Annotated in this window: 51 protein-coding genes, 1 pseudogene and 1 riboswitch; of the genes and pseudogenes, 26 read left to right on the top strand and 26 right to left on the bottom strand. The window is 65.3% G+C overall.

The features are described 5' to 3' along the window. Positions 1–10: 10 nt before the first annotated feature. A complete protein-coding gene (locus tag WAQ08_RS00260) occupies positions 11–235 on the bottom strand; it encodes a PEP-CTERM sorting domain-containing protein (RefSeq protein WP_422188638.1) in 225 nt (74 codons plus the stop codon). Between the two features lie 698 nt (positions 236–933). Further along, the gene (locus WAQ08_RS00255; protein ID WP_422188637.1) at positions 934–2517 is read right to left on the bottom strand and encodes a UbiD family decarboxylase; all 1584 of its coding nucleotides are present in this window, start codon (positions 2515–2517) and stop codon (positions 934–936) included. Positions 2518–2846: 329 nt separating this feature from the next. On the opposite strand from WAQ08_RS00255, the gene WAQ08_RS00250 reads away from it, so the two are divergent. From WAQ08_RS00250 to nrdR, 3 genes are all read left to right on the top strand, one after another. Further along, positions 2847–3803 carry a transglycosylase SLT domain-containing protein gene (locus WAQ08_RS00250; protein WP_422188636.1) on the top strand — a complete coding sequence of 319 codons (957 nt, stop codon included), beginning with the start codon at positions 2847–2849 and terminating at the stop codon, positions 3801–3803. 55 nt (positions 3804–3858) lie between these two features. Further along, a riboswitch (ZMP/ZTP riboswitch) is annotated at positions 3859–3982 on the top strand. 70 nt (positions 3983–4052) lie between these two features. Beyond that, entirely contained in the window at positions 4053–5303 is a 1251-nt protein-coding gene (glyA, locus tag WAQ08_RS00245) for a serine hydroxymethyltransferase (RefSeq protein WP_422188635.1), read from the top strand. Between the two features lie 76 nt (positions 5304–5379). Further along, the gene (gene nrdR, locus WAQ08_RS00240) at positions 5380–5835 is read left to right on the top strand and encodes a transcriptional regulator NrdR (protein ID WP_422188634.1); all 456 of its coding nucleotides are present in this window, start codon (positions 5380–5382) and stop codon (positions 5833–5835) included. Between the two features lie 36 nt (positions 5836–5871). Here the strand turns inward: nrdR and WAQ08_RS00235 are convergent, their stop codons facing one another. Genes WAQ08_RS00235 through WAQ08_RS00210 form a run of 6 tightly spaced genes read right to left on the bottom strand, consistent with a single transcriptional unit; the run spans position 5872 to position 12915 of the window. Continuing rightward, positions 5872–6318, bottom strand: a complete 447-nt coding sequence (locus WAQ08_RS00235; protein WP_422188633.1) for a type IV pilin protein — start codon at positions 6316–6318, stop codon at positions 5872–5874. A gap of 48 nt (positions 6319–6366) precedes the next feature. Then, positions 6367–10161, bottom strand: coding sequence for a pilus assembly protein (locus tag WAQ08_RS00230; RefSeq protein ID WP_422188632.1), 3795 nt, complete (start codon positions 10159–10161; stop codon positions 6367–6369). A gap of 12 nt (positions 10162–10173) precedes the next feature. Continuing rightward, positions 10174–10764, bottom strand: a complete 591-nt coding sequence (locus tag WAQ08_RS00225) for a pilus assembly PilX family protein (protein ID WP_422188631.1) — start codon at positions 10762–10764, stop codon at positions 10174–10176. Positions 10765–10766: 2 nt separating this feature from the next. Beyond that, positions 10767–11771, bottom strand: a complete 1005-nt coding sequence (locus WAQ08_RS00220) for a PilW family protein (RefSeq protein WP_422188630.1) — start codon at positions 11769–11771, stop codon at positions 10767–10769. Continuing rightward, positions 11768–12361, bottom strand: a complete 594-nt coding sequence (gene pilV / locus WAQ08_RS00215; protein WP_422188660.1) for a type IV pilus modification protein PilV — start codon at positions 12359–12361, stop codon at positions 11768–11770. The genes WAQ08_RS00220 and pilV overlap by 4 nt, the downstream gene beginning before the upstream one ends. Continuing rightward, complete coding sequence (locus tag WAQ08_RS00210; RefSeq protein WP_422188629.1) at positions 12361–12915, bottom strand: GspH/FimT family pseudopilin; 555 nt, start codon at positions 12913–12915, stop codon at positions 12361–12363. The genes pilV and WAQ08_RS00210 overlap by 1 nt, the downstream gene beginning before the upstream one ends. A gap of 98 nt (positions 12916–13013) precedes the next feature. On the opposite strand from WAQ08_RS00210, the gene ribD reads away from it, so the two are divergent. The 7 genes from ribD (at position 13014) to WAQ08_RS00175 (ending at position 19237) form a co-directional block, all read left to right on the top strand. Next, positions 13014–14180, top strand: coding sequence for a bifunctional diaminohydroxyphosphoribosylaminopyrimidine deaminase/5-amino-6-(5-phosphoribosylamino)uracil reductase RibD (ribD, locus tag WAQ08_RS00205; protein ID WP_422188628.1), 1167 nt, complete (start codon positions 13014–13016; stop codon positions 14178–14180). A 26-nt stretch (positions 14181–14206) separates the two neighbouring features. Continuing rightward, on the top strand, positions 14207–14842 hold the full coding sequence (locus tag WAQ08_RS00200) for a riboflavin synthase (RefSeq protein ID WP_422188627.1): 636 nt from the start codon (positions 14207–14209) through the stop codon (positions 14840–14842). Between the two features lie 56 nt (positions 14843–14898). Beyond that, on the top strand, positions 14899–16029 hold the full coding sequence (gene ribBA, locus WAQ08_RS00195) for a bifunctional 3,4-dihydroxy-2-butanone-4-phosphate synthase/GTP cyclohydrolase II (protein WP_422188626.1): 1131 nt from the start codon (positions 14899–14901) through the stop codon (positions 16027–16029). A 67-nt stretch (positions 16030–16096) separates the two neighbouring features. Beyond that, positions 16097–16561 (top strand): 6,7-dimethyl-8-ribityllumazine synthase, encoded by a 465-nt coding sequence (gene ribH / locus WAQ08_RS00190; RefSeq protein WP_422188625.1) that lies wholly within the window; start codon positions 16097–16099, stop codon positions 16559–16561. Continuing rightward, positions 16558–17070, top strand: a complete 513-nt coding sequence (gene nusB, locus WAQ08_RS00185) for a transcription antitermination factor NusB (protein WP_422188624.1) — start codon at positions 16558–16560, stop codon at positions 17068–17070. The genes ribH and nusB overlap by 4 nt, the downstream gene beginning before the upstream one ends. Before the next feature lie 40 nt (positions 17071–17110). Continuing rightward, complete coding sequence (locus tag WAQ08_RS00180; protein WP_422188623.1) at positions 17111–18775, top strand: protein kinase domain-containing protein; 1665 nt, start codon at positions 17111–17113, stop codon at positions 18773–18775. A 6-nt stretch (positions 18776–18781) separates the two neighbouring features. Then, a complete protein-coding gene (locus WAQ08_RS00175) occupies positions 18782–19237 on the top strand; it encodes a TssQ family T6SS-associated lipoprotein (protein WP_422188622.1) in 456 nt (151 codons plus the stop codon). Between the two features lie 55 nt (positions 19238–19292). On the opposite strand, the gene ppx is transcribed toward WAQ08_RS00175, so the two are convergent. Continuing rightward, positions 19293–20834, bottom strand: a complete 1542-nt coding sequence (gene ppx, locus WAQ08_RS00170; protein ID WP_422188621.1) for an exopolyphosphatase — start codon at positions 20832–20834, stop codon at positions 19293–19295. Positions 20835–20952: 118 nt separating this feature from the next. On the opposite strand from ppx, the gene WAQ08_RS00165 reads away from it, so the two are divergent. Then, positions 20953–21876, top strand: a complete 924-nt coding sequence (locus WAQ08_RS00165; protein WP_422188620.1) for a ZIP family metal transporter — start codon at positions 20953–20955, stop codon at positions 21874–21876. Between the two features lie 40 nt (positions 21877–21916). Here WAQ08_RS00165 and WAQ08_RS00160 read toward each other — a convergent pair whose 3' ends face one another. Beyond that, the gene (locus tag WAQ08_RS00160) at positions 21917–22846 is read right to left on the bottom strand and encodes a DMT family transporter (protein ID WP_422188619.1); all 930 of its coding nucleotides are present in this window, start codon (positions 22844–22846) and stop codon (positions 21917–21919) included. Between the two features lie 24 nt (positions 22847–22870). Beyond that, on the bottom strand, positions 22871–23998 hold the full coding sequence (locus tag WAQ08_RS00155) for an aromatic ring-hydroxylating oxygenase subunit alpha (RefSeq protein WP_422188618.1): 1128 nt from the start codon (positions 23996–23998) through the stop codon (positions 22871–22873). A gap of 326 nt (positions 23999–24324) precedes the next feature. Here WAQ08_RS00155 and xseB point away from each other — a divergent pair, with 326 nt between their 5' ends. The 3 genes from xseB to dxs are packed head-to-tail and all read left to right on the top strand — an operon-like array spanning position 24325 to position 27476. Beyond that, entirely contained in the window at positions 24325–24588 is a 264-nt protein-coding gene (gene xseB / locus WAQ08_RS00150) for an exodeoxyribonuclease VII small subunit (RefSeq protein ID WP_422188617.1), read from the top strand. Beyond that, positions 24585–25520: a polyprenyl synthetase family protein gene (locus tag WAQ08_RS00145; RefSeq protein WP_422188616.1), complete on the top strand. Its 936-nt coding sequence runs from the start codon at positions 24585–24587 to the stop codon at positions 25518–25520. Before xseB ends, WAQ08_RS00145 begins: the two co-directional genes overlap by 4 nt. Positions 25521–25538: 18 nt before the next feature. Continuing rightward, positions 25539–27476, top strand: coding sequence for a 1-deoxy-D-xylulose-5-phosphate synthase (gene dxs, locus WAQ08_RS00140; protein ID WP_422188615.1), 1938 nt, complete (start codon positions 25539–25541; stop codon positions 27474–27476). Between the two features lie 4 nt (positions 27477–27480). On the opposite strand, the gene WAQ08_RS00135 is transcribed toward dxs, so the two are convergent. The 4 genes from WAQ08_RS00135 to argH all read right to left on the bottom strand — a co-directional run bounded on the left by WAQ08_RS00135 (position 27481) and on the right by argH (position 31654). Then, a complete protein-coding gene (locus tag WAQ08_RS00135; protein WP_422188614.1) occupies positions 27481–28035 on the bottom strand; it encodes a hemerythrin domain-containing protein in 555 nt (184 codons plus the stop codon). Positions 28036–28135: 100 nt separating this feature from the next. Next, positions 28136–28858, bottom strand: a complete 723-nt coding sequence (locus WAQ08_RS00130) for a PoNe immunity protein domain-containing protein (RefSeq protein ID WP_422188613.1) — start codon at positions 28856–28858, stop codon at positions 28136–28138. Positions 28859–28861: 3 nt separating this feature from the next. Beyond that, the gene (locus WAQ08_RS00125) at positions 28862–30178 is read right to left on the bottom strand and encodes a DUF6861 domain-containing protein (RefSeq protein ID WP_422188612.1); all 1317 of its coding nucleotides are present in this window, start codon (positions 30176–30178) and stop codon (positions 28862–28864) included. Between the two features lie 75 nt (positions 30179–30253). Continuing rightward, positions 30254–31654 (bottom strand): argininosuccinate lyase, encoded by a 1401-nt coding sequence (argH, locus tag WAQ08_RS00120; RefSeq protein WP_422188611.1) that lies wholly within the window; start codon positions 31652–31654, stop codon positions 30254–30256. Between the two features lie 50 nt (positions 31655–31704). On the opposite strand from argH, the gene WAQ08_RS00115 reads away from it, so the two are divergent. Both WAQ08_RS00115 and WAQ08_RS00110 read left to right on the top strand, forming a co-directional pair. Then, positions 31705–32883 carry a sensor histidine kinase gene (locus WAQ08_RS00115; protein ID WP_422188610.1) on the top strand — a complete coding sequence of 393 codons (1179 nt, stop codon included), beginning with the start codon at positions 31705–31707 and terminating at the stop codon, positions 32881–32883. Continuing rightward, positions 32880–33668: a LytR/AlgR family response regulator transcription factor gene (locus tag WAQ08_RS00110; protein ID WP_422188609.1), complete on the top strand. Its 789-nt coding sequence runs from the start codon at positions 32880–32882 to the stop codon at positions 33666–33668. Before WAQ08_RS00115 ends, WAQ08_RS00110 begins: the two co-directional genes overlap by 4 nt. Before the next feature lie 63 nt (positions 33669–33731). Here the strand turns inward: WAQ08_RS00110 and WAQ08_RS00105 are convergent, their stop codons facing one another. From WAQ08_RS00105 to motA, 4 genes are all read right to left on the bottom strand, one after another. Beyond that, positions 33732–34382, bottom strand: coding sequence for a protein phosphatase CheZ (locus WAQ08_RS00105; RefSeq protein WP_422188608.1), 651 nt, complete (start codon positions 34380–34382; stop codon positions 33732–33734). A 16-nt stretch (positions 34383–34398) separates the two neighbouring features. Next, positions 34399–34800: a chemotaxis response regulator CheY gene (cheY, locus tag WAQ08_RS00100; protein WP_422188607.1), complete on the bottom strand. Its 402-nt coding sequence runs from the start codon at positions 34798–34800 to the stop codon at positions 34399–34401. Between the two features lie 131 nt (positions 34801–34931). Continuing rightward, on the bottom strand, positions 34932–35873 hold the full coding sequence (gene motB, locus WAQ08_RS00095; RefSeq protein WP_422188606.1) for a flagellar motor protein MotB: 942 nt from the start codon (positions 35871–35873) through the stop codon (positions 34932–34934). Between the two features lie 15 nt (positions 35874–35888). Next, positions 35889–36749, bottom strand: coding sequence for a flagellar motor stator protein MotA (gene motA, locus WAQ08_RS00090; protein ID WP_422188605.1), 861 nt, complete (start codon positions 36747–36749; stop codon positions 35889–35891). 448 nt (positions 36750–37197) lie between these two features. Between motA and WAQ08_RS00085 the strand changes: the two genes are divergently transcribed. Further along, the gene (locus WAQ08_RS00085) at positions 37198–38433 is read left to right on the top strand and encodes a PQQ-dependent sugar dehydrogenase (protein WP_422188604.1); all 1236 of its coding nucleotides are present in this window, start codon (positions 37198–37200) and stop codon (positions 38431–38433) included. Positions 38434–38462: 29 nt separating this feature from the next. Here WAQ08_RS00085 and WAQ08_RS00080 read toward each other — a convergent pair whose 3' ends face one another. The 6 genes from WAQ08_RS00080 to WAQ08_RS00055 form a co-directional block, all read right to left on the bottom strand. Further along, positions 38463–38636: a hypothetical protein gene (locus WAQ08_RS00080; protein WP_422188603.1), complete on the bottom strand. Its 174-nt coding sequence runs from the start codon at positions 38634–38636 to the stop codon at positions 38463–38465. A gap of 117 nt (positions 38637–38753) precedes the next feature. Beyond that, the gene (gene flhC, locus WAQ08_RS00075) at positions 38754–39290 is read right to left on the bottom strand and encodes a flagellar transcriptional regulator FlhC (RefSeq protein ID WP_422188602.1); all 537 of its coding nucleotides are present in this window, start codon (positions 39288–39290) and stop codon (positions 38754–38756) included. A 61-nt stretch (positions 39291–39351) separates the two neighbouring features. Beyond that, positions 39352–39672, bottom strand: a complete 321-nt coding sequence (flhD, locus tag WAQ08_RS00070) for a flagellar transcriptional regulator FlhD (protein ID WP_422188601.1) — start codon at positions 39670–39672, stop codon at positions 39352–39354. A gap of 281 nt (positions 39673–39953) precedes the next feature. Continuing rightward, positions 39954–41123: a fatty acid desaturase family protein gene (locus WAQ08_RS00065; protein ID WP_422188600.1), complete on the bottom strand. Its 1170-nt coding sequence runs from the start codon at positions 41121–41123 to the stop codon at positions 39954–39956. 4 nt (positions 41124–41127) lie between these two features. Further along, the gene (locus WAQ08_RS00060) at positions 41128–42288 is read right to left on the bottom strand and encodes a fatty acid desaturase family protein (RefSeq protein WP_422188599.1); all 1161 of its coding nucleotides are present in this window, start codon (positions 42286–42288) and stop codon (positions 41128–41130) included. A gap of 13 nt (positions 42289–42301) precedes the next feature. Beyond that, the gene (locus WAQ08_RS00055; protein WP_422188598.1) at positions 42302–43441 is read right to left on the bottom strand and encodes a ferredoxin reductase; all 1140 of its coding nucleotides are present in this window, start codon (positions 43439–43441) and stop codon (positions 42302–42304) included. Between the two features lie 221 nt (positions 43442–43662). Here WAQ08_RS00055 and WAQ08_RS00050 point away from each other — a divergent pair, with 221 nt between their 5' ends. The 9 genes from WAQ08_RS00050 (at position 43663) to WAQ08_RS00010 (ending at position 55240) form a co-directional block, all read left to right on the top strand. Then, positions 43663–44385 carry a transposase gene (locus WAQ08_RS00050; protein ID WP_422188597.1) on the top strand — a complete coding sequence of 241 codons (723 nt, stop codon included), beginning with the start codon at positions 43663–43665 and terminating at the stop codon, positions 44383–44385. A 268-nt stretch (positions 44386–44653) separates the two neighbouring features. Further along, positions 44654–49342, top strand: a complete 4689-nt coding sequence (locus WAQ08_RS00045) for a glutamate synthase-related protein (protein ID WP_422188596.1) — start codon at positions 44654–44656, stop codon at positions 49340–49342. Positions 49343–49367: 25 nt separating this feature from the next. Next, positions 49368–50843, top strand: coding sequence for a glutamate synthase subunit beta (locus tag WAQ08_RS00040; RefSeq protein WP_422188595.1), 1476 nt, complete (start codon positions 49368–49370; stop codon positions 50841–50843). 138 nt (positions 50844–50981) lie between these two features. After that, the gene (locus WAQ08_RS00035) at positions 50982–51827 is read left to right on the top strand and encodes an ABC transporter ATP-binding protein (protein ID WP_422188594.1); all 846 of its coding nucleotides are present in this window, start codon (positions 50982–50984) and stop codon (positions 51825–51827) included. After that, entirely contained in the window at positions 51828–52610 is a 783-nt protein-coding gene (mlaE, locus tag WAQ08_RS00030; protein WP_422188593.1) for a lipid asymmetry maintenance ABC transporter permease subunit MlaE, read from the top strand. A 28-nt stretch (positions 52611–52638) separates the two neighbouring features. Beyond that, positions 52639–53127, top strand: coding sequence for an outer membrane lipid asymmetry maintenance protein MlaD (mlaD, locus tag WAQ08_RS00025; RefSeq protein ID WP_422188592.1), 489 nt, complete (start codon positions 52639–52641; stop codon positions 53125–53127). A gap of 5 nt (positions 53128–53132) precedes the next feature. Continuing rightward, positions 53133–54176, top strand: coding sequence for an MlaA family lipoprotein (locus WAQ08_RS00020; protein WP_422188591.1), 1044 nt, complete (start codon positions 53133–53135; stop codon positions 54174–54176). A gap of 55 nt (positions 54177–54231) precedes the next feature. Next, positions 54232–54921: an MlaC/ttg2D family ABC transporter substrate-binding protein gene (locus WAQ08_RS00015; RefSeq protein ID WP_422188590.1), complete on the top strand. Its 690-nt coding sequence runs from the start codon at positions 54232–54234 to the stop codon at positions 54919–54921. A gap of 31 nt (positions 54922–54952) precedes the next feature. Next, a complete protein-coding gene (locus WAQ08_RS00010) occupies positions 54953–55240 on the top strand; it encodes an STAS domain-containing protein (protein WP_422188589.1) in 288 nt (95 codons plus the stop codon). Between the two features lie 48 nt (positions 55241–55288). On the opposite strand, the pseudogene WAQ08_RS00005 reads toward WAQ08_RS00010, so the two are convergent. After that, a pseudogene (locus tag WAQ08_RS00005) lies at positions 55289–55664 on the bottom strand (transposase); the annotation flags it as partial.

The following is a 55664-nucleotide window of genomic DNA, read 5'->3' as shown; positions in this document are numbered from 1 at the left end:
GGTAGACCATTCAGGCGATCTGCCGCCGTCGGTAGCCGGCGATCCAGATGCCGGCAAGGCCCAAGGCCAAGAGGGCGCCGGTGGATGGTTCAGGCACAGCGCTCACGGACATCTCGATCTGGATCTTCAGCAAGCCCGGGTCGGAGAAGTAAAGGCAGCCGGACAGGCCGCCGACACAGGCGCCGGTGATGCCCGCCTGGTAGCCTGACAGCGTGAGGGTTACGGGTGTCTGCATGTTGGGGGCGATCGGCACCATCGCCGTCTGCAGCGTGACCCCGCCAAGGACGAACGCAGGGGCCACCGAAATGTTCGCCGAGGGCGAGGTGACGTTCGGATAGTTGTCACCTTTCGAGGCTGGCTCCAGCCTGGCGCTGAGCCTCAGCAGCCCGACGTGCGTGAGCTCAGGCGCGATGTAGGCGAAATCGAAGGACTACGTCTGATCGCCAGGCGGGGTGATGGCGAACGTCAGACTCTGAAATGACTGTCCCTGGTAATCGATGAGGGGCGGCAGGGTTTCGATCAACGCGAAGCCGCTGGGGCCGTGAAATGCCACCACATTCAGGAAAGAGCCTTCGATGCGTGAGGCTGGTTCGTTGCCTTGGGCGTGGCCCGTCGATGCCATGAGCGCAATGGCCCCGGCACAAATGATGTGCTCATCTTTCCCTCCCTGGATCGCTGACCTGTATCGGTCAATGGCAATGGCCGTGATTGTGACCGATATCACCAGGGCTGTTGCGCCCCCGATCTGGTGGGATGGGAAACGGTGCGCCAGAAAACGAAAGGCCCCCGGCTTGGCCGGGGGCCGAGACGGCCTTGAGCCGTCGTGGGAAAGGACGAAGGGAGGAATCGCCCTTCCCCGGACGCAGCAGACTGCGCCACTTGGGGTTGTCTGCTTGGCAGACGGTTTTAGATTACGCCTGCCCCGAATGCGTGTCAACGAAGGGTTGTGAGCAAGCTTTCGACGCGCCGCGTGACCTCATCGGGCATGGTGATGGGGCGACCCCATTCGCGGCTGGTTTCACCGGGCCATTTGTTGGTGGCGTCCAGCCCCATCTTGCCGCCCAGGCCGCTGATGGGCGATGCGAAATCCAGGTAATCGATCGGCGTGTTGTCCACCAGGGTGGTGTCGCGCACCGGATCCATGCGGGTGGTGATGGCCCAGATCACTTCCTGCCAGTCGCGCGTGTTCACGTCCTCATCGACGATGACGATGAACTTGGTGTACATGAACTGCCGCAGGAAGCTCCACAGCCCGAACATCAGGCGCTTGGCGTGGCCTGGGTAGGCCTTCTTCATGCTGATGACGGCCATGCGGTAGCTGCAGCCCTCGGGCGGCAGGTAGAAGTCGACGATCTCGGGAAACTGCTTTTGCAGGATCGGCACGAAGACTTCGTTGAGCGCCACACCCAGAACGGCCGGCTCATCGGGCGGTTTGCCGGTGTAGGTGGAGTGGTAAACCGGGTCTTTACGGTGGGTGAGGCGGGTGACCTCGAACACCGGAAACCAATCTTGTTCGTTGTAATAACCTGTGTGGTCCCCATAAGGGCCTTCCAGGGCGTGCAGGTAGCCGTTTTTCTCCTTGAGCGGCACGCCATGCTCACTGGTGCCTTCGAAGCCGGCTGGGGCGGTGGGGATGCGGCCCTCGAGCACGAATTCAGCACTCGCCGGCACCTGCAGCAGGTGCTGGCGGCCATCAGCCGTGCGCTCGCCCACGCTGGTGTCGACCACCTCGGTGCGGTTGCCGCGCAGCAGGCCGGCGAACTGGTATTCGCCCAAGGAATCGGGCACCGGGGTGACGGCGCCCAGGATGGTGGCCGGATCAGCGCCGAAGGCCACGGCGATGGGGAAGGGTTGCCCGGGGTTGGCCAGCGCGAACTCCCGGAAATCGAGCGCGCCGCCGCGGTGGGCCAGCCAGCGCATGATCACCTGGCGCGGCCCGATGAGCTGCTGGCGGTAGATGCCCAGGTTCTGGCGTGCGCGGGGTGTGGGCACGCCTTGCGGCCCTCGGGTGACGACCAGGCCCCAGGTGAGCAGAGGGGCGGCATCGCCCGGCCAGCACAGCTGCACGGGCAGGGTGCCCAGGTCGATGTCGCTGCCTTCCTGGATCACCTCCTGGCAGGGTGCGCGGCCAACGGTGGCGGGTTTCATGTCCCACAAGGCCTTGGCCATCTGCAGCAGCTTGCCGGCGTCTTTCAGGCCCTTGGGGGGCTCCGGTTCCTTCAGGCTGGCCAGCACGCGGCCGATGTCGCGCAGCTCGCTGACGTCATCTGCCCCCATGCCCAGGGCCACCCGTTTGGGGGTGCCGAAAAGGTTGGCCAGCACGGGCACATCGAAGCGTCCATCATCTTTAGAGCGGCCAGTCGGAGCCTCGAACCACAGGGCCGGACCACCCTGGCGCAGCACGGCGTCACACAGGGCGGTCATCTCGAGCCGCACGGACACTGGCGTAGCAACCCGTTTCAGCTCGCCAGCCCGCTCCAGGCTTGACACAAAGTCACGTAAGTCACGGTATTTCATGGGTGAATGGTAATAAGAGGTAAATCTCTTATGCTTGACTGGTTATTTGAAGGCTGCCTAGAATCCGCGCCTGTTCTGTCCTCAGGGTATTTTCCTGGGGTTATCCCTAGCGCTCAACGTGAGCGCACACACGCTGCCAGCCTGGCCCCGCGTCCTGCCTGTTCAAGGCGTCGCGGTGACCGAGCTGATTATCACTGTTGCCGTGCGGCCCCCGTCTTTCAGCAAGACGCCGGGGCGCCGGGTACGGGTGGGCCCACAAGGCTTGCCTGGGCTCCGGGTGCGTCGATGGCCGAGAAAGGAGAGTCATGACAGCGTTTCGGAGTACCAAGATGTGGCGTGTCGTCGCAGCCGATGTGGTTGCTGGCGTGCGTTACGTGAGTCACAACACCCTGGCCCTGCTGGGCTTGCTGGCCGTCACCCTGGTGGTGTTCATGGCCGGCAAGGCCGAGTTGCGCTACACGATGGAAGCCCGCGCATTGGGCTGGCTGATGGAACGCGCCGCCGAGCGCACCACGGCCAGCGCAGCGCCGGAATCCAACGACATGCTGCTGGCCATGGCCGAGCCCGAGGCCATCGCCCGGGCCACGGCGCTGGACCCGGCCGAGTTGAACCGTCAGCAGGCCACGTTGGTGAACTGGATCTCGCGACGCTACAGCGTGGCGCAGGAACCGGTGAGCCGCCTGGTGCAGGAATCGTGGGCCGTGGGCAAGAAGGTGGGCATCGAGCCCACCCTGATCCTGGCGGTGATGGCCATCGAATCGGGCTTCAACCCCTTTGCGCAGAGCCATGTGGGCGCGCAGGGGCTGATGCAGGTGATGACCGGCATCCACCACGACAAGTACGAGCTGTTCGGCGGCCGCCGGGCGGCGTTCGACCCGGTGACCAACCTGCGCGTGGGCGTGCAGGTGCTGCAGGACTGCATCCGCCGCGCGGGCAGCCTGGAGGCTGGCCTGAAGTACTACGTGGGGGCCGCCAACCTGGCCACCGACGGTGGATATGGCGCCAAGGTGCTGGCCGAGCAGGCCTACCTGCGTGACGTGGTGGCGGGCCGCAAGGTGGCGTTCAACGCGCCCCTGCCACAGGCCAGCACGGTGGTGGTGCAGGCGCCTGCGCCAGCTGTGGCTGTGCCGCACAGTGCCGCCGTGGTCCCGGACGCTGCGGCATCCGCCACACCGGCTGGCCACGGGCTGATGCCGATTCCGGCCGCGGCACCCGCTGCGCCGGCCGCCAGCGATCCGCTGCCGGTGTTGCGCCGCCCCGAGCAGGTGGCCATGGCCCGCAGCTGAGTGGCCCCTGGCGAGCCTCGGGGTTTCCCTTGGGCTCGCCGCTTGGGTACAATCGAAGTCTCCGCGCAACTGGCGATACATGGCCTTTGTGGCCTGAGGTGGTGAACCACCGGGAAGCGCGGCGCGCGATGGGCTTAAGTCGACCCTTCGCGGATCAGCCGTTCGCCTGGGCAGCCCTCTGGCATGCATGCACACCCCGTGTGGGCGCGCCTGCGGTGGGTCTTCAACCTTGAAGAGGACTGCCAAGTCATGTTTGACCGCGCCCAATACGCCCTTTCCGATGTCGATGCCGAGCTGTTCGCCGCCATCCAGGCCGAGAACCAGCGCCAGGAAGACCACATCGAGCTGATCGCCTCCGAGAACTACACCTCGCCGGCCGTGATGGCCGCCCAGGGCAGCCAACTGACCAACAAGTACGCCGAAGGCTACCCCGGCAAGCGCTACTACGGTGGCTGCGAGTACGTCGACGTCGTCGAGCAACTGGCCATCGACCGCCTCAAGCAACTGTTCGGCGCCCAGTTCGCCAACGTGCAGGCCAACTCTGGCTCGCAGGCCAACCAGTCGGTGTTCTTCGCGCTGCTGCAGCCTGGCGACACCATCATGGGCATGAGCCTGGCCGAAGGCGGCCACCTGACGCACGGCATGGCCCTGAACATGTCGGGCAAGTGGTTCAACGTGGTGTCCTACGGCCTGAACGAGCAGGAAGACATCGACTACGACAAGATGGAAGCCCTGGCGCGTGAGCACAAGCCCAAGCTGATCATCGCCGGTGCCTCGGCCTTTGCGCTGCGCATCGATTTCGAGCGCTTCGCCAAGATCGCCAAGGAGATCGGTGCCTACTTCATGGTGGACATGGCCCACTACGCTGGCCTGATCGCCGCGGGCGTGTACCCGAACCCCGTGCCGCACGCCGATGTGGTCACCAGCACCACGCACAAGAGCCTGCGCGGCCCGCGCGGCGGCATCGTGGTGACCAATTCCGAAGAGATCGCCAAGAAGATCAACAGCGCCACCTTCCCTGGCATCCAAGGCGGCCCGCTGATGCACGTGATCGCCGGCAAGGCCGTGGCCTTCAAGGAAGCCCTGAGCCCTGAGTTCAAGGCCTACCAGCAACAGGTGGTCAAGAACGCCGCGGCCTTGGCCGACACGCTGACCAAGCGCGGCCTGCGCATCGTGAGCGGTCGCACCGAGAGCCACGTGATGCTGGTGGACCTGCGCCCCAAGAACCTGACGGGCAAAGAAGCCGAGGCCATCCTGGGCCAGGCGCACATCACCTGCAACAAGAACGGCATCCCCAACGACCCGCAAAAGCCGATGGTGACCAGCGGCATCCGCCTGGGCTCGCCGGCCATGACCACGCGTGGCTTCAAGGAAGAGCAGGCCGTGATCGTGGGCAACCTGATCGCCGACGTGTTGGACAACCCGCACGACGAAGCCAACATCGCCCGCGTGCGCGAGCAGGTGTCGGCCCTGACGCGCCAGTTCCCGGTCTACCGTTGATGCGGCATTGAGCCTGCTGAAACCCGGCCCGAGCCCTGTGCCTGCGCCGGGTTTTTTGCTGTAGGAGACGACAACGATGCGTTGCCCATTTTGTGCCCACGGCGAGACCCAGGTGGTCGAGACGCGTGATTCGGACGAAGGCGATTCGATCCGCCGGCGTCGCCGCTGCGGTGCCTGCGACAAGCGCTTCACCACCTATGAGCGGGCGGAGATCGAGCTGCCGGCGATCGTGAAGCGGGATGGGCGCCGCACGGAGTACGAGCGGGCCAAGCTGAAGGGCTCGATGGCGTTGGCTCTGCGCAAACGGCCGGTGAGCGCCGAGGCCTTGGAGACGGCCATCGAGCACATCGAGGCCAAGTTGCGCCAGTCAGGCGAGAAAGAAATTGTCTCGACCCAGCTGGGCGAACTGGTGATGAAAGAGCTACGCAAGCTCGACAAGGTGGCTTACGTGCGCTTTGCTTCTGTTTACCGCAGCTTTGACGATGTGAGCGAGTTCGTGGCGGCGATCAAGGAGAGTGGGAAGAGGGGGTGATCTGCCCCCTCCCCATGCCACTTGGGCGCGGTTGCCTTACTTCCAGCACTCTGCTGCAGTGAGCTTGGATGAGCCGCGCACGCCCGTGCTGGTGACTGTGAGTCGACCGCATCTGTCAGAGGCCATGGTGCCCTTGGGGGTGGCCTGCAGGGTGTAGCTGGTGGTGGTCAACATGGCGGCGTCGTTTGCGAAGTCGTAGTAGGTGTTTGCCGTGTTGGGCAGAACGGGCGCCCTGTTGTCCAGTGTTCTTGAGTAACTGCCGTTCTGTGTGTAGAAGCGCTGCATGTACTGCGCGTTCTCCATCAACAGCGCTCTGGCCTCTGCTCGTCGGGAGTTCTGAATGTACTGTGAGTACATCGGCATGGCGATGGCCGACAGGATGCCAATGATGGCCACGACGATCATCGCTTCAATCAATGTGAAGCCTCGAGCCTTGGCAGGCGAGGTGCGGATGGCACCATGTGGCGGATGAACTGCGGGCATGTGATGGCGTGCCTTATGGGGGGAGAGGGCTTTGACGGTCAGGCGTCTTCAATTGATGATGCGGAAGATCTGACGCCACAGGCGATCAGGCGGGAGCCTATCACCGTCTGTGCCCAGCGGGGGGGAATCACTGCCAGGGCCTTGGATGGCGCCTGTAGGGGTGCCGCCTTGGACAGCGCTCTGGCCTACGCCACTTCTGCGGAAGACGCCCCATGAATCGGCCGCATCGAACGTGCCGTCGCCATTGAAGTCAACGATGGCATTGGGCGGCTGAGCACCCGTGAAGGGGTTGATGAGGTAGGTGTAGCCAGAGCCTTGGTTGACAGAGCAGCTTTCTCCGTCAGCCTTGCCAGGCAGAACCGACTCAATCATCGCAAAGCCTTGGACGAACTGCGGTGTGTAGATGCCGCGTTCTCCGTCGGAGAACAGCATGTCAAGTTGCCAGCCGCGTGCATCCGTCACCTTGTTTTGCTCGACGATCTTGAAGGTGGCTGTCGAGGACTTGGTGGACTGGTTGGTCACCTGTATCGCTTGCGTTGACAGCTTGGTGGACACGATGGCCGCACTGGCATCAGACGACTGCCCAATAATCGCCTGGTCCCACAGGCCGTAGATGGTCTGCTGCGATCCACCGGATGCATCCGCTGTCTCAACCAGCTTGCCGGTCGGCACGATGACCATCAGCCCCTTCTTGGGATGGAGTGTGTATGACGGCGCCGCCGTGATGGGTTGAGCAACGCCGTTCTTGGTGGCGGTGAACAGCGGCAAGCCCCCCAGGTCGACCTTCCAGTTGTCGCTGCTGTTGGCGAACAGATCGAACTTCCAGACGTTGCCCTTGAGATCGCCGGCATAGGCTTGGACGATCACGTTGTTGGCATCGCGCACGACGCCGACGCCACCCAGCCCGTTGCCCGTCGCGGTGCCTGCTGTGATGGCCTTGATGAGCGCGCCGGTATTGGCGTTGACGATGAGCAGCACGGCCTTGCCGCTGGCGCTGTCATAGCCATTGCCGAAGATGACCGCCCATTCGCCCGAGGGCAGCATGCCGATCTCGGGGGTGGACATCACATAACCCAGATCGCTGCTGAAGCTGCTGCCGATTTCCCACTTGACGTTGCTGTTGGTGAAGCTGGTGGGGGCCGCAGCCGTGTCGGACTTGAAGTTCTGTGTGACGTTCAGCGCGAACACGCTCTTGGCGCCGCCACCCGCGGTGCCTACGGCAATGTTCTGCCAGGAACAGGAGCCGCCGCTGCAGGCCGAGATATCGCCTTCAGCGATCTGCCCGTCCACGAAGAACATGCTCTCATAGCCACGATTGGCCAAGCGTGCCAGACCGTACAGGTTGGTGCTGCCCGTGGTGTTGGGGTGGGATTCCCCCTTGAGAACGGCTTTGGGGATATAGGCGAAGACTTCCACGCCATCACTCTCACGGAAGCCATGCAGCATGCCGTCGTTGCCGCCGATCAGCACCAACCCGTCGCGCACGCGCTTGGTAGATGTCAGATATTTTTGATAGCTACTGCTGCCTGTAGAGGTGCCGTTGATCGTGCCAGGCAGGAACCTGTTCTGGAAATCAGCGCCCTTCACGTAAAGCGGCAGCGAATTGACGAAAGAGCCCAGCACATTGATCGATGTGGTGCCGTCACTCCAGGTGTTGCTCTTGCGTGGGCGGAAGGTGGTGGTTTCCTGGCTGGTATCGCCGCGCAGATAGTTGATCAGGTCGGCGTTGAGCGTGGGGGCGACACCTACCCCGTTGTTGCTGCTGATGTGGCCCAGGGCCAGGGCATCGTTGGGCAGGTTGGACAGTGTGAACTTGACGGCACTGTTGTCCTTGCCCATCCAGATGTTGCGAGAACCAAAGGCCGGGACTTTGCGCGATGCCGTCCAGGCTACGCCTGTGGCATTGCCTTGTGCATTCAGCTTCTGGGCCGTCAGGTCGCCAGACCACTTGTCAGGTTCGAATGTAGGAACGAGCTTGAGGGCCTCGCTTCCCAGTGCGGACCTCGACACGGCCACACCGGAAATGGTGCCGCCAGTGGCCGTGATGTTCGACAGGATACCGCTCAGGGAGTCAGCGAAGGCGATGGGGTCGGTGGCCTTGAGGTACTGCCCGCGTGAGTTGACCGCAGCGTGCCAGAGGTCGTCGATGGTGGTGTTCTGATCAGCCTTGGGCACAGGCCAGCTGAATGTGCCGAGCTTGGACGACGTGGGGATCGTGCCGTCCACGCCCATGCCGACAGTGAAGCTGACCATGTGCTGCCAGAAGGCAGGGTTCAGGCTGGGGTCGTAAGGGCTGCTGGAGGCTTCCGATTTGACCTGCAGATTGTTGTCCAGGTCCGTGCGCAGATCGTTCACCCAGTAGTACATCGCGAAATCGGCCAGCGAGTTCGTGGCGTCCGATGCCGCGAAAGGAGACTGGGCCCTGTAGGTGAACGACCTGGTTGGGTTGGTACCGGCGATGGCGGGGCCGGCCTTGCCATCCTGATCGCCCACGCTGGTCAGGGTTTCGGTGTTGCCGTTGGTATTCCAGTAGCCATCGGTGACAAGGATGTGGAAGTTGCGGCGGCAGGACAGGGCCGCCTGATCCTTGTTGGCAGGGTCGGTGCGGTAGGGGTCGGTGTTGACGCCACTCTTGTTGATGACGCCCGCATTGGTGAAGTACTTGCCCACATCCTGCATGGCCTGGCGCAACGGCGTGCCGCCGTCGGCATCCAAGCCTCTCAGCCAGGTGTTCAGCGATGTCTTGCGGGCTGCATCGAAGCTGCGCACAGGCTCGCGCATGGTCTTGTTGCTGTAGCCGTCTGGCGTCGCGGTGCCGTTGTTGATGCTGCCCCAGCCCAGGCGGAATTGCTTTTCAGGCTGCCGGTCGAAAGCCAGGGCCACGGCCCCCTTGGCGTTGAGGATCCGGCTGCGGTAGTAGGTGAACCAGGTGGCGTAGTTCTTGAGCTCCTTGGCCTTGGCCGTGGCGTCGGAGATCGAGTTGATATCGACGCGCTCGAAATCGTCGTAGCTGGAGCCGTCTTTGCCTGCTTTCAGGTTGAAGTAGACGGCGGGCTGGAAAGCGCGGCTTGCGCTGGGGCAGACGTAGCCGTTGCGTGTGCTGCTGAATTGGGTGAAACCGCTCGCGCACCAGTTGCTGGACACACTGTTCTGGTTTTGCGCGAGGTTGACCGTGGCCGAGTTGCTGGCCGTGGGGTCGATGGGCACCTTGGTGTAGTCCTTGATGGTGCCATCCGTGTTGACGAGGCTGGTGCCCAGGTTGCGAACCTCCGCCGGCCAGGGCACGTACTCGGTGTTGGGGTTGTAGTAGCTGCCGTTGATCGCGGCTGATCGGAACCGGGCGCCGTAGATGTTGGGCACGTTGTTGTAGCCGACCGCGTTCGTGTCGACCGTGCCGGAGTAGTTGCGCCCGTTGCCATCATGGTCGCCGGGGACGGTCTTTGGGTAGAGCTGGTAGCCGCTGTCAGCTTCCAGATAGACAGTCTCAGATGAATAGCACCGCGAGTAATCCGTGCCGCCCACGACCACCGAGCCGGTGGTGACTGTGGGCATGTTCTGGAAGGTGGTGGTGCGGCAGCGGCTGTAGGTGCTGCTGGTGGGAATGGTGGTGAGCTTGGTGTATTGGGTGCCCTGCTCGTAAAGGCTGATGGCACCGATGTTGTCGGGCATCATCAGCCAGTTCATGGAGCCCGAATCATCCAGGGTGAGCACCACATTGGGCTTGGGGCCCTCCGAGGCTGTGAGCAATGGCACCTGCGCGGGGGCGGCGTAGACCAGGACATGGGCCGATGTGAGGATCAGGCACAGAGTCTTGGCAGCGAACGACGTGTTTTGTGAGGACATGGTTGTATCCCTTTATTCGCAGTTGCCGTTGAGGGCGCCTACGCAGGAGGCGGTTCTCAGTGTGGATTGGAGGACCACCTCGGAGCCTGCTCCTCCGGAGCCTGCTGCCGTGGGCGCTTGGTAGTCAGGGCTGTAGCCCCGTGCGGTGATCTGGAATCCGTACTGCCGGCGTGGGTCCTTGCGGTTGGCCACGAAGACGCTGATCCGTTCGATCATGCATTGGGGCTTGGTAGGGTAGGTGATGCCGTTGGCGCCCTGCAGCACATTGTCCGGGATGGTGACAACCTGGCCTGCAATGTTCCAGTTGGCTGCCGTTTGCCACTGGATGGGGTCACCAGTGTCTGGTACCGGTAGCACGGGAGGCGCCGTGGGGGCGGGCTGGTTCATCAGCTCGTTCTCACAGTATCGAAGTGCTGTTTCTGCCGCATGGTTGGCGGCTTGGTTCGCTGAAAGGTTGTTGGTGATGACCTCGCCAAACAATGCATTGCGCATGATGAAGGTCGAACTGAAGCCAATGACCACCAGCAAGGCCAGTGCGATGACGAGGACGAAGCCTTGCTGACGAGTTGCCGGCTTGTGACGAGGCGCAGTGATGGAGGGCATGATCAGAAAATACCGCTGCGGTTGCGCAATGCAAAAGTGGCCTGTGCCGTGCGGCGCAGGAACTTGTCGGCGGGGGTGATGACTTGGCCTGCGCAGTTCACATAAGCAGTGGGCTCGCCTGCTTCCTGCTTTTCACTGCGGATGGTGACGCACAGTTTGACGTTGACCACACGCATCCAGCGGTCATTGTCGGGGTCGGTGGCGGCGGTGAACTGTTGGTCGATCTGGGCAGCGGTGAGGTAGCCCACGACCTGCGTGTTGTATTGGTTTATACCCGTGGCACTCTTGCCTGGTACGACGGTATTGCTGACCCCATACAAGACCTGAAGCGATTCGATGTTGGGGATCAGGATCTGGGGGCCGGCGAATGGGTCACTGGCGTTGTCGCCATTGCCTGCGCAGAGCAGATCGGAGACGGTGCCGTTTTTCCTGAGGAAGTACCGGTTCTCGACCGCTGTGACGAATGCGGCGGCGGCGGTGGGGGCTTGAGACTGTAGTGAACTGGGGACCTGTCGAACGCTTTGGCCCAGGCAGTCCGTTGGGTCACCGGCCGCATTGGGCACGGTGTTGAGGGTATCTGCCTCGTACAGGACGCTGATGGCTGGGCCGTCGCCACCCGCGGCGCAGGTGAGCACATCGGAATGCCGCTGGACGGTGTCCCCTCTCCAGGCTGCGGCTTGTGCGTTGGCAAAACCGTTGTCGCATCCCCGGACGGCTGGGCCCATGAAGCGTTTATAGGCTACGCCATCGGTGCGGTCGTTGAAGACCGCGCTGTAACCTGCCATGCGGACCTGGGGGCCAAGGATGGCCAGCACCATCTGGGCATCTTCGTCCATACGGCTTTGCGTGCTGCTGCGCATGCCGCTGAAATTGGAGCCCGTGGTCATCAGCATGACGCTGCCCAGGATGATGAACCCGATCACGAGGGCTACCATCAGCTCCATCAGGGAGCGGCCATGTTGGGGCCGGTAGGCGGCGTGGGTGGTGGTGCGGCGCGAAAGGCTCATAGCATCACCCGGGTCAGCAGGCATTGTGTGTTGGGGGTGCCGGCATTGACGGCTCCGGGAGGGCAATTGAGGCCGGTCACCGTGCCCGATTCATCGGACTTGGTGCTGGCTGTCTGCCAGATCACCCAAACATTGATGGTTTGGTAATTGTTTGGCGCAACGCCAATGCTCTGCTGAGTCACATAGAAGGCGCCATTGGGCAGCCGTAGTCGGGCTTGCTCCTGCATTTCGGCCAGATCGAGCCGTGCGACATCTTCTGTAGTGCAATTTGCGTTGCCCTTGCAGGTCGCAGGAATGTTCTGTGCCTGGGGATTACCGTTGTAGGCGACAGGATTGGCGTATATGTTGAGTGCATTCCCGTTCGCGTTGGCCCGCACGCGATCCGCAAAATCCTGGGCCAAACGCGATGCATCACCCCGCTGCTGGGCGATCTTGGCCATTTGCACGGACGATCCCTGCACGCCTACCAGGGCCATGATGCCGATGGACAGGATCAGTGCCGCAACCAGCACTTCGATCAATGTGGAGCCGCGTTGGGTTTGCCGGATTGATGGCGCATAACGGGCCGGGGCAATGGGGTGTGGGTGCATCATTCCTGCCTCACGCGGCCTGTGATGTTCAAGACAAGGCTGACGGGTTTGGTGGCCCCCTCCACCTTGGGTTTGACGGTGAAGGTTTGACTCAGGGCTCTGCCAATACCGTTGGGGCGGAACACCAGTGCGTTGGCGGCATTGGAGGTGTTGATCGTGCCGCTGTTGGTCCAGCCCGGCTGTACGCGCACTACCGTGTCATCGGCGTCGATGGCGTTGTTGCCGTTGTTGTCCACGAACACTATCCAGCCTGTGGACCAATCTCCGCCGTTGCCATTGCAGACCGGGGTGGCCGCTTCGGGGCTGTCACTGCGGCACATCGACACGGGGCGGTTACGCTTGATGGCTTCGCTGCGCGCCAGGTTGATGGAGCGGATGAATGCAGAGGATTGATCTTTGATCCGCTGACTGGCTATGAAGGTGCTGAAATTGGGTATCGCGAATGCAGCCAGGATGCCAATGATGGCAATGACCACCAGCAGCTCGATCATAGTGAACCCATGCCGCCTAGGGGCGGACAGGCTGCGGGGTATGATGACGCGATCTGAGCTCATGGCCCGCATTGTCGTGATCACTGCCGGTGACACAAGGCCTGGGCGACATGCGGTCAGATTGGACCGATGAACGGTCGTGGATCTCGTCTTTGGAGTGTGTGAACGTGCTTGAGGGCGGGGACAAGTCCGGGGAAACCTGGAGGCAGACGCTGGCGCTGGCCTCGCAGGCCGTGGGCCTGTCGGATCCAAATCCGCGCGTGGGCTGCATCATCCTTTCGGCTGACGGCCAGGTCCTGGGTCAGGGTCACACGCAGCAGGCCGGCGGCCCTCATGCCGAGGTCATGGCTTTGCGCGATGCGCAATCGAAGGGCCGTGATGTGCGAGGTGCCACCGCCTACGTGACGCTGGAGCCTTGTGCCCACCATGGCCGCACCCCCCCATGCGCGGATGCACTGGCGGCGGCAGGCTTGGGCAAGGTGCTTATTGCATTGTCTGACCCGAACCCCTTGGTGGCTGGGCAGGGTATCGACCGCCTGCGGGCCGGGGGTGTTGCCGTAGAGTTGCTCGCGCCTGACCACGCGGTGGCGCAGGCCGCGCGCGAACTCAACATCGGTTTCCTCTCCCGCATGGTGCGCAAGCGCCCCTGGGTGCGCCTGAAAGTGGCGGCCTCGCTCGATGGCCGTACCGCCTTGCCCGATGGGCGCAGCCAGTGGATCACTGGCGAGGCCGCCCGTGCCGACGGCCATGCCTGGCGCGCCCGCGCCACCGCCGTGCTCACCGGCATCGGCACCGTGCTCGATGACAACCCGCGCCTGGATGTGCGCGCCATGCCCGTGGCCCGCCAGCCCTGGCGGGTCGTGCTCGATTCCCGCTGGCGCACCCCTGTGGATGCCGCCCTGATGGGGGCCGACCCGGCCGATGTGACCGTGATCGGCCTGGCAGGCGCCCAGAACGGCGATGCCGACACCGCTGCCCGTTGTGCGGCCCTGATCGCCGCTGGGGTGCATGCCATCGATCTGCCGGCCGGCGCCGACCCGGCCCGCATCGACCTGGGCGAGGTGCTCGCCTACCTGGCCCGCCGTGGTGTCAATGAGTTGCATGTCGAGGCCGGCGCACGCCTGAACGCCGCCTTCATCCAGGGCGGCTGGGTCGATGAGCTTCTGGTGTATCTTGCCCCCAGCGTGATCGGCCCTGGCCTGCCTTTCGCCGATCTGGGCTTGCTGCCCGACCTGGCCGCAGCAAAGCGTTTCGAATGGCGGGATATGGCCCGGGTGGGCGATGATCTGCGCCTGATCGCACGCAGCCCTGGCGCCGATCAATTCTGAGTTCCTTGAAGAGTAGGTTTGAGACCATGTTCACCGGCATCATCACTGGCGTGGGCCAGATCGTCGACACGCAAGCCCTGGGCGCGGACGCTTCCCACGGCCGCCGCCTGACCGTGCAGGCTCCTGCCGGCTATCTGGAAGACGTGGGCCTGGGCGACAGCATCGCGCACAACGGTGCCTGCATGACGGTGACCCAGTTCGACGCCGCCACAGGCCGCTACACCATTGATGTGTCCGCCGAGAGCCTGGCACGCACCGCCGGCCTGGACGGCCTGGGCCGCGTCAACCTCGAAAAAGCCCTGCGCGCCAATGCTCGGCTCGACGGCCACTTGGTCAGCGGCCACGTGGACGGGGTGGGGCAGGTGGTGTCCTTCCAGCCCGTGGGCGAATCGTGGGAGCTGCGCATCGCGGCGCCCCAGTCGCTGGCCCGTTTCCTGGCCTACAAGGGCTCGATCACGGTCAATGGCGTGAGCCTGACGGTCAACAGCGTGGCCGACCAGCCCGATGGTCAGGCCGTGTTCAGCATCAACCTGATCCCGCACACGGTCGAGAACACCGCCCTGGGCGATCTGGCCGCAGGCGTTCGCGTCAACCTGGAGGTGGACCTGATCGCCCGTTATGTGGAACGGATGCTCAGCGCCGAGGGCAAGCTGCCGGGTTGATCTGGCCGATGTAGGTGGTTTCCCCAAAGTGAGGGGCGCCCGCCTACAATGGCGGGATGCCCATTTCTCCCATTCCCGAACTGATCGCCGACCTGGCTGCCGGCCGCATGGTCATCCTCGTCGATGAGGAAGACCGTGAGAACGAAGGCGATCTGGTGCTGGCCGCCGACCACGTCACGCCCGAAGCCATCAACTTCATGGCCAAGTACGGTCGTGGCCTGATCTGCCTGACCCTCACGCGCGAGCGCTGCCAGCAGCTGCAGCTGCCGCCCATGGTCAGCCGCAACGGCACCAAACACGGCACGGCCTTCACCGTCTCCATTGAGGCGCGCGAGGGCGTGACCACCGGCATCTCCGCCGCCGACCGCGCCCGCACAGTGGCCGCTGCCGTGGCGCGCAACGCCAAGCCGGCCGACCTGGTGCAGCCCGGACACATCTTCCCGCTGCAGGCGCAGGATGGCGGCGTGCTGATGCGCGCCGGCCATACCGAAGCCGGCTGCGACCTGTCCGGCATGGCCGGCCTGAGCCGTGCCTCCGTGATCTGCGAGATCATGAACGACGACGGCACCATGGCCCGCCTGCCCGATCTGGAAGTGTTCGCGCGCGAGCACAACCTCAAGATCGGCACGATCGCCGACCTGATCGAATACCGCAGCCGCAACGAATCCATCATCGAAGGCCTGGGCACGCGCACGCTCGTGACGCCCGAAGGCCCGTTCGAGACACGTGTGTTCCGTGACCGCACGGGCGCCGTGCACCTGGCCCTGACGCTGGGCCTGTCTCAAGGCGTGAACCCTGCGGACGAAGTGCTGGTGCGCGTGCACGAGCCCCTGTCCGTGCTCGACTGGCTCGACGCCGACAGCCGCAGCCACGCTTGGCCGCTGCCCAAGGCCCTGGCCCAGGTCCAGAAAGCCGGCAAGGGCGTGGTGGTGCTGCTCAACGCCGGTGAAGACAATGAGCGCCTGCTGGAACAATTGCTGCCCGACACGGCTCGAAGCGAAGACAACGCCAAGGCCGCCACCGATCTGCGCACCTACGGTGTGGGCGCCCAGATCCTCAAGACCCTGGGCGTGCACCGCATGCGCCTGATGGGCAACCAGCGACGCATGCCCAGCATGGTGGGCTTCGGGCTGGAAGTCACTGGATTCCTGACGGCCGATGGCCAGACCTTGCCGCCCGGTCATTGAGGCGGCACCCTTTGTTCTTTATTTGAACGTTCTTTGAACATTGTTCTTTTGGGATTGAATCAAGATCATGCAAGGCGCTGAAAAAGGCCAATCTGCCCGCCTCGATGGGCGCGACCTCCGCATCGGCATCGTCCAGGCGCGGTTCAACGATGCGCTGACCAGCCGGATGGCGCAGGTCTGCACCGACGAACTGCTGGCCCTGGGCGTGGCCCGCAAGCACATCCAGCACGTGACCGTGCCCGGTGCCCTGGAAGTGCCCGTGGCCCTGCAAGCCATGGCCGACAGCGAGCGCTTCGACGCCCTGGTGGCGCTGGGCCTGGTCATCCGTGGCGAGACCTACCACTTCGAGCTGGTGTCCAACGAAAGCGGCGCCGGTGTCACCCGTGTCAGCCTGGACCACCACATCCCCGTGGCCAATGCCATCCTGACCGTCGAAAACGAAGCGCAGGCCCTGGCCCGCGTCGAAGAAAAAAGCCGTGATGCCGCCCGCGTGGCGGTGGAAATGGCCAACCTGCTGGACGAACTGCTGTGACCGACCGTCCCGACACCCATCAAGGCGACAAGGGCGGCATGCGCAAGCCCGCCCCGCAGCGCGACCGTACCAAGTCGGCCCGCCGCCGTGCCCGCGAGTTCGCGCTGCAAGGCCTGTACGAATGGCAGCTCAACCAGGCCGATGCCGGCGCCGTGGATGCGCACATCCGCGAACTGGAAGAGTTCAACAAGTGCGACCGTGGCCATTTCGATGCGCTGCTGCATGGCTGCATCGAACAGCGCGGCGAGCTCGACGCGGCCCTGCTGAAGTTCCTGGATCGGCCGCTCGAAGAGCTGTCGCCCGTGGAGCACGGCGTGCTGTGGATCGGCGCCTACGAACTGGTCAACTGCCTGGATGTTCCGTATAAAGTGGCGATCAACGAGGCGGTGGAGCTGGCCAAGAGCTTTGGCGGCACAGACGGCCACAAGTACGTGAACGGGGTGCTCGACCACCTCGCACCGCTGCTCAGACCCGAGGAAGTGAAGGCCCACCGCGCTGGTCGGGGGTAAGCACACACAAGACACGCAGTCCATGCCTGGAGGAGGTGGTGTGACGACGACAACAACGCCTGAAGACGACGAAGCTTCAGAACCCGTGATCCTGGAAAACGACGACCAGGACACGGTGGCGCAGACGCGCCCCTTGCCGGAGGCCGAGCCGGCCCAGCACGATCAGATGCCGGCGGACCAGTTGCCCACCATCGGGCACGTGGGCCGCTATGCGTTGAAGTACTGCATTGGTGAGGGAGGCCTGGGCACGGTCTATGCCGCGCACGATCCGCTGCTCTCGCGCCTGATCGCCATCAAGACGATGCAGATCGACCTGCCCGAGCAGGACCGCGAGCAGTTCAACGCCATGTTCCTCAATGAGGCCAAGGCGGCGGGCAGCCTGAGCCATCCGCACATCGTCACGGTGTACGACGCGGGCGCGGGCTCGCAGGGCACCTACATCGCCATGGAGCTGCTGCGCGGCAAGGACCTGCGCCAGTTGCTGGCCATGGGCTGGCGCCCGACGCCGGCGCAGGCCGCACTCATTGTGCGGCGCGTGGCCGATGCGCTGTCCTACGCCCACCACAAGGGCGTGATCCACCGCGACATCAAGCCGGCCAACATCTTCATGGTGGGCCGCACCCAGCCGCGCGTGCTGGATTTCGGCATCGCGCGCATGCGCCAGGTCGAATCCGGTAATGCCGATGAAGGGATGAGCCGCTTTGGCGAACTGGTGGGCGGATCGCCCCACTACATGTCGCCCGAGCAGGTGCACCGCGAGCCGGTGGATCGGCGCGTGGATGTGTACGCCCTGGGCGTGGTGTTCTACGAACTGATCACGGGCCGCAAGCCCTTCGTGGGCCATGACCTGGACGCGATCACGCGGTCGGTGCTCGAGGACGAGGTCACCCCGCCGCATGAGCTGAACCCCGAGGTGCCGCGCGAGCTGTCCGACATCGCCCTGCGCGCGATGGCCCGCGAAGTGGGGCGCCGCACGCGCTCGGCGCGTACCTTGTCGCGCGAACTGCGCGAATGGCTGGACAACGCATCCGATGACGCGCCGGCCGCCAAGAACGGCAAGGCTGCGAAGGCGCCCAAGGCTGCCGCAGCGCCTGCTGCACCGCTTCAGGGCGGTGCGCCCGCTGAGCGCCAGCCGGCAAAGGCCGTGCTGGTGGGCCTGGCGGCTGTCGGGTTGCTGATCCTGGCGGGCGGTGCGGCCTGGTGGGGCCTGCGTCAGTCTGATGCGCAGGATCCGGAGGCCCTGGCGGCTGCCGATGCGGCCTCGGCGGCAGCGTCCGCCGCGGTGGCTGAGCCCGTGGGTCCGGCGGCCCCTGTGGCCCAGGCGCCGATGGAGCACGAAGAGATCATCACGGAGTCGCCTGCGGCGCCTGCCTCGGAGCCTGTGGTGGCGGCTGTGGCCAGCCCCGTGACACCGGCAGCGCCTGCCGTACTGGTCGCGACGCCCCCGGCCCCCGGCGGTGCCACACCCGTGGCTGCCGAGCAGGCCAAGGCGCCGGTGCCCACGGGCACGGTCAAGCTGGCCATCACGCCCTGGGGGCGTGTCTCGGTGGGGCGCAAAGCCATGGGTGTCACGCCGCCGCTGACGCAGCTGACCTTGCCGCAAGGCCGCCACACCATCGTGATCCGCAACGAGGACTTCCCGCCCTACCAGCAGACCGTTGAGGTCAAGGCGGGGCAATCGGTCACCGTCAACCACGCCTTCTGAACCATCATGACATCAGCAACATCCCATCGTTCCCGTGTCATGGCGCCGTTGGCGCTGGCGATGGCTGCGGCGGCAACCCTGATGGCTGGCTGCGCCGTGCCGCCGGCGTCCAAGGGCGATGTCGCCGCGCCGCCGTCGCAAGACACCCGTCCGGCAGAGCGCGCCGCGTCGCCTGGTGAGGTCTCGCTGGCGCAGGGCATCAAGGCCTACCAGGCTGGCCAGTACGCGGAGTCCGAGTCGCAACTGCAGTTGTCGCTGCGCCAGGGCCTGTCGATCGGGCCGGACCGTGCCAACGCGCACAAGTACCTGGCCTTCATCTACTGCACGACCAAGCGCGAAGCGCTGTGCAACTCGGCCTTCAAGGCGGCGCGCCAGGCTGATCCGGCGTTTGCCTTGAGCAAGGCCGAGGCCGGGCATCCTATGTGGGGCCCGGTGTACCGCAAGGCCTTGCCTAGCCGCTGAAAAGCGTTGCCGCTGAGGCCGGGCTAAGCCTCGTTCGCGGCTCAGGCCAGCGGGCTCAACCCAGCAACTGGATCGTCAGTTCGCGGTCGCCCTGGCGTGACCACAGCAGGGCTTCCTGCTCCAGCAGGTGCAGGGTGCGCGGGTGCTGGTCGGCCCAGCGCCGTTGCAGCAGCAGTGTGGCCCGTCCACGGCCAGGCTCCAGCCGGGCCGCGCGGGTGGGCAGATCGTCCGTGCGGGCGTGGTGCAGGATCACGGCCAGGCGCAGGCACAGCACCTGTTGCATCAGGCGGCGGTCTTGCCGACGCTCGGCCAGCTTGCTCAGCTCACCCCGTTGGCCCAGCAGCAGGTCGGCCAGCCGGCGCTGCTGTGATTGAGAGAAGCCCGCCGCGTCCACATGGCCCAGCAGGTAGGCGCTGTGGCGGTGGTGGTCGTGGTGCGAGACCATCATGCCGATCTCGTGCAGCGCACCGGCCCAGCCCAGTTCCAGCGCGGATTCGTCACGCTCGGCCGGGCGGGCGCGATCGGGCTGCAGGCCGCTCCACAGCCAGTTGGCCCGCGTGCGCACGCGCTCGGCGTGCCTGGCATCCACATTGAAACGGCGTTGCAGTTCGCGCACCGCGGCTTCGCGGGGATCGGGCTGGCGGCGGTCGCGCGCGGCCAGCAGGCGCTCTTCCAAGTCGAAGATCACGCCCTGGCGCAGGGCACCCTTGGCCGGCTTCATCACCTCGATGTCGAAGTGCATGGCCAGGGTGTAAAGGATGGACAGCCCGCCGCCCAGCACCGCCTTGCGATCGGGCTTGAGGCCCGGCAGGGCCAGGGTGTCGATGTGCCCAGCTTTCAGGCATTGCTCGATGCACCAGCGCAGGCCCTGGGCCGTGATGCTGCCATCGGTGATGCCGCTGGCGTGCAGGATCTGCGAAATGGCACCCACGGTGCCGGAAGAGCCCAGCGCCTCGCGCCAGTTCGCGCTGGAGAACAATTGCAGCGCTTCTTCGAACTCGGCGCCGGCCGCGATCTGGGCCTCGCGGAAGGCCTGCCGTGTGAAGCGGCCTTCGGGGAAATGGCGCATCGACAGGCTCACGCTGCCGATGCCGAAGGACTCGGCATTGGTGACGGTGCGGCCGTGGCCCAGGATCATCTCGGTGGAGCGCCCACCAATGTCGACGACCAGCCGCGGCAGTTCGCTGGGCTGCAGGCGTGTCACGCCCTGGTAGATCAGGCGGGCTTCTTCGCGGCCGGAGATGATCTCGATGGGGTGGCCCAGCACCTGATGCGCCTGCGTGAGGAAAGCATTGCGGTTGCGCGCTTCGCGCAGGGTCTGCGTGGCCACGGCGCGCACCTGGTGGCCTTCGAAGCCTTGCAGGCGCTGCGCGAACACGGTCAGGCAATCCAGGCCGCGCTGCGCGGCTTCATCGGTGAGCATGCCGTCGGCGTCCAGGCCGGCGCCCAGGCGCACGGTGCTCTTGAGGTAGTCGATGCGCTTGTAGCGGCCTTTGCTGAGTTCAGCGATCTCCAGGCGGAAGCTGTTGGAGCCGATGTCGATGGCGGCCAGTTGGCGGGGAAGAGGGCGGCGGGGCGAGGTCAGGCCTTGGGTCATGGGGTGAATTGTCCCTGCTTTGCAAGCGATTGCCGGCAGGTGGTTTTTTGGCGGCACAAGAAGCTGAACATGCCATGCTTGTGCGTCAGCCGCTTGACAGCGTTGCTAAGATCGAGGGATGACCCTGGTATACATCCTGACGGCCACCTTTTTAGGCGGTGTGGTGTCCGTCTTGCTGGCTGCAGCCCTGTCTGCGCCCCTGCTCGGACTGATCGTTCGCCACTTGGTGAGCCTGTCCACCGGCGTGCTGCTGGGCACAGCCCTGCTGCATGTGCTGCCCGAAGCCTTCGAGGCCGGCGCGCCGCCCGATGCCCTGTTTTTGACTTTGCTGGGCGGGCTGATGTTCTTCTTCCTGCTGGAAAAGGCCGAGCTGTATCGCCACGGCCACCACCATGAGCACGATCACCACCACCATCACCACGGCTTCGATGCCGAGCAGGCCGGCCGGGGCGGTTTCAGTGTGCTGGTGGGCGACAGCATCCACAACTTCTGCGACGGCATCCTGATCGCGGGCGCTTTCCTGGCCAGCCCGGAACTGGGCTTCGTCACGGCCATGGCCATCATCGCCCATGAGATCCCGCAGGAAGTGGGCGACTACATCGTGCTGGTCAATGCCGGCTTCACCAAGAAGAAGGCACTGATCTACAACGCGATTTCCGGCTGTGCTGCGATCGTGGGCGGCGTGGTGGGCTATGTGCTGATCGGCCCCTGGCAGGAATATCTGCCCTACATGATGGTTGTGGCGGCCAGCAGTTTTGTCTACGTGGCCGTGGCCGATCTGATCCCCCAGTTGCAGCGGCGCCTGAGCTGGCGCGACACCGCCTCGCAGTTGTTCTGGCTGCTGGCGGGGCTGGTGTTCATCGGCGTGATCGCGCACTCGATGCATGGTGATCACGCGCACGGCCATGATCATGGGCAGGCACACGGCACCGAGCAAAGCCAGGCGAAAGACCACGGTCATGACCATGCCGATGCGCATGATGGCCATGACCACGGCGGCGAGGCCCATGACCACGCGGCTTCCGAGCCGCACAAGCACTGATCCGGCGCAGCGCCTGAGGCGCTGACCGTGCGTGATCAGCTCAATCGCGGATGGTGTTGCCCAGCCGCGAGGCCGTGACCCCGGCCACCACGATCAGCACCATGCCCACGATGGCCAACCCGTGCACCGGGTCACCGAACAGCCACACGCCCAGCACAAAGGCATGCACGATGCCCAGATACTGCAGGCTGGCCATGGCCAACGGTTGGCCCAGCGCATAGGCGCGTGTCATGGCCAGTTGGGCCAGGGTGGCGAAGACGCCGATGCCCAGCAGCCAGCCCCAGGTGGCCAGGCTGGGCGCGATCCAGGGCTGCTGCTGGCCCAGATGCACGCTGCCCATCAGCGCCAGGCCCACCAGCGTGCCGAACAGCGAGAAGTAGAAGACCACGCGGTGCTCGGGCTCGCCGCTGCGGCCCAGCGCGGCCACCTGCAGGTAGGCCCAGGCCGACAGCCCGCCCGAGAGCAGCCCGACCAGCCCCGCGAGCCACTGGTCACGCTGGATGGTGGGGCACAGCACCAGCGCCACACCCAGGAAACCCACCAGCACCGCCAGCAGGATCATGGGATGGATGGGCCGGTGGGGCGCCTTGCGCCAGCGGCGCCACAACTGCAGCGCGATCAGGATCACGCCCATCCACACGGATGACATGTAGTTGAGCGTGACGGCCGTGGCCAGAGGCAGGTGCCCGATCGAATAGAACCACAGGCTCAGGGCCGACACGCCGGCCACGCTGCGCCAGAAATGCTGACGCGGCACCGTGGTGCGAAGCGGCAGGCGCTGACGCCAGGCCAGGGCCCCGATCATCACGGCGCCCACGAAGCCCCGGAAGAACACGACCTCGGCCGTGCCCGCCTCGACGGAGGCCTGCTTGACGCACACGCCCATGCCCGCGAAGAGCAGGGTGGCCAGCACCATCAGCCAGTTGGCGGACAGGCGCTGCGCCGGGGTGGGTGTGCCGGGTACTGCCATCAGCACATCACCTTTGCGTGCCGGTCACTCGCGGAAGTCCATCTCGCGGCGGTACCACTCGTGGAAGTGCTGCATGCCATCTTCCATCGGGCTCTGGTAGGGGCCGACCTCGTTGTCGCCGCGCTTGAACAGGGCCAGGCGGCCGGCGTCCATGCGTTCGGCGATCTCGTCGTCCTCGATGCAGGTCTCCATGTAGGCGGCCTGCTGGGCCTCGACGAACTCGCGCTCGAAGGCGGCGATCTCTTCGGGGTAGTAGAACTCCACCACGTTGAGTGTCTTCTGCGGGCCCTGCGGATGCAGCGTCGAGACGACGAGCACGCCCGGGTACCACTCCACCATCATCGTGGGATAGTAGGTCATCCACACCGCGCCTTGCGAAGGCGGCTTGCCTTCGCCCTGGCCCAGCACGGCCTCGTGCCACGTGCGGTAGACATCGGAGCCGGGCTTGCCTAAAGCGTTGGCGATGCCCACCGTCTGGATGGAGTACTCCCTGGCCATGTCCCACTGCAGGTCATCGCAGGTGACGAAGTTGCCCAGGCCGGGGTGGAAGGGCCCGACGTGGTAGTCCTCCAGGTAGACCTCGATGAATGTCTTCCAGTTGTAGTTGCACTCGTGCAGTTCGACCTTGTCGAGCACGTAGCCGGAGAAATCCAGGTCGCCACCCGGCGCGAAGCGGTGCTCCAGCCCGGCCAGGTCGGCGGCGATGTCGCGGCCGTTGTCCTCGAACAGCAGCCCGTTCCAGTTGCGCAGCTTGTAGTTGCGCAGGTTCAGGCACGGGTCGTGGTCGAAGTGCGGGGCGCCGATGAGTTCGCCATGCAGGTTGTAGGTCCAGCGGTGCAGCGGGCACACGATGTTGCCCTGGCGGCTGGTGCCCCTGCCCTTGAGCATGATGGCCTGGCGGTGGCGGCACACGTTGGAGATCAGTTCGACCTCGTCACGCGTGCGCACCAAGGCGCGGCCCTCGCCCTCTTGGGGCAGTGCGTAATGATCGCCAACCTCGGGCACCGATACGGCGTGCCCCAGGTAGCGAGGACCGGACTGAAAGATGCGCTCGAGCTCCGCGTTGTGCAGTGCCTGGTCAAAGTAGACGGACACCGGCAGTTGGGAATGGCTGCGTTGCAGCTTCAAGAGCGCATGACTCAGGTCAGACATGATCCCCAGGATCTCCAAAAACCATGTATCAACCCCCTCCGCAGGGAAAAAAATAGCCCTCTGGCGACAAAATCGCGGGGGCGCGGAGGCATTCAGGGAACTCAGGATTGTACCCAAGCCGGGGAGGGTGGGGGCATGTGCCGGCAATTCCCGCCCAGACCGGGGGGCGAACACCTTGCTGAACCGGACAACCCCTGCCATGGGGGTGATGCTCTGGCAGGGCCGCACGCCCAAATCGGGCGCCGGAAATTACAATGCGGGTTTGCTCCGAACCGGATGTAGGCCGCAAGACGGCCTTGCCGCCTGTTGCCCCCGCTTCCTACCCCATGGCCCGATCCCCATCCAAGAAGACAGACGCCGATCTCGACGCCGGCGCGTTGCCCCTGCCCGAGCGTTATGAAGACGCCCTGGCCGAGTTGGAGGGCCTGGTGGCCCGGATGGAGTCCGGCGCCTTGCCGCTGGAGCAGTTGCTGGACAGCTACCGCCGCGGGGCGCAGTTGCTGGGCCTGTGTCGCAGCCGCCTGGATGCCATCGAGGCCCAGGTGAAGGTGCTGGAAGACGGCCAGCTCAAGCCCTGGAGCGAGGCATGAAACCCGAGGCCTATCAGGTGTGGTCGGGCGCGGTGCTCAGCCAGGTCGAGCAGGCGCTGGACGCCTGGGTGCCCCTTGACGCCCCGGCCGGGCTGGGCGAGGCCATGCGCTATGGCGTGCTCGAAGGCGGCAAGCGCCTGCGCGCCTTGCTGGCCATGGCGGCGGCTGAGGCTGCAGGCGCCCTGGCCACCCCCGCAGGGCGCGATGCCGCCTTGCGCGCGGCCAGCGCGGTGGAGTTGATCCACGCCTATTCGTTGGTGCACGACGATCTGCCCTGCATGGACAACGACGTGCTGCGCCGGGGCAAGCCCACGGTGCATGTGAAGTTCGGTGAGGCCCAGGCCATGCTGGCCGGCGATGCGATGCAGGCGCTGGCGTTCGAGGTGCTCACCCCGGAGGTTGCCGCCTCAACCGGCAGCGCTGTTGTGCCCCTGGCCCAGCAGGCGCGCCTGTGCTGCCTGCTGGCGCGGGCGGCGGGGCATGCCGGCATGGCCGGCGGGCAGGCCATCGACCTGGCCAGCGTGGGTCATGCGCTGGACCACACCGCCTTGCGTGACATGCACCGCCGTAAGACCGGCGCACTGCTGTGCGCCAGCGTGCTGATGGGTGCCGCCTGCGCTGACCTGGCGACCGACTCCGCCGCCTGGCAAGCCCTGACCGTCTACGGCGAGGCCGTGGGCCTGGCGTTCCAGATCGTCGATGACGTGCTGGACGTGACCCAATCGGCCGACACCCTGGGCAAGACCGCTGGCAAGGACGCCGATGCCAACAAGCCCACCTACGTGAGCCTGTTGGGCCTGGATGGTGCGCGCAGCGAAGCCAGCCGCCTGCTGGACCAGGCCTTGAGCGCGCTGCAGGCCAGCGGGCTGGAGGCCAGTGCCTGCGCGCCTTTGCGGGCGCTGGCCGAGCGCGTTGTGCACCGTGATCACTGAACAAGAAGAGAAAACCCCATGAGCCACCCCCTGCTGTCCCGGATCGATTCCCCTGCCGACATCAAGCGGCTGTCGCGCGCCGAGCTCAAGCAACTGGCCGTGGAGCTGCGGGACTACCTGCTGCAGAACGTGGCGCGCACCGGCGGGCACCTGTCGTCCAACCTGGGCACGGTGGAACTCACCATCGCGCTGCACTATGTGTTCGACACGCCCAATGACCGCCTGGTGTGGGACGTGGGCCACCAGACCTACCCGCACAAGATCCTGACGGGCCGTCGTGATCGCATGCCCTCGCTGCGCCAGTTGGGCGGCATGAGCGGCTTCCCGCGCCGCGACGAGAGCGAGTACGACACCTTCGGCACGGCGCACTCGTCCACCTCGATCTCGGCCGCGCTGGGCATGGCCATCGGCGCGCAACTGCGTGGTGAGGCGCGCAAGGCCGTGGCCATCATCGGCGATGGCGCGATGACCGCCGGCATGGCCTTCGAAGCACTGAACAACGCGGGCATGCCGCACCAGGGCCGCCTGGCCGATGTGCTGGTCGTGCTCAACGACAACGACATGTCGATCTCGCCGCCGGTGGGCGCGCTCAACCGCTACCTGGCGCGTCTGATGTCCGGCCGCTTCTATGCCGCCGCGCGTGAGGGCGCGAAGCAGGTGCTGCGCAATGCGCCGCCCTTATTCGAGCTGGCCAAGAAGCTGGAAGAGCACGCCAAGGGCCTGGTCGTACCGGCCACCATCTTCGAAGAGTTCGGCCTGAACTACGTCGGCCCCATCGATGGGCACGACCTGGATTCGCTGATCCCCACGCTGGAGAACCTGCGCGACCGCGGCGGCCCGCAGTTCCTGCACGTGGTCACCAAGAAGGGTTACGGCTACAAGCTGGCCGAGGCCGATCCGATCGCCTACCACGGCCCGGGCAAGTTCGACCCGGCCGTGGGCCTGACCAAGCCGGTGGCCGCCGTGCCGGCCAAACCCAGCTTCACGCAGGTCTTCGGCCAGTGGCTGTGCGACATGGCTGCGCACGACACGCGCCTGGTGGGCATCACGCCCGCGATGCGCGAAGGCTCGGGCATGGTCGAGTTCGAGCAACGCTACCCGGGTCGCTATTTCGACGTCGGCATCGCCGAGCAGCACGCCGTGACCTTCGCGGCCGGTTTGGCCTGCGAGGGGCTCAAGCCGGTGGTGGCCATCTACTCCACCTTCCTGCAGCGTGCGTATGACCAGTTGATCCACGACGTGGCCATCCAGAACCTGCCGATGGTGTTCGCGCTGGACCGCGCCGGCATCGTCGGGGCCGATGGCGCCACGCACATGGGCGCGTTCGACATTGCCTTCGTGCGCTGCATCCCCAACATGAGCCTGCTGGCCCCGGCCGATGAGAACGAGTGCCGCCAGGCGCTGACGGCGGCCTACGAGCAGAACCACCCGGTGGCCGTGCGTTACCCCCGTGGCGTGGGCGCCGGCGTGGCGGTGGGCACGGATCTGCAAGCCATGCCCTGGGGCAAGGGCGAGGTGCGCCGCGAGTCGAATGCCCAACCGGGCGCGCGCATCGCGGTGCTGGCTTTCGGCACCTTGCTGTACCCCGCGCTGAAGGCGGCGGAGGTCTTCGACGGCACGGTGGCCAACATGCGCTTCATCAAGCCGCTCGATACCGCGCTGCTGCTGGAGCTGGCTCGCACGCATGATGCCATCGTGACCGTGGAGGAGGGCTGCGTGATGGGTGGTGCGGGCTCGGCCGTGGCCGAGGCGCTGGCCCAGGCTGGCGTGCAGGTGCCGCTGCAGATCCTGGGCCTCGCGGACCAGTTCATCGAGCATGGCGATCCGGCCAAGCTGCTGGCGCTGCAGGGCCTGGATGCCGCCGGCATCGAGCGTCAGGTGCGTGAGCGCTTCGGCAACTTGCTGGCAAGCGCCAGCGTGGGCACGGCCGCCAAGGTGACGGCCCTGCGCGGCTGATCCGTCAGACCAGGCTTTCGCCGACGGGCAGGGGCTCGTTGGCGGCTTCGGTGCGTTGCGGGGCCTGTGTGTCGTTGGCCGCTGCCTTGTCGTGGCAACTGTTTGATCCACACCCTGAGATGGCCTGTGTGGGCAGGGCAGAGGGCTCCGTCAGCAGGCCCGTCACCGGGTCATAGCCCACGCTCTTGAGGTGCAGCGCCAGGCCGGCGTCCATGGTCTGGGCGTGGTTCGGGAACCAGTCGGCCAGTTCGGCCGCGATGCGGCGCACCCAGTCCAGCTCACCCTGCGCGCCACGGCGGGCGCTGTCGCGCATCACCTCCAGCACCACGGCGTGCTGGGTGCTGTGGCAGTTGCCGGGGGCGAAACCGGTGGCGCGCATCCAGTCATCCTCCTGGCCGAAGTGCGCGACGGTGTGCTCGATCAGGGCCTGCCAGCGGCCCAGCAGCGCGGCGTCGTCGGCCTGCTCGACCAGGGCCAGCAACTCCACGAACTCTTCATGGGTGTGGTCCATGACGGGCATGGACAGGGACAGGGCATCGGACCAGACGAGGGTGGGCATGAGCGCTCCTTGACGAAACCAGCCGCGCGTTGGCGGCGTTCATGCTGGACAGTAGCCCAGTCGACGCCGGTCGTTCTTGCGCACCGTCAAGGAGTGTGGATCACGCGGAGCGACCGTGGTCGGCCAGATCCTTGGGGTAATAGGGCATGTCCCTGAAGGAGGCGTCATCAATGCCGAAGGCCACGGCCACGCCCGCGGCCTCGATGGCCCAGTAACCGAAGAAGCCGCCGCCTTCCGGGCCCTTGTGGCAGTCGTGCCAGCCGATCTCCTGCAGGGCCGGGTACCAGGCTTTCAGGAAGCGGATCACCTCGTCGGCGGACGTCTTTTCTGCTGCCTGGTCCAGGAACGCGTATGCCCGGGGATGCAGCAGGGCAGTGGCTGGCTGACGGCCGGCCGTGCGACGCGCCACCAGGCGCTCGAACAGGCGGTCGCGGCCCTCGTTGCCGGCACACGCCAGGATGCGTTGCCACAGGGCATCGTCGGCTCGGAAAATCAGGGCCAGGCTGACGATCCACAGCGAGCGGACGTACTCATCGAGATAGGCCAGGTCGTTGGGGGAGGGCGGGCTGCTCGCCAGGCAACGCTCCCAGGCTGAAACGATGGTTTCGAGATCGCCAACCAGTGCGCTGACAGGCTCGCCCGCCGAATAGCGGGCGATCAGCAGTTCGCATTGGTCCCGGAAGTTGGCATGTGCCAGGACCTGGGGTTTCTTGAGCTGGCCCTTGTCATTGTCGAGCTTCTGGGTCCGCCCGGTGATGGTGGACCGGGTGTAGGCGATGGCCTCCTGGAAGTAGGCCTCAGTCATCAAGGGTTCTCGTTTCATGTGTCAGTCCGTCAAGATCTTGCTGGTCACGGTTCCGTATTCGTCCACCTGCAGCAGGCGCTTTTCAACACGCCCTTCGGCCATGGCCTCCCGAATTCTGTCGGCTTGGCGGGGCCCGACGGCTTTGTTCAGTCGTGCATCGACCCAGTCGTCGCTCATCTGCTTGGTGCCGTCCTTCAACGTCGCCAGGCGAGAGGTGCCGTACTTGGCCTCGGTGATGACGTAATCAGGCGGAGGGCTGGTGTTGCGCCAGACACCGTCGATGCCGGTGCCCCGGGGAGCATCCCCGACCTTCACCGGCGCACCGTTCATCTTCTGGAAGCCTCCGCCCATCATATGCGCGTCGGCCTTGGCCTCTCCGAACACGCCCTTCTCGGCGTTGCTGGCGTTCCTGATCGAGTTGGCAGCCGGTGCAGGGGCTGGCGCCGGCGCCGGGGGCTTCGCTGTTGGCTTGCCCGAGAGCTGGCTGGGCGACTGCGAGGTGGATGAGCTTGCGGCGTTTTGCGGTGTCCGGTTGGCGCGCAGCCTGGGGTTCAGCGAGGGGTTGTTGAGCAACTTGCCCTCATTGGCCTGCACCCAGGCCGCCACCTTGGGCCCGAGGCGAGGGCTCTGCTCGATTTCCTTGAGGATGGTGGCCTTGTTGCCTCGTCCTCGGGTGAGGTAGGCGACCAGGCCCATGAGCAGCGCCAGGATGACGATGACGTGACCGTTGCCAAAGTCTGTCGCGGCCTGATTGACGTCTGGCGGCTGCGGTGCTCCGCCTGCCGTGCCGGGGCGATTGCCACGGGGAGCTTCCCCCCAGGCACGCTTGAAGCCCCGCTCGTAACAGCGCATGGCCGCGGGCAAGGCATCGATCATGTATTCGGCCAGGGATTTCAGGCCGAGGAATCCCAGAACCCACAGGCCAACCTGCGAGCCGGCGGCGGCACCGGCCATGGCGCCGGGCACAGCGCCCGCGCCCCCGGCGAAGAATCCCGCCACACCTCCGACCGCGGTGCCAGCGACCACAGAGCCACCGTAATAAAGCGCGATGTCTTTGCAGGCCTCAACCAGAATGCCCCAGATCATGCCCAGGTCGATGCCCGTCAGGCGGGTCATGATCAACCCTTGTGCCACCGGGCCAGATCGGTTGAGGGCCAATCGCACACGTTCTATCCGGCTGATGGTGTTGTCCCATTCGGCGGACAAGCGGCCCAGCCCGATGTGCACACTTCTGCCCATGGAATCGGACGAGGGCCGGCTGCCGACTGGTCCGCGCCATTGCTGTTGCAGTTGCTCAAGCGCGTCCCAAGCCTGTTGACGCCATCCGTCGAAGCTCATGCGAATCCTCAGCGTATTGGAGAGATGCCTCGCTTCATGCTAACTAGAGTTTCGTGTCAGGGTGATGGGGCGGCCTCAGGCGCCCAGGCGAGCACGGTGCCTCGCCACTTGCGCGCGCACCTGCGCAGGGGCGGTGCCACCCAGCAGGTTGCGTGCATTGAGCGAGCCGCGCAGGCTCAGCACCTCGAACACGTCCTGCTCGATGGCGGGGTTGTAGGCTTTGAGCTGGTCCAGCGACAACTCGGACAGGTCCACGCCCTGGGCGATGGCGTCCTTCACGGCGTGGGCCACCACCTCGTGTGCATCACGGAAGGGCAGGCCCTTCTTGACCAGGTAGTCGGCCAGGTCAGTGGCGGTGGCGTAGCCCTTCTTGGCGGCGCGCTCCATGGCTTCGGGCTTGACGGTGATGCCGGCGGCCATCTCGGCGAAGATGCGCAGCGTGTCCTTCAAGGTATCGACCGTGTCGAACAATGGCTCCTTGTCCTCCTGGTTGTCCTTGTTGTAGGCCAGGGGCTGGCCCTTCATCAGGGTGATCAGGCCCATCAGGTGGCCGACCACGCGGCCAGTCTTGCCGCGCGCCAGCTCGGGCACGTCGGGGTTCTTCTTCTGCGGCATGATCGACGAGCCGGTGCAGAAGCGATCGGCCAGGTCGATGAAGCCGAAGCTCTGGCTCATCCACAGGATCAGCTCTTCGCTCAGGCGCGAGATGTGCACCATCAGCAGCGCGGCGGCGGCGGTGAACTCGATGGCGAAGTCACGGTCGGACACGGCGTCCAGGCTGTTCTGCGACACGGCCTCGAAGCCCAGCGTGCGGGCCACGCGCTCACGGTCCAAGGGGTAGCTGGTGCCGGCCAGCGCGGCCGAGCCCAGCGGCAGGCGGTTGATGCGCTTGCGCAGGTCGACCAGGCGCTCGGCGTCACGCGCGAACATCTCCACGTAGGCCAGCAGGTGGTGGCCGAAGGCCACGGGCTGGGCCACCTGCAGGTGCGTGAAGCCGGGCAGGATGGTGTCGGCGTTCTGCTCGGCCACATCGACCAGGGCTTTTTGCAGCTCGGTCAGCAGCACGCCCAGTTCGTCGACCTCGCCGCGCAGCCACAGACGCACGTCAGTGGCCACCTGATCGTTGCGCGAGCGGCCTGTGTGCAGGCGCTTGCCGGCGTCGCCCACCAGGGTGGTCAGGCGGGCCTCGATGTTCAGGTGCACGTCTTCCAGGTCGAGCTTCCACTCGAACTGGCCGGCTTCGATCTCCGAGGTGATCTGGGCCATGCCCTTCTGGATGGAGGCCAGATCCTCAGCCGAGATCAGGCCCTGGGCGTTCAGCATCTCGGCGTGGGCCAGCGAGCCCTGGATGTCGGCGCGCCACAAGCGCTGGTCGAAGAACACGCTGGCGGTGTAGCGCTTGACCAGGTCGCTCATCGGTTCGGAGAACAGGGCGGACCAGGCTTGGGACTTCTTGTCCAGTTGATTCGTGCTCATGGCGGAGGGGGCGCCGCAGGGCGCTGAGAGTGACGCAGAATGTGCAAACCATGGATTTTAAAGACAAGGATCCCCTCGTGAGCGGTGCGGCGGCGCAGGATGGGGGCAATGACCCCCTGCGCGCTCCCACGATGTGGGCTGTCACGGCGGATGATGAGGCGCCCGAGGGACGTGTCCGCCTGCTGGGCGGGGGGGCTGCCACTTTCGATGTCTGTCACGTGGGCGTGGTGCTGCGCGTGGTGCTGGGCGTGCAGGCCGTGCTTTGGCTGGCCACCCTGTATGACTCGGTCGGACCGGCTGATTGGCTGCTGCGCTGGGGCCTGGCCTCGGCCGTGGGTTTGCCGGCCTGCCTGCTGTGGCTGGTCGGGCTGTGCGGCGTGCGTCGGTGGCTGGCGCGGCGGGGCACGGTGGCGCAGTGGGTGCTGGTGGTGGCCTGGGGCGCCCTGTCGGCCGCCTACGGGCATGTGCAGTTCTGGCTGATGGACTGGCGCCTGGGTCTGCATGCGCTCACGCCGTGGACGCTGCTGGCACCCATGGCCACGGGCGGCGCACTGGCGGCGGTGGGCTTGGCCTGGCTGCGCCAGCGGCAGAACCGCGCCGATCCGGCCCAGATCCAGGCCCGGCTGGTGGAGCTGCAGGCTCGGATCCGGCCGCATTTTCTGTTCAACACGCTCAACACGGCGATCGCCCTGGTGCAGGTGGACCCGGACCGCGCCGAGGCCGTGCTGGAAGACCTGGCCGAGCTGTTCCGCCGGGCCCTGGCCTCGCCGCACACCCAGTCGACCCTGGCCGACGAGGTGGAGCTGGCCCGGCGCTACCTGGGCATCGAGCAACTGCGTTTCGGTGAGCGCCTGTCGGTGACCTGGCATGTGGACGAGGCCGTCTGCGGGGCGTTGGTGCCGACACTGCTGCTGCAACCCTTGGTGGAGAACGCTGTCAAGCACGGTGTGGAGACCGACCCCGCCGGAGGCTGGATCCGTGTGGAGGCCTTGCGGCGAGGTGGCCGCGTGGCCGTGACGGTGAGCAATTCGGTGCCCGTGGCGGGGGCTCATCCCGCGGCGCCCCACCGTCGGGGCCACGGCATCGCGCTGCGCAATGTGCGCCAGCGCCTGCTGCTGATGCATGATGTGCAGGCCGAGTTCGATGCGGAGGTGCGCCCCGTCTCGCCCCAGGCCTCTGAGCATTGTTTCGTCGTCAAGATGTCGTTTCCGGCAGGAGAGGGCGCATGACCGCTACGGCAACACAGAACCGGCCCTTGCGCGCGCTGGTGGTGGACGACGAGCCCCTGGCCCGCCAGCGCTTGGCCCAGTTGCTCTCGCGTCTGGAAGAGCCGGTGTCCGTGCTGGGCGAGGCAGGCGATGCTGGCGCCGCGCTGGCCTGGCTGGAGGACCGCCCCGGTCAGGTGGACGTGGTGCTGCTGGACATCCAGATGCCTGGCCCCGATGGCCTGCGTCTGGCCGACAAGATCCGTGCGTTGGCCTCGGCGCCGCAGGTGGTGTTCGTCACCGCGCACACCGAGCACGCGCTCAAGGCCTTCGAGCTGGAAGCCAGCGATTACCTGACCAAGCCCGTACGGCTTGAACGCCTGGCGCAGGCCATGGCGCGCTGCCGCAAGCGTCTACCCGCAGCGAGCGGCCCGGTTGCCGTGGCCGTGCCGGATCCCTCGGCCGTGCTGCTGGTGCAGGAACGGGGCCGGCTGGTCAAGGTGCCGGTGTCCGACATCGTCTACCTCAAGGCCGAGCTCAAATACGTGACGCTGCGCACCGCCAGCCACAGCTATGTGCTGGACGATTCGCTGACCGATCTGGAAGAGCGCCTGGGCACCGGCGTGATCCGGGTGCACCGCAATGCCCTGGTGGCCCGTGCGGCCGTGCGCCGCCTGGAGCGGCGTGACGACCCCGATGGCGGCGAAGGCTGGGCCGTGCAGGTGGGCAGCGGCGAGTGGCTGACGGTGTCGCGCCGCCAGGTGCCCGCCGTCAAGGACGCCCTGACCGAGGCTCCCGGGCACCCCTGAGCAATTCCCAAAAGCAAAGCGGCCCCGAGGGGCCGCCTGGCGATGTCGAACAGCGAGGGCGTTCTAAAAGCCCAGCGAGGCCAGCAGATCGTCCACCTCCCCCTGGTTGGCCACCACATCCGTGCGGCCTTCGGGGTTCACCACCGGGCCGTTGAGGTTCTGTGTCTCGTGGTGGTGGGCCGTCAGGGCGGCTTCCACCTTCTGGGCCTGCTCGGGCGGGGCGGCCTGCACCAGCAGCTTCACCAACTGGTTTTCCAGGTCGTTGGCCAGGGTCACCACCTTGGCCACCACCTGGCCGGTCAGGTCATGGAAGTCCTGCGCCATCATGATGTCGGTCAGGTGCTGGTCCACGCGGCCGGTCACCTTCTCCACGTCTTCCACGAAGTTCATCACCGCGCCGCTGGCCACGGCCTTGACGGGGTCGGCCACGATCAGCTTGGCCAGCTTGCGGGTTTCGGTGGCGATGTGGTCCTGGTCGGCCTTGGCCTCGTCCACCAGGTTCAGCACCTTCTCGGCGGCCTGTTCCGTCTTGGTGGCGATGTAGCTCAGGCGGCTGCGCGCGTCCGGCAGGTTGTCCACCGAATCCTTGAGCTTGGGCAGCACGCCCAGCATGTTCAGCGTGTCGTGCAACTGGCGGGTGAGGGTGCCCAGCTGCTGGAAGATCTCGGGCGACGCCGCGGGCATCGTCATGGGTGGGAGCTCGTCCATTTTCATCTCGCTTTCTCCCGGCTCAGGCGGCAGCCGTCACTTTTTGCATGATCTTCTGGACCTTCTCTTCCAAGGTGGCCTTGGTGAAGGGCTTGACGATGTAGCCGGCGGCGCCCGATTGAGCAGCGAGCACGATGTCTTCCTTGCGGGCTTCGGCGGTGACCATCAGCACCGGCAGGTGCTTGAGCTTTTCGTCGGCCTTGATGGCCTTGAGCAACTCGAAGCCGTTCATGTTGGGCATGTTGATGTCGCTGACGACGAAGTCGTAGCCGCCGTTTTGCAGCATGTTCAGCGCGACATTGCCGTCTTCGGCTTCTTCGGCATTGGCGTAGCCGATTTCCTTGAGGAGACCCCGCACGATGCGGCGCATGGTGGAAAAATCATCCACGATGAGGAATTTCAGATCGACGGTCGGGGTGGTCATGGCGCTTCCTTGCTTGGCACTCACGGGCGCTGCGGCCCATTGCTATCGGGTTCGATCCGTTATCGGCGGGCCGCTAGCGGGCTTGAGCCTTTTGTGGTCCGGACAAATACGCCTCGTACAGCCGCCCAGGCTCAGGGCGCCATGGCCGGGATGGCCTCGGCGTCTTCCGGGGCGGAGGCGGTGGCTTCGGCCTCGGCGGCCTTGAAGACACGGTCCTCGGCCTCGCGGTTCATCACGATGATGCTGATGCGCCGGTTCAACGGGCTCTCAGGGTTGTCCTTCTCGTACAGCATGCTGGCCGCCAGGCCCTGCACGCGCAGCACCTTGTCGCCGGGCAGGCCGCCCGCGATCAGTTCGCGCCGCGAGGCATTGGCCCGGTCGGCAGAGAGCTCCCAGTTGCTGTAGCCGCGGTCACCGCTGCTGAAGGGCTTGGAGTCGGTATGGCCCTCAATGGTGAGCTTGTTGGGCACCTCGCGCAACACGCCGCCAATGGCCCTGAGGATGTCCTGGATGTAGCCCTTGACGTCCGAGTTGCCGCTGTCGAACATGGGCCGGTTCTGGTTGTCCACGATCTGGATCCGCAGCCCTTCGGCCGTCAGGTCCAGCTTGATCTGCGACTTGTACTGCGCCAGGCGGGAGTCGTTGGCGATCACCTCTTCGACCTTCTGCTTGAGCACCTTCAGGCGAGCGGCCTCGGCCTGGGCCTGCTGCTCGCGCATGGCTTTGAGCGCCTGCAGGTTGAAGGTGCGCTTGGGCGCTTCGACCTGGCCGCGCTTGACCTGGCCGGAGGTGTTGCTCAGGTCGGTGCCGCCGCCCTTGATCACGCTGGACGAATCGCCCGAACCGCTGCCGCCAAACATCGCCACCTTCAGCGGCGAGTTGAAGTAGTCGGCGATGCCCTTCTTGTCGCCTTCGGTGGTCGAGCCCAGCAGCCACATCAGCAGGAAGAAGGCCATCATGGCCGTCACGAAGTCGGCATAGGCGATCTTCCACGCACCACCGTGAGCGGCATGGCCACCCTTCTTGATGCGCTTGATGATGATGGGCTGGACTTTTTTGGAATCGCCGGCCATGGCTGCGGCTCCCGCTTACTTCTTGCCCTTGACGTGCGCTTCCAGCTCGGCGAAGGTGGGGCGCTCTGTCGAGTACAGCACCTTGCGACCGAACTCCACCGCCACCTGCGGGGCGTAGCCCTGCATGCTGGCCAGCAGCGTGGTCTTGATCACCTGGAATTCCTTGGTGCCTTCGTCGAGCTTTTGCTCCATCAGGCCACCCAGGGGCTCCACCACGCCGTAAGCCAGCAAAATGCCCAGGAAGGTGCCGACCAGCGCGGAGCCGATCATGCCGCCCAGCACGGCGGGCGGCTGGCCCACCGAGCCCATGGTGTTCACCACACCCAGCACGGCGGCCACGATCCCGAAGGCGGGCAGGGCGCCGGCCAGGCGGGCCACCGCCGCCACGGCGCCATGGCCTTCGTGGTGGTGGGTGTCGATCTCGTTGTCCATCAGGGATTCGATCTCGTGGGCATTCAGGTTGCCCGACACCATCATGCGCAGGTAGTCGGTCACGAACTCGATCACGTGGTGGTCATGCCCCACGGTGGCGTACTTGCCGAACAGGGCGGAGTTGTGCGGATCCTCCACGTCCTTTTCGATGGCCATCAGGCCTTCCTTGCGGATCTTCTGCAGCACCTCGTAGAGCATGGCCATCAGTTCCATGTAGCGCTCTTTCGAGTACTTGGAGCCCTTGAACAGCGGGCCGAACGATTTCAGCACCGCCTTGACCGTCTTGGGCTGGTTGTTGACCAGGAAGGCGCCGATGGCACCCCCGCCAATGGCCATCATTTCCGTGGGCAGGGCGTGGATGATCACGCTGATGTTCCCACCGTGAATGATGTACGCCCCGAAAATGCACCCGAGGCAAATGACGTATCCGATGGCGACGAACATGATGGATGGCTGGCTTTGGAAGTTCCTGGCGAGGGGGCTGGGCTCACCTTGGCTTGATCATCGGCCAGGCGCCCACTTTTCAATAGCCGAAACAGCGGGCCTCGCTGCCTTTATTTCGCATCCTGGAGGCCGTTCACCGCCAGGCAGGTCAGCCCCAAAAAAACGGGCCCTGAGGGGCCCGTGAAAGCACAAATCGAGTGCTAGGAGGAGACAAGCAAAGGACGCTTCACTTCCAAACCGTCCACCTGTCTTTTCGGCCAGCGATGAACGGGCTTGAGGGATAGCTTGTGTCCGTGCGTGACAAAGTGGCGCGGGCTTCTCCTGTCGTTGGGCGTCATGTGGCAACACAAATTGTTGCGTCACCCTGCTGTTGCCAGGGCCGCTGAGGCCCCTCTATCTTTCGGCAGCGGTGCTGCGGGCATGCCGCCTCAAAACAAGGAGAAACGCCATGAGAGGCTCCGTGGATCTGCTGCGCAAGGCCGCCGCCTGCGCGGCATTGGGCTTGGTGGCCCCGCTGGCGCAGGCGCTGGATGGCGCTGTGGTGGCCACGGGGCTGAATCAGCCGCTCTACCTCACGGCGCCAGGCGGAGATGGCCGGCAGTTCATCGTCGAGAAGGGTGGCCTGGTCAAGGTGCTCTCGGGCGGTGTGGTGCAGGCCTCGCCGTTTCTGGACCTGAGCGCGCAGGTCGGCACCTCGGGCGAGCAGGGGCTGCTGGGCCTGGCCTTCGATCCGGCGTTCAGCACCAATGGCCGCCTGTACGTGAACTACGTGGACAAGGCCACCAGCAGCACGGTGGTCGAGCGCTATACGCTGGCTGCGGGTGCGCAGAGCGTGGACACGGCCTCTGCCCAGCGCATCATCACCATCGACCAGCCACCCTACGAGAACCACAAGGCTGGCTGGATCGCCTTCCGTCCGGGTGACGCGAACAACCTCTACATTGCCACGGGCGACGGCGGCAATGGCAACGATCCGCAGAACAACGCGCAGAACCCATCATCGCTGCTGGGCAAGATCCTGCGGCTGGATGTGAGCGGCAATGGCATGGGCTATGCCGTTCCCACCAGCAACCCCTTTGTCGGGCAGGACGATGTGCGGCCCGAACTGTGGGCCCTGGGGCTGCGCAACCCCTGGCGCAACAGCTTCGACCGTGCCACCGGCGATTTGTGGATCGCGGATGTGGGTCAGGGCGCCCGTGAAGAGATCAACCTGGAGCGTGCCGGCGACCCTGGCGGACACAACTACGGTTGGCGCCTGCGCGAGGGCAGCATTCCGACGCCTGGTGTGGGCGGCTCTGCGCCGGGGCTCACCGATCCCATCTACGAGTACACGCGTGATGTCGGGCAGTCCATCACCGGCGGGTATGTGTACCGTGGCCCGTCCATCGAGGGCGCGGATGGGCGCTACTTCTTCGGTGACTTCGTGGCCAGCAAGTTGTTCTCGTTCGCGCTGGATGCCCAGGGCCAGGTCATCGATCTGCGTGACGACACCGCGGCGGTGCTGGGCGGCACAGGCCTGCAGGGCATCTCATCCCTGGGTGAAGACGGCCTGGGACGGCTCTACGTGGTGGGCATCAATGGCGTGGTTGTGAGCCTGGTGCCGGAGCCTTCGAACTGGGCGCTGGTGCTGGCGGGGGGGCTGGCGGTGGCCTGGTCCGCCAGGAGGCGGCGCCCAAGGGTTTGATCGGCGGGGGCGGCCAGCGCTGGCTTGGCTTACAGCGAAGGATCCTTGCCCCGCGTGCGTGCCACACCCGTGAACATGCCCAGCCCCAGCAGGATCGTCGCGCCGATGATCACGTACAAGTGAGGTACGCCGGCAGTGACCAGTCCCCAGGACACGCCGCCAATGAAGATCAGGAAACCAACCATGTACAGAGCGAATGACATGTGAACACCTCTTGATGGGGTGGTAAGACCACGATGGTGTTCGCAGGGCAATCGGTGTGCCTGCGCAGCAAAAACGGGCCTCAAGGGGCCCGTTTTGTGTGATGCGGAAGACGCTGCTCAGTGCATCTGGATGCCGCCGGCGGCCTTGCCCTTGCCGGCGCGTGCCGGCGGGTTGCACAGTCCGCACACGAAGTGGCGGGCCACCTCATGCGGATGCGTCACGAAGTGGCCGCTGCACTTGGAGCATTTGGTCATGGTCAGCATGCCGTTGTCGATGAACTTGACCAGACGCCAGGCGCGGGTCACCGACAGCAGCGCTTCCAGCCCTTGGGACTGGGTTTGTTCGAGGTACAGCTGGTAGGCCTTGATCACGGTGTCGATCTCGTCGATCTCGGCGGCCTTGTTCAGGTACTCGTGGATGTTGAGGAACAGGCTGGCGTGGATGTTGGTCTGCCAGGTCATGAACCAGTCGGTCGAGAAGGGCAGTTGGCCCTTGGACGGCGACTTGCCGGAGACTTCCTTGTACAGACGCAGCAGGCGCTCATAGGACATGTCGGTTTCCGACTCCAGCACTTGCAGGCGGGCACCCAGGTTGATCAGGGTGACGGCGCGTTCGATCTGCTTGGCTTCGGTCAACAGGCTCTTGGTGCGCATGGCGGGTCTCCAGGGTTTTGTCGGTCTGTGATCGGTCAGGTGGGCGCTGTGATCGCTGTGATCAGAGCGCTTCCTGGTGGCGGCCGGCCATCAGGATATTGGCGTGCAGGCGGGTCACGCTGTCGCCAGTGTTCTTGCCGTGGTTGGTCAGCAGGGTCCACACCATGTCGTCATCGACACGCATGCGGCACAGCAGGGTGTTGTTGCTGGCCACCCGCATGATCTGCGCGGGGCTCAGCATGCCCACCATGTCGGCGGTCTCTTCTGAGATGCCCAGGCGGAACAGGGCCTGCTCACGGTCCGTGCGGATCAGGTTCTGAGCGAGCATCAGGTAAGACAGGTTGGCTTCTCGGATTTCCATCAGGATTTGATCGGCGTTCATGTCAGGCTCCTGCAAAGGTGGAGGAAAGGTGGCTTGGGCTTGCTTTTTCGTTTTTGCCGAACTTGCGTATCAGCATGAAACGGATTCTGGAGACCCACCCTCGATTTCTGAATAGGAGCGTCGCTGTAAGGCGCGTACAAACGCGGCTGTCATTCGTGTAGGAAAAAACCTGACATGGGCAACTTGGTGGCCTGCAAAAGCGGCTGAAAACCAGGCATAAAAAAGCCCGACATCGCCGGGCCAGTCTTGGTTCGTGAAAAGCTGCCGTTGCGCAGGGCGCGTCAATTCGTGATGTGCGTCACGCCTGCGTGAGGTTGGGGCGACGGGCCCAGAGACGACAGGGCCCGTGGACCACCCGGAAACGAGTACCGAACGATGCGCCAGACCACGGTGGCGAGCTGTCGGGGCAGTGAGCCGGTGTTGTAGGGCACCCCGTACACGGCGCAGATCTCGCGCACACGGGGCGCCATGGCTGCGTAGCGGCGTGCCGGGATGTCCGGGAACAGGTGGTGTTCGATCTGGTGGCTCAGGTTGCCTGTCATCAGGTGGAACCAGCGGCCCCCCTGGATGTTGGCCGAGCCCAGGAACTGCCGCAGGTACCACTGGCCTTTCGATTCACGCGCGGCCTCGGCCGGATCGAAGGTGTGCACCTGGTCCGTGAAGTGCCCGCAGAAGATCACGACGAAGGTCCACACATTGCGGATCACATTGGCCACCACATGGCCGGCCAGGGAGGCCAGCAGGGCGGGCACGAAGCCCGTGCCCAGCAGCAGCCCGGCCAGGCCGCCCAGCAGCGGCCACAGCAGGTAGTCCTTCTTGAACTGGCGCCACATCTTGGCGCGCACGTTGGGCCAGAGCTGCTTCATGCGGGCCCGGGTGGCCTCGCGGTTCACGCGCAACTGCTCCACCTCCATGTTGTGGATGGCGATGGCCCACTCGAAGGCCAGGGCCACGATCACGGCATACAGGCCTTGCGTCAGGTTGCGCGGCTCCCAGGGCGTGTCGCCCGACAGGCGCAGCATGCCGTAGCCGAAATCGCGGTCCACCCCCAGCACATTGGTGTGGTGGTGGTGCATGTGGTTGTGGAAGTGGCGCCAGTCTTCCTTGCTGCAGGCGTTGTCCCACTCGTGGGACTTGCCGTGGAAGCGTGGGTCATTGAGCCAGTCGTACTGGCCGTGCATCACGTTGTGCCCGAACTCCATGTTCTCCAGGCACTTGGCCAGGCCCAGCAGGCCTGTGCCCAGCAGCCATGCCGGCCAGAAGGGCCCTGCCAGCGTCAGCAGGCCACGGCCGGCCGATTCGCAGGCGCGGATGGCGTAGAGCAGGCGGCGGATGTAGCGGGCATCCAGCTCGCCCAGCTGGCGGCGGGTGTCGTCACGCAGTTGGTCGAGTTCGCGCGCGAAGGCCTCGAAAGCCTCGGGTGTCTGCGGACCGGGCGCCCGGCGGATCACGGTCTCAGGCCTTCTCGGGCAGCATCGATTCCATCTCGATGCTCACGGCCTTCTGCGGGCCGCCGGGCAGGCTGTAGCGGGCGATGCGCTTGAACACCGTGAACAGCTGCGAGATGAAGGCGCCGGTGTTGTAGGGCACGTGGTACTTGGCGCAGATGGCCTCGATGCGCGGGGCGATCTCGGCGTAGCGGTTGGCGGGGAGGTCAGGGAACAGGTGGTGCTCGACCTGGTGGCTCAAGTTGCCGCTCAGCAGGTGCATCAGCTTGCTGCCCTTGATGTTGCTCGAGCCCAGGATCTGGCGCAGGTACCACTGGCCCTTGCTCTCGCCTTCGATCGACTCCTTCTTGAAGGTGTAGATGTCTTCGGTAAAGTGGCCGCAGAAGATGATGGCCCAGGCCCACACGTTGCGGATCAGGTTGGCGATGGCCTGGCCGGCGAACATGGCCAGGCCGAACTGCAGCGCGTCGCCGAAGAACACGCCACCCACGGCAGCGGCGGCCAGCGGCCACAGGATGTAGTCGCGCACGATCACGCGGCGGATCTTGGCGCGCACCAGCAGCCACTGCGGGCGCACTTCGGACCACTTCTTGCGGCCGATGGCGACCTTGTCCATCTGCATGTCGTGGATGGCGACGAACCACTGGAAGTAGGTGGCCAGCAGCATCGTCAGGATCAGCTGGAAGGGGTGCAGCCAGCTCCAGCGCAGATCGTTCGAGAGGCGCAGCATGCCGTAGCCGAAGTCACGGTCCTTGCCGATCACGTTGGTGTAGTTGTGGTGCAGGTAGTTGTGCGAGTGCCGCCATTCTTCCTTGGGGCAGGTGTTGTCCCACTCGAAGGTGTCGCCATGGAAGCGCGGGTCGTTCATCCAGTTGTACTGGCCGTGCATCACGTTGTGGCCCAGCTCCATGTTGTCCATGATCTTGGCGATGCCCAGGATGGCGGCGCCCAGCAGCCAGGTCGGCGGGAACCAGCCGAACATCAGCAGGCCGCGGCCCAAGGTCTCCAGCAGGCGCACCGTGAGCAGGATCTTGCGGATGTAGCGCGCATCGCGCTCGCCCAGGCTCTGGCGGACTTCGTGGTGGATGGCGTCCAGCTCCTGCTGGAAGGCGGCCATCTCCTGCATCGAGCGGGGGCCGATCAAGGTCGCGGTGGGGGTGGCGCTCATGGTGGTGCCCTTCTTAGTTCAGTGATTCGAGGCTCAGATCGCTCAGGGCGGCCGACACGCACAGGCGTACCGGCTGGCCTTCGCCATGGATCTGTTCGCCCGTGGTCAGGTCGCGCACGGCGCCGCTGTTGAGGCGGCAGGTGCACTCGTGGCAGATGCCCTGGCGGCAGCCGTGCTTGATGGCGTGGCCGGCCTGCTCGCCCGCGACCAGGATGGTTTCGCTGGCAGGGGCTTCGAAGGCCATGGGCAGGTCGCCACGCACGATGCGTACCTGGTGGCGCACGCTCGGGTCGCCGCTGGGGCGTGCGGCCGCGAAGGCCTCCAAGCGCAGGTGATCGGACGCGCCGGCATCCTTCCAGATCTGTCGCGCGGCGTCCATCAAGGGGGCCGGGCCGCAGCAGTAGGCGGGCAGGGCGGCCCACTGCGGCTGCAACTCTGACAGCAACTCTGTGCTCAAGGTGGCGGCCGTGTCGGCGGCGGTGCTCACGCCGGGCGTGTTCACGGTGCTTTCCAGCGGCACATAGCGCAGGGCAGGCCACTGGGCGGCCAGCGATTCCAGCGTGCGGGCGAAGATGCGGTCAGCGCGGCTGCGCGCGAAATAGATCAGCGTGACGCGGGTGGCGGCCCGTTCGCGGCGCAGGTGCTCCAGGATGGACATGCACGGCGTGATGCCGCTGCCGCCGGCCACCAGCAGTACCTCGGCAGGCGTCTGCCTGGGCAGGGTGAACTCGCCGCCGGCCTGTTCGATCTCGATGATGTCGCCGGGCTGGAGCTTGTCGTGCACGAAGTTGGACACCTTGCCGCCGGCCTGGCGCTGCACGGTGATGGCGAAGCGATCGCTCCGGCCGTCGATGCTGCGGGGCGAGTAGGCGCGGCGGTGGCGCACGCCGTTGATCTCCACGCCGATCATCACGAACTGCCCGGGCTTGAGACCCTGGAACGCACCGCCAGCCTGCAGCACCACCGTCATGGCCGAAGGCGTCTCGGCTGTCTTGGTGACCACGCGGGCGTGCAGGCGGGTGACCGTCCACAGCGGATTGATCAGGCCCAGGGTGTCATCGAAGGCGTAGGTGCTCACCCCCATGTGCGTCAGCCACGAGGCGACGCGCTGGGTGGCCGACACGGCCGCTGGGGGCGAAGAGATTTCAGGCATTCAGGCGTTCTCCAGATGACGGCGGAACTCAGTGATCATCGAAGGGGCGCGCGAGATGGTGAACGCGCACCGACAACATCTAACGTTCACGGGGTGGAGGTTACGAGACAGTCGTCCTCCAGCCATCGGGGCTAGCCCTGCAAGCCCAAGGGGTTCCCCGCAAATGAGGGGGCGCGAACCGCACGTTTGGAGGGTGGCTGCAGGTTTGACACAATCATGCGATGGCCCGCCTGCCCCGACTGGAGTTCCCTTCACTGCCCCACCTGGTGGTCCAGGCCGTGCTGCCTGGTCAGGTGCTGGCCGTGGATGCGCAAGACGGCCAGGCCCTGCATGCCGCCTTGCGCGAGGCTGCCCGTGCCCATGGCGTCACGGTGCATGCCTATGCCTTGCTGCCCGACCGCTTCCTGTTGCTGGCCACGCCCAGCCAGGCAGGGGCGCTCAGCCCCTTCATGCAGGCCGTGGGGCGTCGCTACGTGGCCGGCTTCAACCGCCGCCACGGCCGGCAAGGCGGGCTCTGGGCTGGCCGCTACCGCGCCACTGTGCTGGAGCCGGCCCGCTACTTGCTAGAAGCGATGGCCTTCATTGAACTGGCGCCTTGGCGCATGGGGCTGGTGGACGCGCCTGTCAGCAGCAGCCAGGCCGTGCCCAGCAGCTTGGCGCATCACCTGGGGCAACGCACGGATCCGCTGGTGCAGGACCACGCCATCTTCTGGACGCTGGGCAACACGCCCTTCGACCGGGAGGCGGCTTGGAAGCGCAGGCTGGAAGAAGGGCAGGGCGCGCAGTTGGTGTCCAGCCTGGCCGAGGCGGCGCACACCGGCTGGGCACTCGGGGATGCGGGTTTCCTGGCCAAGCTGCAGGGGCAGTCCGGGCGCCGGGTGGTGCCCCAGCCGCGCGGCCGGCCTCGCAAAATAGTGGCGCAGGCCCAGGACGCTGGCGCATGAAGGGGGCGGACAACATCGTCGTATTGGTTGATGTGTCCCTTATTTTTCGCGTGGTTTTTTCGTGAGGCCTAAAAATTGGGGTCAGACCCTTTTTGATAAACCTTGAATCGAGGGGCAACCCGATGTATCCTCGGACTCCCCCTTGTTGTTTTCCCTCCACTATCACTGGAGCGCCCCTATGACTCAGGCGACTTCGGGAACCCCGTTCCCCTCTGCTGCTTCCCTTGCAGCCACGCCCCAAGAAATCAAGGCTGCAGCCGATCTCGGCATGTACGCCAACGCCGAGCACGATGCGTGCGGCGTGGGCTTCGTGGCCCACATCAAAGGCCTGAAGGCACACAGCATTGTGCAGCAGGGCCTGAAGATCCTGGAAAACATCGACCACCGCGGCGCGGTGGGTGCCGACCCGCTGATGGGTGACGGCGCGGGCCTGCTGATCCAGATCCCCGACGAGTTCTACCGTGCCGAGATGGCCAAGCAGGGCGTCGAGCTGCCCCCGCCGGGCGAGTACGGCGTCGGCATGATCTTCCTGCCCAAGGAAAGCGCCTCGCGCCAGGCCTGTGAGCAGGAGATGGAGCGCGCCATCAAGGCCGAAGGCCAGGTGCTGCTGGGCTGGCGTGACGTGCCGGTGGACCGCGACATGCCCATGTCCCCCACCGTGCGCGAAAAAGAGCCGGTCATCCGCCAGGTCTTCATTGGCCGTGGCCCGGACATCCTCGTGCCCGACGCGCTCGAGCGCAAGCTCTACGTCATCCGCAAGACGGCGTCCAGCAAGATCTCCAGCCTGAACCTGACGCATGGCAGCGAGTACTACGTGCCCAGCATGTCGTGCCGCACCATCATCTACAAGGGTCTGCTGCTGGCCGACCAGGTCGGCAAGTACTACATCGACCTGAAGGACGAGCGCGTCGTCTCGGCCCTGGCCCTGGTGCACCAGCGCTTCTCGACCAACACCTTCCCCGAATGGCCGCTGGCCCACCCGTACCGCATGGTGGCCCACAACGGCGAAATCAACACCGTCAAGGGCAACTTCAACTGGATGCGCGCCCGCGAAGGCGTGATGAAGTCGCCCGTGCTGGGCGATGACCTGAAGAAGCTGTACCCCATCAGCATGGACGGCCAGTCCGACACGGCCACGTTCGACAACGCGCTCGAACTGCTGACCATGTCCGGCTACCCGCTGGCCCAGGCCGCGATGATGATGATCCCGGAAGCCTGGGAACAGCACACCACCATGGACGAGCGCCGCCGCGCCTTCTACGAGTACCACGCCGCCATGATGGAGCCGTGGGACGGCCCCGCCGCCATGGTGTTCACCGATGGCCGCCAGATCGGCGCCACGCTGGATCGCAACGGCCTGCGCCCCGCCCGTTTCCTGATCACCGAGGACGACCTCGTGGTGCTGGCCTCCGAATCCGGCGTGCTGCCCATCCCCGAGAACACCATCGTCAAGAAGTGGCGTCTGCAGCCGGGCAAGATGTTCCTGATCGACTTCGAGCAGGGCCGCATCATCGAGGACGAAGAGCTCAAGTCGCAGTACGCCTCCAGCAAGCCTTACCGCCAGTGGATCGAGAACGTCCGCATCAAGCTGGACACCATCGACATCACCGGCGCCGCCGGCGAGTTCTCCGAATCGCTGCTTGACCGCCAGCAGGCCTTCGGCTTCACGCAAGAAGACCTGAAGTTCCTGATGGCCCCGATGGCCACCAACGGCGAAGAAGCCACCGGCTCCATGGGCAACGACTCGCCCCTGGCCGTGCTCTCCGACAAGAACAAGCCGCTGTACAACTACTTCAAGCAGCTGTTCGCCCAGGTCACCAACCCGCCCATCGACCCGATCCGCGAAGCCGTGGTGATGTCGCTGGTGTCCTTCGTGGGCCCCAAGCCCAACCTGCTGGACATCAACGCCGTCAACCCGCCGATGCGCCTCGAAGTCTCCCAGCCCGTGCTGGACTTCGACGACATGGCGCGCCTGCGCAACATCGAGAAGCACACCGGCGGCAAGTTCAAGCCCTACGAGGTCGACATCACCTACCCGGCCGCCTGGGGCCATGAGGGTGTCGAGGCGCGTCTGGCATCGTTGTGCGCCGAGGCCGTCGAGGCCCTGCAATCGGGCCACAACATCCTGATCATCACCGACCGCAAGATGGACCGCGCCAACATCGCGATCCCCGCCTTGCTGGCGCTGTCGGCGATCCACCACCACCTGGTCCGCAAGGGCCTGCGCACCTCCACCGGCCTGGTCGTCGAGACCGGCACCGCCCGCGAAGTGCACCACTTCGCCGTGCTGGCCGGCTACGGCGCCGAAGCCGTGCACCCCTACCTGGCGATGGAAACCCTGGCCCTGATGGCCAAGGACCTGCCGGGCGAGCTGTCGGCCGACAAGGCCATCTACCACTACATCAAGGCGATCGGCAAGGGGCTGTCCAAGATCATGTCCAAGATGGGCGTGAGCACGTACATGTCCTACTGCGGCGCGCAGTTGTTCGAGGCCATCGGCCTGAACAAGCCGCTGATCGACAAGTACTTCCGTGGCACTCCCACGCAGGTCGGCGGCATCGGCGTGTTCGAGGTGGCTGAAGAAGCCATCCGCAACCACAAGGCCGCCTTCGGTGATGACCCTGTGCTGGAATCCATGCTGGACGCCGGCGGCGAGTACGCCTGGCGCACCCGCGGTGAAGAGCACATGTGGTCGCCGGACGCGATCGCGAAGCTGCAGCACAGCACGCGCTCGGGCAAGTTCGACACCTACAAGGAATACGCCCAGCTGATCAACGACCAGTCGCGCCGTCACCTGACGCTGCGCGGCCTGTTCGAGTTCAAGATCGACCCCGCCAAGGCCATCCCGGTCGAGGAAGTCGAATCGGCTGCGGACATCGTCAAGCGTTTCGCCACCGGTGCCATGTCGCTGGGCTCGATCTCCACCGAAGCCCACAGCACGCTGGCCCTGGCCATGAACCGCATCGGCGGCAAGAGCAACACCGGCGAAGGCGGCGAAGACAAGGCCCGCTACCGCAACGAGCTCAAGGGCATCCCCATCAAGCAGGGCACCAAGGTGTCCGATGTGATCGGCGCCAAGGTGGTCGAGGTCGACTACGAGATGCAAGAGGGTGACAGCCTGCGCTCGAAGATCAAGCAGGTGGCATCCGGCCGCTTCGGTGTGACCACCGAGTACCTGGTGTCGGCTGACCAGATCCAGATCAAGATGGCCCAGGGCGCCAAGCCCGGTGAAGGTGGTCAACTGCCTGGTGGCAAGGTCTCCGAGTACATCGGCAAGCTGCGCCACTCGGTGCCGGGTGTGGGCCTGATCTCGCCCCCGCCGCACCATGACATCTACTCGATCGAAGACCTGGCTCAGTTGATCCACGATCTGAAGAACGTGAACCCGGTGGCCGACATCTCGGTCAAGCTCGTGTCCGAAGTGGGCGTGGGCACGGTGGCTACCGGTGTCGCCAAGGCCAAGGCCGACCACATCGTGATCGCCGGCCATGACGGCGGCACGGGCGCCTCGCCCTGGTCGTCCATCAAGCACTGCGGCACGCCGTGGGAGCTCGGCCTGGCTGAAACGCAGCAGACCCTGGTGCTGAACCGCCTGCGCGGCCGTGTGCGCGTGCAGGCCGACGGCCAGATGAAGACCGGCCGCGACGTCGTGATCGGCGCGCTGCTGGGCGCTGACGAGTTCGGCTTCGCCACCGCACCGCTGGTGGTCGAGGGCTGCATCATGATGCGCAAGTGCCACCTGAACACCTGCCCGGTGGGCGTGGCCACGCAGGATCCGGTGCTGCGCAAGAAGTTCTCGGGCAAGCCCGAGCACGTGGTGAACTACTTCTTCTTCGTCGCTGAAGAAGCCCGCCTGATCATGGCGCAGTTGGGCATCCGCAAGTTCGACGACCTGATCGGCCGTGCCGACCTGCTGGACACCAAGAAGGGCATCGAGCACTGGAAGGCCCGTGGCCTGGACTTCGAACGCATCTTCGCGCTGCCGCCGGCCCCGGCCGAGGTGCCGCGCCTGCACGTCAGCACGCAGGACCACGGCCTGGACAAGGCCCTGGACCAGCGCCTGATCGAGAAGGCCCAGCCCGCCATCCAGCGCGGCGAGAAGGTCCAGTTCATGGAGCAGGCCCGCAACGTCAACCGCACCGTCGGCGCCATGCTGTCGGGCGAGCTGATCAAGCACCATCCGGATGGCCTGCCTGACCAGACCGTGTTCATCCAGATGGAAGGCACAGGCGGCCAATCGTTCGGCGCCTTCCTGGCCAAGGGCATCACGCTGTACCTGATCGGTGAAGCCAACGACTACACCGGCAAGGGCCTGTCCGGCGGCCGCGTGGTCGTGCGTCCGAGCATCGACTTCCGTGGCAACGCCATCGACAACATCATCGTGGGCAACACCGTGCTGTACGGCGCCACCGAGGGTGAGGCTTTCTTCCGCGGCGTGGGTGGCGAGCGCTTCGGCGTGCGCCTCTCGGGCGCCACGGCAGTGGTCGAGGGCACGGGTGACCACGGTTGTGAATACATGACCGGTGGCACCGTGGTGGTGCTGGGCAAGACCGGCCGTAACTTCGCGGCCGGCATGTCCGGTGGCCTGGCCTACGTCTACGACGAAGACGGCCTGTTCGCCAAGCGCGTGAACACGGCGCAGGTCTCGCTGGAGAAGGTGCTGACCGCCGCCGAGCAGGCTGATGCTGGCATCCCGACCCACAAGGGCCAGGCCGACGAGGCCCTGCTCAAGAAGCTGGTCGAGGACCACCACCGCTGGACGGGCTCGCTGCGGGCTCGCGAGATCCTGGACAACTGGGCCACCGCACGTGGCAAGTTCGTCAAGGTCTTCCCGCACGAATACCGTCGCGCCCTGACCGAAATGGGCGCCAAGGCCGAAGCCTCTGCCACCATCGCCAAGGCGAAGAGTGACAAGGGCGGCGATGACAAGGCGAAGTCCGGCAAGGCCAAGGCCTGAGCCCGACGATTAGGAGTTCACTGAAATGGGAAAAGTCACCGGCTTTCTGGAGTTCGACCGTCTGGAAGAGGGCTATGAGTCCGTCGAGAAGCGCGTCAAGAACTACAAGGAATTCGTCATCGGCCTGAACGCCGAGCAGGCCAAGATCCAGGGTGCGCGCTGCATGGACTGCGGCACGCCCTTCTGCAACAACGGCTGCCCGGTCAACAACATCATCCCGGACTTCAACGACCTGGTGTACACCGGCGACTGGAAGAACGCGATCACCGTGCTGCACAGCACCAACAACTTCCCCGAGTTCACCGGCCGCATTTGCCCGGCACCCTGTGAAGCGGCTTGCGTGCTGAACGTCAACGACGACGCGGTGGGCATCAAGTCCATCGAGCACGCCATCATCGACCGCGCCTGGGCCGAAGGCTGGGTCAAGCCCCAACTGCCTAAGGCCAAGACCGGCAAGAAGATCGCCATCGTCGGCGCCGGCCCTGCCGGCCTGGCTGCGGCCCAGCAACTGGCCCGCGTCGGCCATGACGTGACCGTCTTCGAGAAGAACGACACCGTGGGCGGCCTGCTGCGCTACGGCATCCCGGACTTCAAGATGGACAAGTCGCACATCGACCTGCGTGCCAAGCAGATGGAAGCCGAAGGCGTGGTCTTCAAGACCAACACCATCGTCGGCGAGCTGCCCAAGACGGGCGCTGCCAGCAAGGTCACCAACTGGGCGACCACCACGGTCACGCCAGAGCAGCTCAAGAAGGACTTCGACGCCGTGCTGCTGACCGGCGGCGCCGAGCAGTCGCGTGACCTGCCCGTGCCCGGCCGTGAGCTGGCCGGCATCCATTTCGCGATGGAGTTCCTGCCCCAGCAGAACAAGGTCAACGCCGGCGGCAAGGTCAAGGACCAGATCATGGCCACGGGCAAGAACGTGATCGTGATCGGCGGCGGCGACACCGGCTCCGACTGCGTGGGCACCTCCAACCGCCATGGCGCCAAGAGCGTGATCCAGTTCGAGCTGATGCCCATGCCGCCCGAGCAGGAAAACCGCGAACTGACCTGGCCCTACTGGCCGTACAAGCTGCGCACCTCGTCCAGCCACGAAGAGGGCTGCGAGCGCGAGTTCGCCATCGCCACGAAGGAATTCATCGGCGAAAACGGCAAGGTCGCCGCCGTCAAGACGGTGCGCGTCGAGTTCAAGAACGGCAAGTTCGAAGAGGTCGCCGGCTCCGAGCAGACGCTCAAGGCCGACCTGGTGCTGCTGGCCATGGGCTTCACCAACCCGGTGGAAACTATCCTGACCGGCTTCGGCGTCGACAAGGACAACCGTGGCAACGCCCGCGCCAGCACCGATTTCATCGGCGGCTACACCACCAACGTCGACAAGGTGTTCGCCGCCGGCGACATGCGCCGTGGCCAATCGCTGGTGGTCTGGGCGATCCGCGAAGGCCGTCAGGCCGCCCGCACGATCGACGAATTCCTGATGGGCTCGACCACGCTGCCGCGTTGAGTATGGCGTTCGGAGATCGCGTCAATTCCCCCCTTTAGTGTGATGTTGTAGGCATCCATCGTAAAGAAAGCGGACAAGCGCTGATTCCAATATGATGACGGGCTGGTGTCGATGAGGCACCAGCCCTTTTTCTTTGCCATGCCCCCACCCCAATTTCAGCTGCCTGACACCGTCCTGCCGTCACGCCAGCCCGAGGCCTTCATCGAACTGCGTTCGGTGACCTGCGGCTACGGTGATCGGGTGATCCTGCGGGACATCGATCTGGTGGTGCCCCGTGGGGCGGTGGTGGCGCTGATGGGTGTGTCCGGTGGCGGCAAGACCACCGTGTTGCGCCTGATCACCCGCCAGTTGCTGGCCTTGAGCGGCGAGGTGCTGTTCGATGGCCAGAACGTGGCCAATCTGACACCCGAAGGCACGATGGCCATGCGCCGTCGCATGGGCATGCTGTTCCAGCAGGGCGCCTTGTTCACCGACCTCACGGTGTTCGAGAACGTGGCCTTCCCGCTGCGTGAGCACACCCAGCTGCCCGAGTCCATCATCCGTGACCTGGTGCTGATGAAGCTCAATGCCGTGGGCCTGCGCGGCTCGCGTGACCTGATGCCCAGCGAGGTGTCCGGCGGCATGGCGCGGCGCGTGGCCCTGGCCCGTGCCATCGCGCTCGACCCGGAGCTTGTCCTGTATGACGAGCCGTTCGCGGGCCTGGATCCGATTTCCATGGGCGTTGCGGCGCGCCTGATCCGCGATCTGAACGACACCATGGGCTTGACCTCGATCCTGGTCTCGCACGATGTGGACGAGACCTTCCTGATCGCCGACCACGTGGTGCTGCTGGCCAATGGCCGCATCGTGGCGCAGGGCTCGTCGGTCGAGTTGCGCAACAGCGAGGATCCGCTGGTGCGCCAGTTCGTGCATGCTCGCCCGGACGGCCCCGTGCAGTTCCACCAGCCGGCCGTCGATGCCGGTGTGGATTTCGGAGTACGCTGAATGAAGTACCTGCATCCCGCTGAACTGGGCTACCAGGTGCGCTCCAAGCTGGGCGACATCGGCTTTGCCATGCGCCTGCTGCTGCGCCTGATCTCGCTGCTGGGCCCCACGTTACGTCGTGCGCGCCTGCTGGCCGACCAGATCCACTTCCTGGGCAACCATTCGCTGGCCATCATCACGGTGTCCGGCCTGTTCGTGGGCTTCGTGCTGGGCCTGCAGGGCTACTACATCCTGCAGCGCTACGGCTCCAGCGAGGCCCTGGGCCTGATGGTGGCCTTGTCGCTGGTGCGTGAGCTGGGCCCCGTGGTGGCTGCGCTGCTGTTCGCCGGTCGCGCCGGCACCTCGCTCACGGCCGGTATCGGCCTGATGAAGGCCGGTGAGCAACTGACCGCCATGGAGATGATGGCGGTGGACCCGGTGCGCCGCGTGCTGGCCCCCCGTTTCTGGGGCGGCGTGATCGCCATGCCGCTGCTGGCAGCGGTGTTCTCGGCCGTGGGCATCCTGGGCGGCTACCTGGTGGGCGTCGTGATGATCGGTGTAGATGCCGGCTCGTTCTGGTCGCAGATGCAGAACGGGGTCGATGTCTGGAAGGACGTCGGCAATGGCTTGCTCAAGAGCGTGGTGTTCGGGGTCACCGTCACCTTCATCGCGCTGCTGCAGGGCTACGAGTGCCAGCCCACCCCCGAGGGGGTGTCGCGCGCCACCACCCGCACCGTGGTGATGGCGTCGCTGGCTGTGCTGGGCCTTGATTTTGTGTTGACCGCGATGATGTTCTCGCTCTGAGCGATACATCCGCGTCTGGAGATTTCGAATGCCGCGTTCAAAAGTGGATGTCTGGGTGGGTTTCTTCGTGCTGCTGGGTGCAGCAGCCATCCTGTTCCTGGCCCTCAAGGCGGGCAACCTGCTGAGCCTTTCGTTCGACAGCGGGGTCACCGTCACGGCTCGTTTCGACAACATCGGCGGGCTCAAGCCCCAGGCCGCGGTCAAAAGCGCCGGCGTGGTGGTCGGCCGTGTGAAATCCATCTCCTTTGACCCCAAGACCTTCCAGGCTCAGGTGGACATCACCCTCAACAAGGGGGTGGAATTTCCGAAAGACACCTCAGCGAAGATCCTGACCGCCGGCCTGCTCGGCGAGCAGTACATTGGCTTGGAGCCGGGCTATGACGAACTCCACCTCGCCCAGGGAGATGCCATCAAACAAACGCAGTCGGCCATCGTGCTGGAGAACCTGATCAGCCAGTTCCTGTACAGCAAGGCGGCTGATGGCGCTTCTTCCGATGCCCCGGGGGAGAAGAAATGAATCAGATGAGTACTGTGGCCCGGGCTTGCGCCTTGTCGGCCCTGGTGCTGAGCGTGGCGGCGCTGCAAGGCTGTGCCACAGCTCAGCACAAGGATCCGCTGGAGTCCTTCAACCGCAAGGTGTTCAGCTTCAACGAGGCGGTGGACAAAGCCGTGCTCAAGCCGGTCGCCACGGGCTACGTGAACGTCACGCCCAAGCTGATGCGCACGGGCATCAGCAACTTCGTCAACAACATCAAGGATGTCTGGTCCGCCATCAACCTGGTGCTGCAGGGCCGCCCAGGGGATGCCGCCCAGGAGGTCCTGCGCGTCAGTCTGAACTCCACGCTGGGCTTGGCTGGCTTCATCGACATCGCTCGCCCAATGGGGCTGGACCGCCACAACGAGGATTTCGGCCAGACCCTGGCCGTGTGGGGCGTGCCGCAGGGCGCCTACCTGGTGCTGCCCATCCTGGGGCCCTCCAGCACGCGTGACGTGGCCGATCTGCCGGGCAGCTGGTATTTCTCGCCGAGCGGGCTGTTCCTCGAGCCGCGCGATGCCAATCCCGTGCGGGTGCTCACGGCGGTCAATGCGCGAGCTCAACTGCTCGATGCGTCCAACCTGCTGGGCGATATCGCCCTGGACCGTTATGCCTTCCTGCGCGATGCCTACCTGCAGCGCCGCATCAGCCTGATCTACAACGGTGATCCGCCTGATGAGGATGGTGATGACGGAGTGCAGTACGACGATGGCGACACGTCGCCGGAACCTGAGGCGCCCGCCAAGCCTCAAAGCCTGTTGCTGCCGGAAGTCGAACCCGATGCGATGATCTGGCGCCGTGACCTGGCCTTGCTGGACGATCTGGACGCCAGCCTGACGCCCTCGTCCCTGGCGGGGCAGGTGCTGGCTGCCAGCATGCCATCCTGGACGCGCCAGGTGGGCGCCGCCGATGGCGCGTTCACGGCGGGTGTCGGTGCGCGCCCCAATTCGTCTGAAAAGGCTGGTTTTGGCGCGCCAATGCCTACGGCAGAAGAGCTGCGTGGTCTGCGTGCGGACGCTGACGCGCGTTAAGACAACAAGGCCTTGCTTTCGCGCGATGTCGCACAAGGCCGAGAAAGGACAAGACATGACTGACCAACAAGCCCTCCACGCAGCGCGTTCCCCCCTCATCGCCGGCCTGGTGGCCGCCGTGGCTGCCTGCGCGCTGATGGTGGCCCCCGCCCAGGCGCAGCAGACGGCTGCCCCGGCCGCTGCCACTACCAAGGCGGCCATGCCCGCTGATGTCTTCATCAAGAACCTCAGCGCCGAGGTGCTGGGTGCCGTGCGCGGCGACAAAACCCTGCAGGCCGGCGACGTGCACAAGGTCGTCACCCTGGTCGACAGCAAGATCCTGCCGAACGTGAACTTCCAGCGCATGACGGCCTCGGCCGTGGGGCGCAACTGGCGCCAGGCCACGGCCGAGCAGAAGACCCGTCTGCAGGACGAGTTCAAGAACCTGCTGATCTACACCTACGCCGGTGCGGTGAGCCAGATCCGCGACCAGGCGGTCGATGTCAAGCCGATGCGTTCGCGCCCGGAAGACGCCGACGTGGTGGTGCGCACCCAGGTCAAGGGCTCGGGTGATCCGATCCAGCTGGACTACCGCCTGGAGAAGTCGGGTGACGGCTGGAAGATCTACGACGTCAACGTGATGGGCGCCTGGCTGGTGCAGACCTACCAGAGCAGCTTCTCGCAAGAGGTCTCGGCCTCGGGCATCGATGGCCTGATCGCCAAGCTGGCCGAGCGCAACAAGCAACTGGCCGCCCGCAAGAAGTGATGCGAGTAATGCGCACTGGGGCTGTCCGACCGTGCTGATGCTGCCGGCCATTCTCACGCACGCCGAGGTGCGTGACATCCTGCGCCTGTTCCGCGAGACGCTGGACCAGGCCTCGGCCGCGCACGGCCAGGATGCCGTGCTGCTCACGGTCGATGGCTCCGGGTTGCAGCAGTTCGATTCCAGCGCGCTGGCCGTGTTGCTGGAGTGCCAACGCATGGCCCGCGCCAAGGGGCGGGCCTTCGCGGTGCAGTCCCTGCCGCCCCGCCTGATGGAACTGGCCAAGCTCTACGGGGTTGACGGGTTGTTGCAGTCGGCCTAAGCCCGCATCGCCTGGCGGGTCGAGGCCTTCGCCAGGCTTGCTAAGAATCTATCCGTAAATTATATTTACGCGTAGTGGTACTTTGCGGAACGCAATGATGGCAGCAGCCAGATGGTTGAGCGCAAGGAAACTGCGTTCGAACTTCTCGTATCGCACGAGGAGCTTGCGGAACCGATTGAACCAACTATGTCAAACCTCGACAACCCAGCGGCGCGCCTTCTTCTTCGGATCACGTCGCTTGTTGTCGGTCTCTTTGCGCCGATCAACCACATGCGTGATGTAGCCATGCTCGGCAATGATCTTGGCAGCGGGCTTGCCACGGTATCCCGCGTCTGCGCACAGGTGTTTGCTGCGCTGTTTGGGCGGCGCCTTGCGCTTGATCACGATCGATTCCAGCACCTGGTCAATCTTGCTGCCCTTTTTC

The sequence above is a fragment of the Aquabacterium sp. genome (genome assembly GCF_049274795.1).
Classification (GTDB): domain Bacteria; phylum Pseudomonadota; class Gammaproteobacteria; order Burkholderiales; family Burkholderiaceae_C; genus Aquabacterium.
This window is presented reverse-complemented; position numbering and strand designations above follow the sequence as displayed.

Bases quoted from the DNA above. Each gene is read 5' to 3' on its own strand.
- WAQ08_RS00055 (WP_422188598.1), bottom strand. From the start codon at position 43,441: ATGCCTGAAATCTCTTCGCCCCCAGCGGCCGTGTCGGCCACCCAGCGC.
- dxs (WP_422188615.1), top strand. From the start codon at position 25,539: ATGAGCCACCCCCTGCTGTCCCGGATCGATTCCCCTGCCGACATCAAG.
- WAQ08_RS00200 (WP_422188627.1), top strand. From the start codon at position 14,207: ATGTTCACCGGCATCATCACTGGCGTGGGCCAGATCGTCGACACGCAA.
- WAQ08_RS00040 (WP_422188595.1), top strand. From the start codon at position 49,368: ATGGGAAAAGTCACCGGCTTTCTGGAGTTCGACCGTCTGGAAGAGGGC.
- WAQ08_RS00210 (WP_422188629.1), bottom strand. From the start codon at position 12,915: ATGAGCTCAGATCGCGTCATCATACCCCGCAGCCTGTCCGCCCCTAGG.
- WAQ08_RS00155 (WP_422188618.1), bottom strand. From the start codon at position 23,998: ATGTCTGACCTGAGTCATGCGCTCTTGAAGCTGCAACGCAGCCATTCC.
- ppx (WP_422188621.1), bottom strand. From the start codon at position 20,834: ATGACCCAAGGCCTGACCTCGCCCCGCCGCCCTCTTCCCCGCCAACTG.
- WAQ08_RS00110 (WP_422188609.1), top strand. From the start codon at position 32,880: ATGACCGCTACGGCAACACAGAACCGGCCCTTGCGCGCGCTGGTGGTG.
- WAQ08_RS00220 (WP_422188630.1), bottom strand. From the start codon at position 11,771: ATGAGCCTTTCGCGCCGCACCACCACCCACGCCGCCTACCGGCCCCAA.
- WAQ08_RS00255 (WP_422188637.1), bottom strand. From the start codon at position 2,517: ATGAAATACCGTGACTTACGTGACTTTGTGTCAAGCCTGGAGCGGGCT.
- flhC (WP_422188602.1), bottom strand. From the start codon at position 39,290: ATGCGCACCAAGAGCCTGTTGACCGAAGCCAAGCAGATCGAACGCGCC.
- motB (WP_422188606.1), bottom strand. From the start codon at position 35,873: ATGGCCGGCGATTCCAAAAAAGTCCAGCCCATCATCATCAAGCGCATC.
- WAQ08_RS00225 (WP_422188631.1), bottom strand. From the start codon at position 10,764: ATGCCCTCCATCACTGCGCCTCGTCACAAGCCGGCAACTCGTCAGCAA.
- WAQ08_RS00130 (WP_422188613.1), bottom strand. From the start codon at position 28,858: ATGAAACGAGAACCCTTGATGACTGAGGCCTACTTCCAGGAGGCCATC.
- WAQ08_RS00125 (WP_422188612.1), bottom strand. From the start codon at position 30,178: ATGAGCTTCGACGGATGGCGTCAACAGGCTTGGGACGCGCTTGAGCAA.
- WAQ08_RS00250 (WP_422188636.1), top strand. From the start codon at position 2,847: ATGTGGCGTGTCGTCGCAGCCGATGTGGTTGCTGGCGTGCGTTACGTG.
- WAQ08_RS00060 (WP_422188599.1), bottom strand. From the start codon at position 42,288: ATGAGCGCCACCCCCACCGCGACCTTGATCGGCCCCCGCTCGATGCAG.
- WAQ08_RS00135 (WP_422188614.1), bottom strand. From the start codon at position 28,035: ATGCCCACCCTCGTCTGGTCCGATGCCCTGTCCCTGTCCATGCCCGTC.
- xseB (WP_422188617.1), top strand. From the start codon at position 24,325: ATGGCCCGATCCCCATCCAAGAAGACAGACGCCGATCTCGACGCCGGC.
- motA (WP_422188605.1), bottom strand. From the start codon at position 36,749: ATGTTCGTCGCCATCGGATACGTCATTTGCCTCGGGTGCATTTTCGGG.
- WAQ08_RS00235 (WP_422188633.1), bottom strand. From the start codon at position 6,318: ATGCCCGCAGTTCATCCGCCACATGGTGCCATCCGCACCTCGCCTGCC.
- WAQ08_RS00035 (WP_422188594.1), top strand. From the start codon at position 50,982: ATGCCCCCACCCCAATTTCAGCTGCCTGACACCGTCCTGCCGTCACGC.
- glyA (WP_422188635.1), top strand. From the start codon at position 4,053: ATGTTTGACCGCGCCCAATACGCCCTTTCCGATGTCGATGCCGAGCTG.
- argH (WP_422188611.1), bottom strand. From the start codon at position 31,654: ATGAGCACGAATCAACTGGACAAGAAGTCCCAAGCCTGGTCCGCCCTG.
- WAQ08_RS00165 (WP_422188620.1), top strand. From the start codon at position 20,953: ATGACCCTGGTATACATCCTGACGGCCACCTTTTTAGGCGGTGTGGTG.
- WAQ08_RS00080 (WP_422188603.1), bottom strand. From the start codon at position 38,636: ATGTCATTCGCTCTGTACATGGTTGGTTTCCTGATCTTCATTGGCGGC.
- WAQ08_RS00050 (WP_422188597.1), top strand. From the start codon at position 43,663: ATGGCCCGCCTGCCCCGACTGGAGTTCCCTTCACTGCCCCACCTGGTG.
- nrdR (WP_422188634.1), top strand. From the start codon at position 5,380: ATGCGTTGCCCATTTTGTGCCCACGGCGAGACCCAGGTGGTCGAGACG.
- WAQ08_RS00160 (WP_422188619.1), bottom strand. From the start codon at position 22,846: ATGGCAGTACCCGGCACACCCACCCCGGCGCAGCGCCTGTCCGCCAAC.
- WAQ08_RS00020 (WP_422188591.1), top strand. From the start codon at position 53,133: ATGAGTACTGTGGCCCGGGCTTGCGCCTTGTCGGCCCTGGTGCTGAGC.
- WAQ08_RS00260 (WP_422188638.1), bottom strand. From the start codon at position 235: ATGCAGACACCCGTAACCCTCACGCTGTCAGGCTACCAGGCGGGCATC.
- WAQ08_RS00015 (WP_422188590.1), top strand. From the start codon at position 54,232: ATGACTGACCAACAAGCCCTCCACGCAGCGCGTTCCCCCCTCATCGCC.
- pilV (WP_422188660.1), bottom strand. From the start codon at position 12,361: ATGCACCCACACCCCATTGCCCCGGCCCGTTATGCGCCATCAATCCGG.
- ribBA (WP_422188626.1), top strand. From the start codon at position 14,899: ATGCCCATTTCTCCCATTCCCGAACTGATCGCCGACCTGGCTGCCGGC.
- mlaE (WP_422188593.1), top strand. From the start codon at position 51,828: ATGAAGTACCTGCATCCCGCTGAACTGGGCTACCAGGTGCGCTCCAAG.
- WAQ08_RS00105 (WP_422188608.1), bottom strand. From the start codon at position 34,382: ATGAAAATGGACGAGCTCCCACCCATGACGATGCCCGCGGCGTCGCCC.
- WAQ08_RS00175 (WP_422188622.1), top strand. From the start codon at position 18,782: ATGACATCAGCAACATCCCATCGTTCCCGTGTCATGGCGCCGTTGGCG.
- WAQ08_RS00230 (WP_422188632.1), bottom strand. From the start codon at position 10,161: ATGTCCTCACAAAACACGTCGTTCGCTGCCAAGACTCTGTGCCTGATC.
- flhD (WP_422188601.1), bottom strand. From the start codon at position 39,672: ATGAACGCCGATCAAATCCTGATGGAAATCCGAGAAGCCAACCTGTCT.
- WAQ08_RS00115 (WP_422188610.1), top strand. From the start codon at position 31,705: ATGGATTTTAAAGACAAGGATCCCCTCGTGAGCGGTGCGGCGGCGCAG.
- WAQ08_RS00145 (WP_422188616.1), top strand. From the start codon at position 24,585: ATGAAACCCGAGGCCTATCAGGTGTGGTCGGGCGCGGTGCTCAGCCAG.
- ribH (WP_422188625.1), top strand. From the start codon at position 16,097: ATGCAAGGCGCTGAAAAAGGCCAATCTGCCCGCCTCGATGGGCGCGAC.
- WAQ08_RS00085 (WP_422188604.1), top strand. From the start codon at position 37,198: ATGAGAGGCTCCGTGGATCTGCTGCGCAAGGCCGCCGCCTGCGCGGCA.
- WAQ08_RS00045 (WP_422188596.1), top strand. From the start codon at position 44,654: ATGTACGCCAACGCCGAGCACGATGCGTGCGGCGTGGGCTTCGTGGCC.
- mlaD (WP_422188592.1), top strand. From the start codon at position 52,639: ATGCCGCGTTCAAAAGTGGATGTCTGGGTGGGTTTCTTCGTGCTGCTG.
- cheY (WP_422188607.1), bottom strand. From the start codon at position 34,800: ATGACCACCCCGACCGTCGATCTGAAATTCCTCATCGTGGATGATTTT.